Raw genomic sequence first — 56,797 nt, 5'->3', positions numbered from 1 at the left:
CACCGCGTCGCCGTCCCCGGGGCCGACCCCGACGAAGACCGCGCCGCCGACCCCGCCGGTCAGCCCCACCGGGATCGTGCCGCCGACCTCGCCGGTGGCGCTGTTCTACGACGGCGCGATCGACTGGAACTGCGGCGCCCAGCTGCGGATCGGTGCGAACATCCACGTCGAGCCGCCGAACCAGAACCCGATCGTGCTGCACGTCCGGTACCGGGGGATGGCGACGGAGAACGGGACGTACACCGGGATCGACAGGACGGAGCACCTGACGCTGTCCGGGCAGCTCGACTACAACGCCGTGAGCGCCGTGAACATCACCCAGGGCGAGCACGACGCCAACGGGAACACCTATGTCCGGGTCGAGGTCACCACGACGCCGCCCGGGCTGAACGGGCCGCTGCTGCTCACCCGGGACCGCCCGAACTGCTACTCGTGAGGTAGCTCCGGGTCGGCGAAGACGAACGTGTCGAGGGCGGCCACGATCTCCGGCGGGATGTCGTGGCCGCCGTCGAAGGGCCGCCACGTCACGTCGTAGCCGTACCTGTCCAGCAGGTCCCTGGCCTGTTCGCCGCCCGGGAACGGCACCTGCGCGTCGGACCGGCCGTGCGCGACGAGCACCCGGGGGCGGCGCGGGCCGGGGGCGTGCAGCCCGGCGAGGGAGTCGGCGAGGAGCACCCCGGACAGGGCGGCCACCCGGTCGACCCCGGCCTCGGCCCGCAGGGCCACGTCGAGGGCGAGCATCGCGCCCTGGGAGAAGCCGGCGACGACCACGGTGTCGGGCGCGTACCGGTCCCGGACGGTCGCCAGCAGCCCGAGCACGGCCTCCCGCGCGGCCGTGACCAGCGCGTTGGGCACATGGTCGGCGGGCGCCCGGTCCTCCCAGGCCCAGGCCGGGCGCTCGTCGGGATCCAGCCGCCACCAGGCCCGGCCGCCGCCGAACTCGGGGAGCGGGCCGGCCGGGGCGAACACCCGGGTCCCGGGGCGGGCCAGCAGCCGGCCGAGTCCGACCATGTCGTCGCCGGGGGCGCCCCAGCCGTGCAGCAGGATCAACGCCGTGCCGCCGCGTTCGTCCTCGGGCATCGCGGTGAGGACGGCGACGCGCAGGCCGGCGGGTTCGTCGGGGGAGGTCATGGCGGGAGCTTACCCAGCGCGCCGCGCGGCCCTTCGTTCACATTCCGATGGTAGTGAGGCCTGTCGTTTGTCCGCTGTCGTCCGCGCTGGCCGGTCTTGCAAAATCCAGGACGGCCGGACCTCTTGTGTTGCATCGAATCCCGTCATAGTCTCGGCCTCGAGGCAGTAACAACGGTGAACGAACGAAGTGGGGTGCGCTCCGGTGACGCAGCTGCGGTCGGCCCAGAAGGGGACCAAGCGGTCCCTGCGCGCCCGCAACGACGTGCTCGTGTTGCAGAGCGTCGCCGTCGGTGACGGTCAGGTGGCCCGGACCGACATCGTGCGGGAGACGGGGCTGCCGGCCGCGACGGTGTCCGACATCGTGGCGTCCCTGATCGAGCGCCGCCTGGTCCGCGAGTCCGGACTGGCCGGTTCGCGGGGTGGCAAGCCCCGGATGCTGCTGGAGCTGGACCGCGACCACCACCGGTTCATCGGCGTGCACGTGGGCCGCCGGCAGATCACCGCCAGCCGGCTGACCCTGACCGGCCGGGCCGAGCAGACCGTGACCATCCCGCACTTCCCCGGCGACGACACGATCGCGGTGGCCGCCTCGGCGGTGCACCGGCTGACCACGGCCGGCGGCACGATCACGGCGATCGGGGTGGCGGTGCCCGGCATCGTCACGGCCGACGGCACGATCCGCGAGGCCGTCAACTACAACTGGCACATGCTGCCCTTCGGCCGGGAGCTGTCGGAGCGGTGCGGGAACGTACCGGTCCATGTGGTCAACGACGCGAACGCGGTCGCGCTGTCCGAGGTGGCGCTGTCCACCCAGTGGGGCGTGAGCGTGGTCCTGATCTGGATCGGGACCGGCATCGGCGCGGGCATCGTCCTCGACGGCCGGCTCTACGAGGGCCGCGAGTTCCGCAGCGGCGAGATCGGCCACCTCGACATCGGTACGTCGCTGCGCTGCCGGTGCGGCCTGATCGGCTGCCTGGAGACGGTGGCCACCCTGCCGACCCTGGTCGGGGACGCGTCCGGGGCGGTCGTGGACCGGTTCCTCGCCGGGGCCGACGACGGCGAGGCCCGGGCGCTGCGGGAACGGATCATCCGGGGCGCCCGGGAACTGGCCCGGCTGCTGTCGATGCTCGCCGCCACCCTGGACGTCACCGACTTCGTGGTCGGCGGCCCGCTGGTCGGCGACCCGGTCGGTCCGGCGCTGCTCCGCGCGACGAACGAGGCCCTGGCGCTGCGGGTGATGCCCGGCTTCGCGCCCGTGACGCTGCGGTTCTCCACCCTCGGGGAGCACAGTGTCGTGATCGGAGCGACGGCGCACGCGATCTGCCAGGAGTTCGGCGTGATGCTCACGATGCCCGGCAGCACCGAGACGGCCGCGACCCCCGGCGCCGAGCCGGCTGTGACCATCCCAGAAGCCAGGACGGGCGCGACCACCCCTGGGGTCGCCGTATGACAGCGGCCCACTAGACACCACCCATATCCGCACCACTGACACCCGGCCCGCGCCGGGTGGCGGGAGAACACGTCCCGGTCACCGTCGACCGGGTCCACGGGGAGCACGACCCAGGAGATCACGGACTTCGGCCGGACACCCTCACCCGGCCGACGCCGACGAGCAAGGAGCCCCCTCATGAAAACGAGCATCTACGCCCGGGCGGCGGTGGCCGCACTGGCCGTCGTCGGCTCCCTCACGCTCGCCGCGCCACCCGCCGCCGCGGCGGACAACCCCGCCCCGGCCGTCGTTCCCGCGTTGCAGGAGTGGACCGCCGGCGCCGGATCGCTCCAGCTCGGTCCCTCAAGCCGCATCGTGGTACCGGCGGGCGCGTCCCCCCGCCTCACCCAGCTCGCCACCCAGCTGGTCGCCGAGATCACCGAGCTGACCCCGCTCCGCCTGACCACCGCCACCGGCAGCCCCGTCCAGGGCGACATCGCCCTGCGGGTGGACGCGAACGCCTCCTACGGCGCGGTCCTGGCCAACCTCAAGCCCGAGGCCTACCGCCTGGCCACCACCGCCACGAGCGTGACCATCACGGGAGCCTCCGACACCGGCCTGTACTACGGCACCCGTTCCCTGCTCCAGATCCTGGTCCGGGGCACCACCGTCCCGCTCGGCACCGCCGTGGACTACCCGAACTACGCGGTCCGCGGCTTCATGCTCGACGTCGGCCGCAAGTACTTCACGCCCGAGTTCATCCACTCGTACATCAGGTGGATGGGCTGGCTGAAGCTGAACACGTTCCAGCTGCACCTCAACGACAACGAGATCGACAGCCTGCGGCCGCCCGGCACCGACTGGTCGTCCGCGTACTCGGCGTTCCGGCTCAAGAGCACCAACCCCGACTTCGCCGGCCTCGCCGCCACCGACGGCTCCTACACCCGGGCGGACTGGGACTCCTTCGAGACGACGGCCGCCGCGCACGCCATCACCCTCGTTCCCGAGATCGACGCCCCCGGCCACGCCCGCGCGTTCGTCAAGGCCCACCCCGAACTCGGCCTCAACAACGGCGACTCCGACAACCTGGACCTGAGCAAGCCCGCGACCACGACGTACATGAAGAGCGTGTACTCCGAGTTCGCACCCTGGTTCAAGGGGCCGGCGCTGCACATCGGCGCGGACGAGTACCCCGGGAACTCGGACCTGTACAAGACGTATGTCAACACGATGGCCGCGCACATCCGTTCCCTCGGCAAGCAGGTCCGGATCTGGGGCGGGTTCACCGAGATCTCCGGCAACGCCAACGGCTACGACCGCGACATGACGGTCAACAGCTGGAACAACGGCTACTACTCCGGCCCGGCGGCCATCGCCGACGGCTACGACGTCATCAACTCCAACGACGGCGTCCTCTACGTCGTGCCCTACGGCGGCTACCGCCCCAACGGCCTCGACGGCCCGTGGCTCTACTCCTCCTGGGAGCCCAACGTGTTCGGCAACCAGACGGTGCCGGCCCAACACGCCCGGCTGAAGGGCGCCATGCCGGCACTGTGGAACGACCAGGTACGCAAGGTGTACACCGAGCTGTACGTCCACGGCCTCATCAAGCCGACCTTCGCGACCCTCGCCCAGAAGGAGTGGTCCGGCACGAAGTCCGGCACCGACTACGCGGCGTTCACCAGCCGGGTCGCCGCGGTGGGCATGGGCCCCGGCGTCGCCTACATCAGGCCCGTCGTCAACCCCAACGACCTGGCGCTCAACCGCCCCACGACCGCGTCCTCCCAGGAGACCGCCGGCCTCGCCCCGGTCTTCGCCACCGACGGCGAACAAGGGACCCGCTGGGCGAGCACCTACAGCGACAACCAGTGGATCCAGGTCGACCTCGGCGCCACGAAGTCGGTCGGCGGCGTCGTCCTGGACTGGGAGGGCGCCTACGGCAAGGACTACGACATCCAGGTCTCCGCCGACGGCGCGAGCTGGACGACCGTCTCCCAACGCCGGGGCCGCACCACGGCGGGCGTGGACACCATCACCCTCACCCCGGTGAACGCCCGGCACGTCCGGATGCAGGGCCTCGCCCGGGGCACGACGTTCGGGTACTCGCTGTTCCGGTTCGAGGTGCTCGCGGCGGCGTCCACGGACCTCGCCCGCAGCGGCACGGCCACCTCGTCCTCCAACGAGACGGCGAACTTCACGGCCCCCAAGGCCAACGACGGCGACCCGGCGACCCGCTGGTCCAGCGCCTACACCAACGGCGAGTGGCTCCAGATCGACCTGGGTTCGGCGAAGACCGTCGGCCGGGCCGTCCTGACCTGGGAGGCCGCCTACGGCAAGGACTACGACATCCAGGTCTCCGCCAACGGCACCTCCTGGACGACGGTGGCGACCCGGCGCGGGGAGAACGGCGGCGTGGACGACGTCACCTTCACCCCGACCTCGACCCGCTACGTCCGGATGCAGGGCGTCACCCGGGGCACCACCTACGGGTACTCGCTCTACACGTTCGAACTCCGCAGCTCCTGAGCCGCCGGGAGCGGGCCGCCAGGACGGGCGGCCCGCTCCCGGGTCACGGGACCCGGACGAGGTCCCGCGACACTCAGGACACCGTCAGCGCGGTGTCGTCGAGGACGAAGTTGGTCACGAGGCTGGCGTCCTCGGTACCGGTGAACGTGATGGTGACGGTCTGCCCGGCGTAGGACGCCAGGTTGAAGGTCTTCTGCGCGTACCCGGTGGCCTTGTTCAGGTTGCTGTACGTGGCCAGGGTGGTGCTACCCACCTTCACGGTCAGCTTGTCGTACTGCACCGTGGTGGTGGTCTCGGTGGTGTCGATGTGCAGCCAGAACGACAGGGTGTAGGTGGAGCAGCCGGCCGGGACGGCCACCGACTGCGACGCCGTCGTCGTGTTGGTGCTGCCCTTGCCGCCGAGCAGCGCGAGCCTGGTGCCGCCGTGCGCCGGCTGCGCGGTGGTGCCCGCGCGGATCACGCCGGTCGACGCGGTCCACGGGGTGGCCGTGGCGTCCTCGAAGCCCGGGTTGCCGAGCTTCTGGCCCGCGCCGGTGCAGCCCGGGCCGCCGTTGATCGTGAGGGCGTAGGTCACCGAGTGGGTCGCGCCGGTGCCGGTCCCCGTCACCGTGATCGTGTACGTCCCCGGCGTCGCGGCCGTGGTCGTCGCGATCGTCAGGGTGGAGGAGTTGCCGGAGGTCACCGACGACGGGCTGAGGCTCGCCGTCACGCCGGCCGGGGCGCCGCTCGCGCCCAGGTTCACGGTCTGCGCGCTGCCGGACGTCGTGGACGTGCTGAGCGTCGCGGTGACCGACGAGCCCGGGTTGACCGATCCGGAGGTCGGGCTCAGGGACATCGCGAAGTCGTTGGTGGCGGAGCCGACGGTCAGCGCCCACACGGCGTAGGCGATGGAGTCCGCGTACCGGTCCAGGGACGTCGTGTTGACGTTCGAGGGGTACGAGTCGCACGACCGGTGGTAGCAGGGGTCGTACGCCGCGCCGGCCGTGCCGCCCCACTTGGTGACCTGCGCGGACGTCTTGGTGCGGCCCGCGCCCGTGGACATCAGCGACGCGGGGATGCCGGCGCCCCGGAACGAGCCGTCGTCGCTGCAGCACTCGGTCGACGTCTCGGTGGGCACGTTGATCGAGGCGAAGTACTCGCGCACCTTGACCGCGACAGCGTCGGTGCCGGTGGCGAAGTACCCGGCGTTGGTGGACGCGATCATGTCGAACGTGCCGTACGCCTTGATAGCGGTCTTCTGCGCCGACGACAGCGAGTTGACGTAGTGCTTCGAGCCGACCAGGCCCTGCTCCTCGCCGGTCCACCAGCCGAACCGGAGGTGGTTGGTCATGGTCGGGTTCGCGGCGGCCACGGCGAGGGCGACCTCCAGCAGGGCCGTGGAGCCCGAGCCGTCGTCGTTGATGCCCGGGCCGGCCGACACCCCGTCGAGGTGCCCGCCGAACATGTAGGTGTTGCTGGTGTTGCCGCCCGGCCAGTCGGCGATCACGTTCTGGGCGGAGCCGTTGCACGAGGTACAGGTCTGCATCGTGACGGTGTACCCGGCGGCCTCCAGCTTCTGCCGCACGTACGCCGCCGACTGGGTGTAGCCGCCGGTGCCGGTCGCCCGGTTCCCGTTGTTGTTGGTGGCGATGGTCTGGAGCTGCTGCAGGTGGGCCTTGACGTTGTTGATGTCGATGTTCGGGGCGGCCAGCGTCGTGCCGGCTGCCGACGCTGCTCCGGGGGCGGCGGTCGACGGCTGGGCTCCCAGCGCCACCGTCCCCGCGACCAGGGCCAGGACGAGCCCGGCCATGCCTGTGACACGTTTCATGAGGGGGACTCCTTGTGTCGGGGCCGTTACCACGGCTGGCCGTAGACAAACAGACCCAGAAGCCCAACACAAGACATAGGTACCCTTGAATTGTTATGGACATAACAGGGGTCACTCCCGGTCACCGGGGTCCGCGCGGCCGCCGGCCGGTCGGATAGCCTCGCACGATGTCCTCACCCATGATCAACGTCTGGCGCGCGCTCAACCCGGGTTCGCCGGCCGTCACGGCGCTCACCCTGAGTTCGCTCGTCGCGTCCATCGGGCGGGGCACTTTCATCACCATCAGCGTCGTGTTCTTCTCGAAGTCGGTCGGGCTGACCGCCGCCCAGGTCGGGGTGGGCATGACGATCGCGGCCGTGATCGGGCTGCTGTCCGGCGTGCCGGCGGGCTACCTCGCCGACCGGATCGGCCCCCGGACGGTGACCGTCGTGCTGGGCTGCGTGCAGGCGACCGTGCTCCTCGGGTACACGGTCGCGAAGGGTTTCGTGGGTTTCGTCGTCGTGGCCACCGTGGTGTCCCTCGTGGAGTCGGGGCTCGGGGCCAGTCGGGGCGCGCTGATCGCCGGGGCGGTGCCGCCCGAGGTGCGGGTCCGGACCCGGGCCTACCTGCGGTCCGTGACCAACGTCGGCTGGGTGGTCGGCGCGCTGCCGGCCGGTTGGGCGCTGGCCCACGACACCCGGAACGGCTACCTGGCCGTCATCTGGCTCAACGCGGCCCTGTTCGTCGGGTCCGCCCTGCTGAACCTGCGGGTGCCGGCCGTGCCGCCGCAGCCGAAGGCCGCCTCGGGCCCCCGGCTCGTCGCGCTGCGGGACAAGCCGTTCGTGACCCTCACCCTGCTCAACGCCGTGCTGTGCATCCACTACGGCATGCTGAACATCGCGGTGCCGCTCTGGATCATCGAGCGCACCTCCGCGCCCGCCTGGGTCGTCGCGGCGGCCACGGCCCTCAACGCCGTCGTGGTCGTCGTGTTCCAGGTCCGGGCCAGCCGGGGGACCGGCGACGCGACCGGCGGTGCCCGGGCCCAGCGCGCCTCCGGGTTCCTGCTGCTCGCCGCGTGCCTGCTGTACGCGCTCGCCGCCGGCCAACCGCCGTGGGTCGCGACCGTGGCCCTGATCGCGGGCGCGCTCGTGCACGTCCTCGGCGAGCTGCGGCAGGCGGCCGGCGGGTGGGGCATCTCCTTCTCCCTGGCGCCGGAACACGCGCAGGGGCAGTACCAGGGGCTGTACAACATGAGCTTCGCCTTCGCGAGCGTCGTGGCGCCGGCGATCCTGACGACCGTCGTGGTCGGGTGGGGGTGGCCGGGGTGGCTGCTGTTCGGGCTGGTGTTCGCCGGGGCCGGCGCGGCGGTGCCGGCGGCGGTGCGGTGGGCCCGGCGGAGCGCGCCGGAGCTGGTCGCGCACTGACCGCGCGGCCGCGCATCCGGGCTCGCCGGCCGGCACCCGTCAGGCTTCGGGCAGGTCCAGTTCGAAGCGGGCGCCGCGCGGGCTGTCGACGGCCGTGAGGGTGCCGCCGTGCTGCGCCGCCAGGTCCCGCGCGATGGCCAGCCCCAGCCCGGTCCCACCGGAGTCCCGGTCGCGGGCGGCGTCGAGGCGGGTGAACCGTTCGAAGATCCGTTCCCGGTCGGCGGGCGCGATGCCCGGCCCGTCGTCGGTGACCACCATGACCACCCGCCCCCCGGCGGAGCGGACCGCCACCCGCACCTCGGCGGTCGCGTGCCGGGACGCGTTGTCGAGCAGGTTGCGCAGCAGCCGGCCGAGCTGGGACTCGTCCCCGGTCACCACCGCCGGCCCGTCGGCGTGCGCGGTGAACCGGGGCCCGTCGGGGTGCAGGTAGCCGCGTTCGGCGGTCTGTTCGCGGGCCAGGTCGGCGAGGTTCACGGGCCGGCCGGTCGCGGGGTCCTGCGCGGCGGTCCGGTCGAGCCGGGCGAGGAGCAGCAGGTCGTCGGTGAGGGTGCCCAGGCGGCGCGCGTCGTGCAGGGTGGTGCCGAACACCGCCGGCCAGTCCACGCCGTCGGGGTGCGCGAGGGTGACCTCCAGGCCGGTGCGCAGGCTCGCCAGGGGGCTGCGGAGCTCGTGCGCGGCGTCGGCGACGAACCGGCGCTGCCGGGCCACGGCCTCCTCCAGGCGGTCGAGGGTCGCGTTGGTCGTGACGGCCAGCCGGGTGATCTCGTCCCCGGACGGCGGCACCGGCACCCGGCGGTCGAGTTCCTGGCCGGAGATCTCGGCGAGCCGGGCCCGGATCTCCTCGACCGGCCGCAGCGCCCGGCCGGTGACGAACCAGGCCATCAGAGCCACGAAGAACACCGCGAGGGGTACGACGCCCAGCAGCGCCCGGTCCAGCGCCGCCACCGCCGCCTCCGCCTCGTCGGGGAGCACCACCACGAAGGCCAGCACGCTGGTCTGGTCCACGAACGGCTCCTGGACGGTGCCGAACTGCTGGGCGAGCACGGTCAGCTGGGCCGCGGTGACCTTCCCGCTGGCGGCCACCGCGAAGTCCACGTTGCGACTGTCGAACCGGAGCGGGGGACCCTCGTCGTTCCACGCCTCGGCCCGCACCCCGTACATGCCGCTCCAGCCGCGACCGACCGACCCGACCGCGTAGTGCGGGAGGGGGACCCGCCCGGAGTACACGTATCCGGCGATATCCCCCGAGGTCGCCACGGGGGTGCCGTCGGTCAGGGTGATGAGCCACTCCGACCGGCCGACGTTCGTCACCGGATCCTGGCCGCCGTCCGGGAAGGCGCCGGCGATCAGGTTCTGCGCGGCCAGGCTCGCCTGCCCCTTCTCCGCGGCCATCCGGGTGTCGTAGATCTCCGAGCGCATCCACAGCGCGCCCAGCCCGAAGACGAGCGCGGCGGCCAGCGCGCTGGCGAGGGCGGCCCGGAGCCGGACCGACTCGATCCGGCGCGGCACGCCCCGGGCCTGCACGGCCAGCCAGTGCCGGCCGGGCGTGCTCTCCCAGACGGCGCGCGGCACGGCCGGCCAGCCGGAACCCCGGTGCCACCGGCCCCACCGGCCGGCCCGCCACCAGCCGCGGCCCCGCACGGGCCGTGACCGGCCGGGGCTCCGCGCGGGCCGGCCGTTCCGGCTACGCACGGGCTTCCACCAGCCGGTAGCCGGCGCCGCGCACCGTCTCGATGCTGCGTACCCCGAACGGGATGTCCATCTTGCGGCGCAGGGCCCGGACGTACACCTCGACGATGTTGACGTCCCCGTCGAACGCCTGGTCCCACACCTCGTCGATGATCTCGGTCTTGGTGACCACCTCGCCGGCGCGGCGGCCCAGGCACGCGAGCACCGCGAACTCCTTCGCCGTCAGCGCCACCTCGGTGCCGCCCCGCTGGCAGCGCCGCTCGGCCGGGTCGATCCGCAGGTCGCCGACGGTGAGCACGGTCGGGCGGGCCGCGCCGCCGCGCCGGATCAGGGCGCGGAGCCGGGCGACGAGCACGACGTAGGAGAACGGCTTGGACAGGTAGTCGTCGGCGCCGGTGTCGAGGGCCTCGGCCTCGTCGTACTCGCCGTCCTTGGCCGTGAGCATCAGCAGCGGGGTGTCCACCCCGTCGGCGCGCAGCGCGGCGCACACCTGGTAGCCGTTGAGCCGGGGGAGCATGATGTCGCAGATCACAGCCTGGTAGCCGTGCAGCCGGGCGAGGGACAGGCCGGTCTGCCCGTCGTGCGCGAGGTCCACGGCGAAACCCTCGGCCATCAGCCCGTGCCGCAGGGAGGCCGCCAGGGCCCGCTCGTCCTCGATCACCAGAATGCGCATCGACCCCATGGTCGCACAGCGTGACGGGCCGACCTGAAGATCACTTCAGCTGGCTTCAGGGTGCGTTCAGCCACACCGGGCGACCGTCGCCGCATGACTCGCCGCTGGGCACCGCACGCGCTCGCCGCGCTCCTGTTCGCCGCGTACGCGGCGCTGTCCGTGACCAACCATCTCCGGATGCGCACCACAGGCTACGACCTGGGCATCTTCGAGCAGGCCATCCGGGGGTACGCCGAGGGCCGGGCCCCCGTCTCCGAGCTCAAGGGCCCCGGCTTCCACCTGCTGGGCGACCACTTCCACCCGGTGCTGATGCTGCTGGCCCCCTTCTACAAGCTCTTCCCGACCCCGCTGACGATCCTCGTCGCCCAGGCGTTCCTGTTCGCGCTGTCCGCGGTGCCCGTGACCCGGCTCGCGGTCCGCACCCTGGGTCACCGGCGCGGACTGGCCCTGGGCACCGCCTACGGGCTGTCCTGGGGCGTGCAGCAGGCCGTGGACTTCGACTTCCACGAGATCGCCTTCGCCGTCCCGCTGCTCGCCTTCGCGATGGAGGCCCTCGCGGACGGCCGGTGGCGGCGCGCGGTCCTGTTCGCGGTGCCGCTGCTCCTGGTCAAGGAGGACCTGGGCCTGACCCTGGCCGCGATCGGCGGGTACCTGTTCCTCCGCCGGCAGCGCGCCCTCGGGGCCCTGGTGGCCGCGACCGGGCTCGCCGGGACCGCCCTCACCGCGCTGGTCGTGATCCCCGCGTTCAACCCGGCCGGCACCTACGCCTACGGGGCGGACGGGAACCACCTGGCCGGCCTGGACGCCAAGGCCTGGATGCTGTTCGCGCTGCTCGCCCCGACGCTGTTCCTCGCCGTACGCTCCCCGCTGGTCCTGGTCGCGGTACCCACCGTGGCCCTGCGGCTGTGGTCGACCACCCCGAACCACTGGAGCACCGACTTCCACTACGACGCCGTCCTGATGCCGATCCTGTTCGTCGCGCTCGTCGACGTCCTGGGCCGGCTGCGCCCGGTCTGGACCGGCCGGCTGGCGGTGGGAGTTCTCGGCGTCGCGCTCGCCTTCGCCGTGCACCAACCCCTGGCCGGCCTGCTCACCCCCGCCGCCTGGCGGGTCACGCCCGAGGTGGCCGCCGTGCGCGCTGCCCTGGACCGGATCCCGGACGGGGCCGTGGTGGCCGCCGACAACCGGCTCGTACCGCAGTTGACGGCCCGCTGCCAGGTGTTCCAGTACCCGCAGGTGCCCGACGGCGTCCGCCCGGACTGGATCGTGACCGTCGACAGGCCGATCGGTTCCGGGGCGCCGCCCGCCGGTCCGGACGCGGGCTACGAGGTCGTGGACCGGGCCGGCGGCCTGACCGTGCTGCGACGGACGCCGATCGACGGCTCGGCGCACCCCCCGACCGTCCATGATGAACGCTCTGCGACAACAATCACACGAGGGGTGACATTCAGGCCGGTCGGCTCGTAGCTTGCTGGGGTGTGGAACGTACGGAGTGTCCACTTCGCCCTAGGGAGAAACGTGCGGAACAGGTTCTTACGGACGATGATGGCGGCGGTGCTCGGCGTCGGGGTGACGGTCGGGCTCGCGGCGACGGGCGGGCTCGGGGCCAGTCCGGCGGGAGCGGCCCCTGGGGCGGTGACCGTCGGGGAGAGCCTCGCCTCCTCACCCCGCCCCGGCCCGGGCGCCGAGTCCACCGACGCCGTGGCCCCCGAGGCCGCCCCGCTCCCGGCCGGCGTGAAGACCCGGACCTGGACCGTCGCCCGGTACGCCGCCGCCTGGCGCAGGGCCAACGGCCGCGAGATGACCGACCGGGAGCGCGACGCCCTCGCCCGGGGCTGCATCGGCGTCACCACGGTGAACATCGAACGCGGCAACATCAACCCGCCGCTGGGCCTGTCGTTCGGCACGTTCGACAAGGCGCGCGACGTGCAGACGGCACTCAACGCCGTCCTCGCCGGGGCTTCCGGCCGGACCGACTACGCGGACCGGGTGAGCGGGGATCCGCTGCTGTCGACGCTGGACAACGTGACCGGCTCCCTGCCGGGCGGCGACCCGGCACAGTGGACGGCGGTGGTCTTCTCCAAGCGGTTCCACTCCGGCCAGGACTCCGGCTGGACCGCCGAGGAGACGGAGCGCGCCTTCCGTCCCGACGCGCGGGGCCAGGTCGACATGACCGACTACCGGTACCGCGCGAAGCCCGGCTACGTCAACTTCGACTACGGCTGGTACGACCCGGCGACCGGCGACTGGTGGCACGCGAACCACGCGGAGCCCGACATGGAGATCTACCAGAGCACCCTGAGGTACTACTCCCGGCCGCTCCTCGACTTCGACCGGCAGGTGTACTCGGTGACGTTCGCGAAGAAGGCGACGCCGGCATGGTATTCCTCGACGAACTAGTCGGCCTGACCGTGACCCTGCGCGGCACGGCGGCGGACGCCCACCGGGGTGCGGTCGTGCACGGCGACGCCGACTGGGTGGTCTACGTGGAGGGCCTCGCCGACTGGGGCGGCACGGTCGGCCTGTCGGTGGAGGTGACCGGCCTGTTGATCGAGACGCCGCTCGCCCCGGAACCGGCGGTGCGCGACGGGGCGGTCAGCCACGGCGCGTCGGGTACCCGGCACGTGCTGCGCGGGGCCACCTGGCGCCTGGCGTGAACCGGCCCCCGGTCTGAGCCAGCCTCGCCCGGGTCGACACCGCGACCCGGGCGGGGCTGTTCCCGGTGTGGGGAACCGGACAATGAACCGCCGGGCTGTTGTTAAGAGACCAACAGTTCGTTATCGTGGTACCCATGTCGGAAGCCCTGTCGTCAGCTCCCCCCGCCGCGCCCGCCCGCGCCCCCGGCCGGTCCGCGCCCCGCTGGCTGTGGCTCGTGCCGGTGTTCGGCGTCCTGTGGCTGCTGTTCGTCCTGCCGTGGTGGACCCTGGTCGTCTCCGGCGCCGACTGGCCGACCCCCGTGGTCGTCGCCGGCACCGTGGCGTTCGCCGCCGCGCTGGTGGCGCTGCCCGTGACGATGGTCCTCGGCCACGGCCCGCGCCGCCTCGACGCCGCCGCCCGGATCGGCGACACCCTGATCGGCGTCGTCTGGGTGCTGTTCACCTGGTCGATCCTGAGCCTCGTCCTGCGGTTCGCCCTGTTCCTGGCGGGGGTCGACAACCCCGACCGGTCCCGGATCACGGCGGTAGGCACGGCCGCCGTCGTGCTCGTCCTCCTCCTCTGGGGGTACCGGGAGGCGATGCGCGTCCCCCGGATCCGCCGCGTCGACGTCACCCTGCCCAGGCTCGGCCGGGGGCTGGACGGCACGACGGTCGCGATCCTCGCCGACACCCACTACGGTCCGATCGACCGGGCCCGGTGGTCCGCCGGGGTCACCGACGCCGTCAACGCGCTCAGCCCCGACATCGTGGTGCACGCCGGGGACATCGCCGACGGCACCGTGGCCCGCCGCCTCGCCCAGGCCGCGCCCCTCGGCGAGATCCGCGCGACCCTGGCCCGGGTGTACGTGACGGGCAACCACGAGTACTCCGACGAGGCCCAGGGCTGGCTCGACCACATGGCGCACCTCGGCTGGGACGCCCTGCACAACCGGCACGTCGTGGTCGAACGCGGCGGCGACCGGCTCGTCCTGGCCGGCGTGGACGACGCGACCGCCCGGTCCTCCGGGCTCGCCGGCCACGGCGCGAACGTGGCCGCCGCGGTGGCCGGAGCCGACCCGGACCTGCCGGTGCTGCTCGTCGCCCACCAGCCCAAGCAGATCCCGGCGGCCGTCGAGGCGGGCGTGGACCTCCAGGTCTCCGGGCACACCCACGGCGGGCAGATCTGGCCGTTCAACCTGCTGGTCCGGGTGGACCAGCCGAGCGTGCGGGGGCTGAGCCGGCACTCGGAGCGCACCCAGCTCTACACCAGCGGGGGAGCCGGGTTCTGGGGGCCGCCGCTGCGGATCTTCGCCCCGAGTGAGATCACCCTGCTGACCCTCCGCGCCGCCTGACCGGGCCTGGGGCGCAGCCTGGGCTGTCAGCCCCCGGCCGACACAGGTCGAGATCCGGTGATCGCGCCGGCTCCCGTCAGGGGGTCGGCGCGCCCGCCGTGGCCCGGGCCGACAGCCCCACGAGCTGGTTCACCAGGCCCTCGGTCAGCCCGCGCGCGAACAGTTCCCGGGCCGGTGGCAGTCCCAGTTCCGCCATCACGGCCGACACGGCCTCGGTCGGCACCGCGTACGGCCACAGCCCGGCCACCAGCACGAACACGGCCTGCGCGAAGTGCTCGGCCGCCGGGGCGTCCAGGTGCGGCACCCGGTCCCGGACCAGCCCCGCCAACCGGGCGGTGCGCTCGTGGGCGCGCAGCTTGAACGTCCGCGCGACGTCCACCGAGATGTTCTTCTCCAGCACGCCGGCCGTCACGCTGGCCAGTTCGCAGAGCAGCGGCTGCGCGGCGAGCGACCCGGCGACGACCGTGGCCACCCAGGTCTCCCGCGCGAACGGGCCGTCGGACCCCGGCGGCTCCGCCAGGGCGGCCTCGACCTCGTCCAGCCAGGCCGTCCAGTTCTCGTCCATCACCTCGAGGAAGATGGCCTCGCGGCTGTCGAAGTACCGCAGGACGTTCGACTTGGCCAGACCGACGCCGTCACTGAGTTCCCGCAGGCTGATGTCGGCGACCCGGCGGACCCGCAGCATCGCCCGCGCCGTGTCGAGGATGGCGCACCGGCGCGCCTCGACCTGCTCGGGGCGGCGGGCCCGCTGGAAACCGGGCGGCGGGGAGACCATGCCCGGAGAATATCAGACCGCCGGGCTGTTCCGCCGCCTCGCGGACCTCCCGACCGACCCCCTGCCAGGGGCCGGTCGCCCGTCGCCGCCCGGCCGGGCCGCCGCGCCCGGTCGGCGCTACGTCTGGCCGAGTTGCCGCTGCGCCTCCTCGAACGCGCCCGGCTCGACGGCCATCCCGTGGCTGAACGGGTACTCCACCTGGTAGAGCACGAAGAGCATCAGGGCGACCATCCCGCCGAGTACCGCCATCATCAGCCCGTTGGGGAAGGTGCGCTCCATGCCGAACATCCAGAGGAAGCCGACCGTGACCAGGCCGCCGAGGATCAGGATCGGCCACAGCGGCTCGGGCATGCCCTCGTCGGCGGCGGCGACCCGGGTCCGGCGGGCGTCGGCGGCGTCGTTGACCCGGCCGAGCAGCTGCTGGAAGTAGGTCTGCTGCCGTTCGCCGACGGGCTCGACCTTCTCGACCCGGACCCGGAGCGCCTCGAACGTCGCGGCCGTCCGCGGGTCGGCGGCCCGCCCGTCGCGCAGGCTGTCCCACTCCCGGTTGACGACCTCGTGGGTGTACCGGGTGATCAGCGCCTGGATGTCGGTGCGGTCGGGCTCGGCCAGCTGCCCCGCGGACCGGTACGCCTCCACCATGTCGGCCGCCTCCCGGTCGGTGCTCGCGCCGGCGTCGGTGTGCGGCTCCCACACGGCGATGGCGGCGATGGCGATCAGGATCGCGTAGACCATCCCGATGGTCGCGTACAGCGCGCCGGCCCCGTTGGAGTCCGCGACCACCCACCGGGCGGGCACGTACCTCGACACGAGCAGGAACCCGAGTACCGACAGCACGGCGGCGGCGGCCATGACCCCCGTACCGGTGAGCAGCATGGACATGGACGGTCTCCTACCTGAGACGGACGGCGCCGCGCACGGCGACGATGACGGCGGGCACGAGCATCGCGACGACGACGAACCAGGTCAGGGGCATCCTGGGCGGGGGTGGCGGGGGCGGCTGGTACCCGCTGGCCACGAACGGGCTCGGCGACGGCTTCGGAGCCGGCGGCGTGGTCGCAGGGGGAGTCGCGGCCGGCGGGATCGTCTCCGTCGGCTCGGGCGTCGGCGGACTCGTCCGCGGCACCGGGGGGACGGGCGCGGGCGACGGCGGCGGGGTCGGGCTCGGCGTCGGGCTCGGCGTGGGCACCGGGGCCACGTGCGGGCAACCGGCGGCGTCGGCGTGCTGGGTGCCCGGACCGTCCCCGGTGGACGTGACCCGGCCGTCGGAGCGGCGGACGTGGTACAGCCGGCCGGTCGTGTTGTTCAGCGCGTGCAGGAGGCCGTCGGGGGTGATCACCACGGCCCCGTAGCTGCCGGACCCGGGGAGCGTGGGGGTGGCGGCCAGCCAGGTGACCGCGCCGGTGGCGGGGTTGATCCGGGTGACCCGGCCGGGGCCGTGGTCGGTGTCGACGCCGTACAGGGCGCCGTCGGCCGGGTCCACGTCGAAGTCGCCCAGTTCCACGTCGCGCGACAGGTGCACCTTGGACCGCACCTTCAGGTACGTCGGGCCGGTGGGCTCGATGTCCACGGCGTACAGCTCGTCGTCCGAGCGCAGGTACCAGGTCCGGCCGGTGACCGCGCCCGCGAACGCGCCCCGCAGGCCGGCCGGCGCGGGCCCCCGGTCGGTGACCGCCCCGCCCTGGCCGACGGTGACGAGGCGCGAGCCGTGGTGGTAGTCGCCGATCCCGTAGAACAGGCCCTGGCCCGCCGCGTACCCGAGGCCGTTGACCCGGACCGGCAGCTGGGCGACGGTGACCCGCGCGCCGGCGCTCTCGTCGTACCGGAACAGGGTCGAGCCCTTGACCAGGTAGAAGCCGTTGCGGCACCCGGTCGCCGGGTCGGCCCCGCCCGCCGGGGAGGCCAGCGCCAGGGCGGTGCAGCCGGCCAGGAGCGCGACGGCCACGGCGGCGGACCGGGCTGCGCGGCGTGCCCCGAGGGGCCCGGGTGCGGGCATGGCGGGATCCTCTCGGTGCTGCTGGGTGGATGACCTGCCACAACGTACGTCCGATGCTAAATACACCCAAGATCGACAGGAAGAGTTACGGAGGGGATTACTTCCGACACTTTCTGATGTATTTCAGGGCGCCAAATGGGTACGGGTGCCCGGACCCGGATATCGGTTTCCGTTCGCGGCCCGCTCTGGCCATGCTGGAGGGTCACACGGCGCACACGGGGGAACGATGGAACGCGGATTCGTCGAGAAGGAACACCTGACCGGCCTCGTCCGGGCGGCCCTCGGGCCCGACCGCCGCCTCCGCGCGGTGGACCGGCTCCGGGGCGGCAGCAAGAAGGGCGTGTACCGCCTGACCCTCGACGACGCCTCCACGGTGGTGCTCTACGTCTGGGCCCCGGCCGAGAACTACTGGCCGGCCGGCGTCGAGGACCCCGCCGACCCGTTCGCCGAGGCCTCCGGCGCGGAACTGTTCGGGGCGGCGCACGCCCGGCTGGCGGAGGTGGGCGTCCGCACCCCCCGGCTGCACCTCCTCGACCGGAGCCACGGGCACTACCCGGCCGACGTCGCCCTGGTCGAGGACGTGCGCGGCGAGACCCTGGAGGCGCTCCTGGACCGCGACCCGGCCGCCGCCGAGCCCACGATGGTGGGACTGGCCGCCGCGCTCGGCCGGATGCGCGGGCGGCGGGAGACCCGGCTCGGCAAGGTCGCGCTGGTCGACGCCGGCACCGCGCCCCAGGACCGGAGCTGCGCGCGGGTCGTCCTGGACCGGGCCCTGCGCCACCTCGACGAGGCCGCCGCCCGGGTCGAGGTGATCGCCGCCGCCCGGGACCGGATCGAGGGGGAACTCCGGGACCGGGCCGCCGCCGTGCGCCCCCGCGCGGCCCACGGGCTCGTGCACGGCGAACTGGGTCCCGACCACATCCTGGTCGCCGACGACGGCGAGCCGGTGCTGATCGACATCGAGGGCGTGATGTGGTTCGACGTCGAGTGGGAGCACGTCTTCCTCCGGCTCCGGTTCGGCGCGCACCACCGGTGGCTCGAGGCGCCCGACCTCGACCCGGACCGGCTGCGGCTCTACGACCTCGCCCTGGAGTTGTCCCTGGTCGCCGGCCCGCTCCGGCTGCTCGACGGCGACTTCCCGGACCGGGAGTTCATGCTGCACGTCGCAGGGCACGCGACCCGGCGGTTGCTGGCGGGGGTGTCGGCGCCGTAGCGGGCGCCCGGCCCGTCGGGGCCGGGCGCCGCGACGACCGGTCAGTGGTTGTACTTGAACCAGGGCTGGGTCCAGCCGAGGTACGGCTTGCCCCACTTGCTCTTGATCTCGGCGATCGTGGTCTCGGTCAGGGTGCCGTTGCCGTGGATGTCGTTGGAGATGAACTTGCCGCCGCCGATCGAGATCATCACGTGTCCCGCGCCGCCGGAGAAGAAGGCCAGCCCGCCGGCGGGCACGGTGGTGTCACCCGCGTGCCTGTACGCCGCCGGGACCTGGGTCCAGTGCACGTAGGCGGTGGTCGACCCGCTCGCGGGGAACCCGTAGGCCAGCCCCATGATGTGGTCGCACCGGTTGTGGTAGTCCGCGACGTACGAGGTCGTCTTGTGGTTGATCGCCCAGGTCACGGCCTGCGAGCAGCTCCGTGGGTCACCCAGCCCCGCGGTGGAGCACGCCGGACCCGAGCCGCACAGCGGTGCGACGAGGTCGTCCGAGCCGGTGTACACGTAGGTGTCCGTGATGTAGCCGGTGGAGATCTTGTCCCAGATGTTGCTCGTGCCGTACTTGCCGGTGACCGTGTCGCCGTAGGTCTGGCAGATGATGGTGACCGACGCGCCGCTGGCCACCGAGCCGACGGCGGTCGAGGAGACGTGCGGGCCGGAGCGGACGGTGACCGACGCGCCGCTGTCGGTGTGCACGGTGCCGCTGGCCGCGAAGGCGGTGCCGGCCGCCAGCGTGACCACGGCCGTGAACACCGCGCCGACCACACCGAGACGCGCCACACCGCGGCGCAGTGAACCCTTACCAGACATGTGCTCTCCCATTGGGTCAATGCATCGACGAGCTGGAATGATTGGACGGGCGGTGGGGGTACCGGTGTCAACGGGAACCTGGCCGGAGGTCGTACATCTGACAACAACACCGACGCCGGGTGCAATCGGGCGCTGACGGACCGCCCCACGCCCGCGCTTCGTTAGCTAAGCTAACGATGTGCCCCCGACCTACCGCGTCCCCACCGCGGCCATCGACCCGGACGTCACCAAGCCGTGGCTGCGCCGCGCCCTGCCCCTGGTCCGCGCGCACCGGATCCTGCTGTTCGGCTCGCTGGGCCTGTCGTTCGTCGGGCTGCTGCTCCAGGTCCAGATCCCCAACGCCCTGCGGATCGGGATCGACCGGGCGGTCACCGCGCGCACGGCGAGCCTGTGGACGTTCGTGTGGTGGATCGCGGCGCTCGCGGTGGCGACCGGGATCGTGAACTACCTGGCCCGGCGGTACCTGCTGCGGACGGCCTACGAGATCGAGTACGACCTGCGCAACATCATCTTCACCCACCTCGCCCGGATGCCGTTCGGCTTCTACGACCGGGTGCAGTCCGGGGAGCTGATGTCGCGGTCCAGCTCCGACATCCGGGCCGTCCAGATGTACCTCGCGTTCGGGCCCTCGATCCTGGTGCAGTGCTCGATCGCCGTCCTCGCGTTCGGGCTGATGGTGTCGATCAATCCGCTGCTCGCCGTGGTCGCGATGTCCACGATGCCGGTGATCGGGTTCCTCGGGGTGTCGATGCGCAAGGCCATCTTCCCGGTGTCCTGGCTGATCCAGTCGCGGCTGGCGGGCGTGGCCACCGTGGTGGACGAGAACATCAACGGGGTACGCGTGGTCAAGGCGTTCGCCGCCGAGGGTCGCCAGCTGCGGACCCTGGCGGAGGCCGCCGACCGGGTCCGCTGGGCGTACGTGGCCGACGCCCGGATCCGCAGCCGCTGGTCCCCGGTCCTGGAGAACCTGCCCCGGCTGAGCCTCGCCCTGGTGCTGCTGTGCGGCGGCTGGATGGCGATCGACGGGCACGCGACGGTCGGCGAGATCGTGGCCTTCAACTCCTACGTGCTGATGCTCCAGCCGCCGTTCCGGATGCTCGGCATGATGATCATGATGGGGCAGCGGGCCGCCGCGTCCGCCCACCGGATCTACGAGATCCTGGACACCCCCTCCGAGGTGGTGGACCCGCCCGAGCCGCTCGACCCGGTGCTCACCGGCGAGGTGCGGTTCGCGGACGTCGTGTTCCGGTACCCGAACGGCACCCTCGCCCTCGACGGCCTGGACCTGGCGATCCGCCCCGGTGAGACGGTCGCGCTGGTCGGGCGGACCGGTTCCGGCAAGTCCACGGTGGCCCGGCTGCTGGCCCGGTTCTACGACCCGGAGTCCGGGACGGTCCGGGTCGACGGCCACGACGTGCGCGACCTGCGGCTGTCCACCCTGCGCGACCAGGTCGGCATCGTGCCCGACGAGGCGTTCCTGTTCTCCGTCCCGATCCGGGACAACATCGCCTACGGCCGGCCCGACGCGCCGCTGGCGGACGTGATCGCTGCGGCCGTCGCGGCCGGGGCCGACGAGTTCGTCGACGACCTTCCCGACGGGTACGACACGGTCGTCGGCGAGCGCGGCTACACCCTGTCCGGGGGCCAGCGGCAGCGGATCGCCATCGCCCGCGCGCTCCTGGTCAACCCGCCCGTCCTCGTGCTCGACGACGCGACCAGCGCCATCGACGTGGTGGTGGAGCAGCGGATCCACGGGGCGCTCCGCGAGCTGATGCGCGGCCGGACCACCCTGATCGTCGCCCACCGGCTGTCTACGATCAGCCTCGCCGAACGGGTGGTGCTGATCGACGCGGGCCGGGTGGTCGCCGAGGGCACGCACGCGCACCTGCTGGCCACGGAACCCCGGTACGTGGAGGTCCTCGCCGAGGGGCTGCACGAGGTCCCCGACGACGCGCCCGAGGAGGTCCGGGCGTGACCCGGATCCGACGCCCCGCACGAGGAGAGGCCCACCCGTGAGCATGTTCGGCGGCGGTTTCGGTGGTCCGGGGGCCGGCCCGGGCAACGCGGCCGGCGGCGGCCTCGGCGGGATCGGGGTCGGCCGGGGCGGCGGCGCGCAGGCGGCCAACCCGGGCGGCGGGCTGCCCTTCGCCGGCATCCCCGCGGAGCTGCTCGCCGGGGTCGCCACCCTGGAGGCGGGCGAACCGGAGCACGGCGACCCGGGCGTGACGTTCACCCACCGGCAGCCGGCGACCCGGCGGCTGACCATGGCGTCGGTGATCACCGGGCACCGGGGGCTGTTCGTGGCCGCGTGCCTGCTCGTACTCGTCGAGTCGTTGTTGTTGCAGGCCGGCCCGTATCTCGTCCAGGTCGGTATCGACCACGGCATCGTCGCGCACCGGCTGCCGGTGCTGTTCCTCGCGACCGGCGCGTTCGTCGCCGCCGTGCTCGGCACCGGGCTGGCCTCCGCCGCCCGGATGCGGGCCAGCGGCCGGCTCGCCGCGTCCGCGATGCGCGACCTGCGGGTCCGGGTCTTCGGCCACCTGCAACGGCTGTCGCTGGGCTACTACACCGACGAGCGCGGCGGCGTGATCATGACCCGGATGACCTCCGACGTCGAGTCGCTCCAGCAGCTGCTCCAGGAGGGCCTGGCCCAGTTCGTGATCCAGGCGCTGACCATGGTCGTGGTGACGGTCGTGCTGTTCGCGTACAACGTGCCGCTCGCCCTGATCACCCTGCTGCTCGTCGTGCCGACCCTGGGCGCGTTGTCCTGGTGGTTCCGGGGCGCGTCCGACCGGGGCTACCGCCGGCAGCGCGACGCCATCGCGGCCATGTTCACCGACCTGTCCGAGAGCCTCTACGGCGTGCGGGTCGCCACCGCGCACAACCGCCAGGACCGCAACATCGCCCAGCACCGCGAGGTCGTCGGCCGGTACCGCGACGCCAACGACCACACCGGCTTCACCAACGCCGTGTACGGCCCCGGCGCGTCCGCGATCGGCATGCTCGGCCTGGCCGCGCTGCTCCTGATCGGCGGCCGGATGGTGCTGCGCGGCGAGCTGAGCATCGGGGAACTGACGGCGTTCGTGCTGTACCTGGGCGCGTTCTTCCAACCCATGCAGCAGCTCGTGCAGTTCTACACGAACTACCAGCAGGGCCGCGCGGCCGTCGCGAAGCTCGCGGATCTGCTGGCCACCCCGCCGACCGTGCACGAGGCGGCCGACGCGACGGACCTGCCGGCCATCTCGGGCGCGATCACGTTCGAGAACGTCTCCTTCGGGTACGACCCGGCGCGCCCCGTACTCGGAGACGTCGATCTGCGGATCGAGGCGGGGGAGACGATCGCCTGCGTGGGGCCGACCGGGGCCGGCAAGTCCACGCTCGCGAAACTCGTCACCCGATTCTACGACCCCGATGCCGGCCGGGTGCTCATCGACGGCCACGACCTGGCCGGGGTCACGATCGCCTCGCTGCGCCGCCAGATCGGGGTCGTCCCGCAGGAGCCGTTCCTGTTCGCCGGCACGATCCGGGACAACGTGGCCTTCGCCCGGCCCGGGGCCACCGACGCCGAGGTGTGGGCCGCGATCGACGCCGTGGGCCTGCGCGACCTGGTCGAACGCACCCCGGCCGGCCTGGACACCGCCCTGCACGAGCGCGGCCAGTCCGTCTCGGCGGGGGAGCGCCAGCTGCTCGCCCTGGCCCGGACGTTCCTGGCCCAGCCCCGGGTGGTGGTCCTCGACGAGGCGACGTCCAACCTGGATCTGCACTCGGAGCTGCGGGTCGAGGCGGCGCTCGACGTGCTGCTCGACGGCCGGACCGCCCTGCTGATCGCGCACCGGCTGTCCACGGCGATGCGGGCCGACCGGATCCTGGTGGTGGACGACGGCGGGATCGTGGAGTCGGGTTCGCACGCGGAGCTGCTCGCGGCCGGCGGCCGGTACGCGGCGATGCACGCCACCTGGACCAGCCACACGGACTGAGCCCCGCCGCCCGTCCCGGGTTGCGGGTCACTCTGCGTGACAGGCGCGGAAAGTCCCCCGTATCACTCTTCGCACTCCACCTGCGGAAATATCCCGACAGGTGTGACGGTTCGCGACTGTTAACTCAACTCACAGTTGCATTACCCGTGATCAATGCTCCATGATGTTTGTCACACGTCAGTATCGAGCACTAACGCGCACGGGGCCGACCCCTCAGGAGCCTGTCATGCCACAGCGAACCCGTCTCACACCGCCCGGCGGCTATTCCGGCCTCCGCCAGCAACTCCGGGCGCTCTGACGATGGACAGGCGGAACTTCCTCCGTTCGGCGGCCCTCACCGCCGGCGCGGGCACGGCGTTCGCCCTGCTGCCCGAGAGCGTGCGGCGCGCGATGGCGATGGCCGCCCCGACCGGTGGCCTGGAGGTCATCGAGCACGTGGTGATCCTGATGCAGGAGAACCGTTCCTTCGACCACTACTACGGGTCGCTGCGCGGGGTCCGGGGTTTCAACGACCCGACCGCGCTGACCCTGTCGACGGGGAAGTCGGTGTTCCACCAGCCCGACGGCGCGGGATACGTGCTGCCGTACCCGGTGAGCGACCAGTTCATGCAGGGCACCGCGCACGGCTGGGCCGACGGGCACAACGCGTGGAACAAGGGCCGCAACGACCAGTGGGTCCCGAACAAGGGCAAGCGCACCATGACCACGCACCTGCGGTCGGCGCTGCCCTTCTACTACGAGCTGGCCGACGCGTTCACGATCTGCGACGCCTACCACTGTTCGGAGAACGGCCCCACCAACCCGAACCGGTACTACCTGTGGTCCGGCAAGCTCGGCTTCGAGCCCGGCAGCACCACGGAACGGGCGACCGGCAACGGCGCCTGGCGCAACCCGTCGCACACCGGCTACACCTGGACCACCTACGCCGAGCGGCTGCAGGCGGCGGGGAAGTCCTGGCGGGTGTACCAGGAGTGGGACAACTACGGGGACAACGCCCTCGACTACTTCAAGACCTTCCTCGACGTCGGCCGCAAGGCGCTGCTGAAGACGAAGGACTCGGCCGGCAAGGCGTACACCAAACTGGAGTTCTTCTACGACCAGGGCGTGCTCCCCGCCGCCAAGGCCGGCAACACCGCCGCCGTCAACGCGCTCCTGGCGCAGCTGGCCGAGGGCGTCGCGACCCTCACCGCCGCCGAGCGCAGCCTCTACGACCGGGCCCTGCACCGGGTGGCCGCCGACCAGACCGTGAACGCGTTCGGCGCCGACGTCGCCAACAACACGCTGCCGGCGGTGTCCTGGATCGTCGCGCCGGAGCGCAAGACCGAACACCCCGACTGGGGCCCCAACGACGGCGCGGAGTTCACCAAGCAGCTCCTGGACAAGCTGGCGTCGAACCCGACGGTGTGGAACAAGACCGTCGTGTTCATCACCTACGACGAGAACGACGGCTTCTTCGACCACATCCCGTCGCCGGCCCCGCCGGTCAACGGCAACGAGGGCCAGTCCTCGGCCGGCGTCGCCGACGAGATCGTGGGCTCCGAGCCGATCGGCCTCGGCACCCGGGTCCCGATGATCGTCGTGTCGCCGTGGACCCGGGGCGGCAATGTGTCCTCCCAGGTCTTCGACCACACCTCCGTGCTCCAGTTCCTGGAGAAGTGGACCGCCGTCGCCGAGCCGAACATCTCCCCGTGGCGGCGCGCGGTCTGCGGCGACCTGACCTCGGCGCTGGATCTGAGCACGGCCGTCGTCGGGTACCCGGCGCTGCCGACCCCGGTGCGGACCAGCGGCCCGATGTCCACGAACCCGCAGCCCCCGGCGGTGCAGGCCCTGCCCGTGCAGGAGACCGGGGTGCGCACCGCCCGGCCGTTGCCGTACACGCTGACGGTGTCCGGGCGGGTCGCGGCGGGCGGGTTCACGCTCGACTTCACCAACGCGGGCGCGGCCGGCGCGCACTTCTTCGTCTACGCCAACGCGTACCGCACCGACGGCCCGTGGCGGTACACGGTGGAGGCCGGCAAGAGCCTGTCGGACACCTGGGTCGCGGGCACGCCGACGGGCGCGTACGACCTCAGCGTGGTCGGGGCCAACGGGTTCGTCCGCCGGTTCGCCGGCAACCGGGTCACGGCCACCACCAGCGGGAACGCCAACCCCGAGGTGACTCTGCGCTACTCGCCCGCCGAGAACGTGGTCTACCTGAAGATGACCAACTCCGGCACCAAGGCGTGCGTGTTCACGGTCCGGGGCAACAACCGGCCGGGCGGCCCGTGGACCTACACGGTGGCGGCCGGCGCGTCGACCGAGGACTACTTCAGCACCGCCAACGGCAACAAGGGCTGGTACGACCTGACCGTCACCGCCGACACCACCGACGGGTTCGTCCGCCGGTTCGCCGGGCACATGGAGAACGGCGCGGCCAGCAGCAGCGACCCGGTCATGGGCTCCGGCCGGCTGGCCAGCACGGTGAAGTACTTCGACAGCCAGGAGACCGTGGGGGAGACCGCCCCGGCCACCCGGGCCGTGGACGGCAACCCGGCCACCTTCTGGCACACGAAGTGGTCGGGCGGCAACGCCCCGCTGCCGCACGAGATCCAGCTCGACCTGGGCTCGGCGCGCACCGTCACCGGGGTGACCTACCTGCCCCGCCAGGACGGCGGCGCCAACGGCCGGATCGGCCAGTACGAGCTCCAGCTCAGCACCGACGGGAGCACCTGGAGCACGGCCGCCACGGGCACGTTCGCCGACGACGCCGCCGCCAAGACGGTCCGGTGCTGGCCGACCAGTGCCCGGTACGTCCGGCTGCGGGCCCTCACCGAGGCCGGCGGCCGCGGCCCCTGGACCTCCGCCGCGGAGATCACCCCCCTCGGCTGGTGAACCACCCGGCAGGGCCGAGCGCGTCACCGGCGACCGCTCGGCCCCGCCGACCACGAACGACGAACGCAAGGACGTGTGGTGTACGGAACCCCTACCGGTGTCCCCAGTGTGCTGGTCCTCATCGACGCCGAGCTGTCGCGCCTGCCGGACGCGTTGCGCTCGATCGCCAAGACCATCCTGAACGACCCGCACGCCACGGCGACGATGTCCATGAACGCCCTGGCCCTGCGCAGCCACACCACCCCGGAGACCGTCGCCCGGTTCTGCCGGGCCCTCGGACTGGCCGGCTTCCAGGACCTGCGGCTGCGCCTGGCCCGCGAGACCAGCGCGGCCGTCGCGCACGGCTGGCACGCCGACCTCGGCTTCGACATCGGCCCCGACGACAGCCTCGCGCACGCCGTCGCCGTCGTCGCCCGGGCCGACGTGCTGTCGTTGCAGGACACCGCCGACCAGCTCGACCTCACCGCCCTCGACGCCGCCGCCCGCGCCCTGGCCGGCGCCGGCCGGATCGACGTGTACGCGCTCGGCGGCAGCGCGTACGCCGCGCACGAGATGGCGGCCCGGATGCACCGGATCGGCCGCCCCATCTGGGCGCGCACCGAGACCCACGACGCCGAGACCAGCGCGGCCCTCCTCGGTACGGGCGACGCGGCCATCGCCCTGTCGCACTCCGGCACCACGGGGGAGACGATCGCCGCGCTGTGCCTGGCGAGCAGCTCCGGGGCGACGACCGTCGCGGTCACCGACGACCGGCACTCGCCCCTGGCCGGGTACGCGGACCACATCCTCACCACGGCCGTGTACGGCACCACCTACCGGCACGGCGGACCGGCCGCCCGGCACGCCCAGCTCCTGATCCTCGACTGCCTGTACGTCCGGGTGGCGCAGCTGACCCACGAGCGGGCGAGCGCCTGCCTGGAGCGGACCCGGCACATCCCGGAGCACCACCGGGCCACGTGAGGGTCACCCGGCCCCGGGCGACCCGGGGCCGGGACCCCATGCAATGGGAAACGTTGTCAACTGTTGGCCGGCCGAAGATCACCTCCGCGTCACCTCCCCCTCCTACCGTGCGGAACACCACCCACGACCAGGGGAGACACATGCCTGCCGACCGCACACCGCACCCGACCATCGAGACCTCCCGCCGGAACCTGCTCCTCGGGGTGGGCGCGCTCGGCGTCGGCGCGGCGACCCTGGCCGTGCCCGGGATCGCGGCGGCCACGACCGGGACCGGACCGGCCGCCGCGCGCGACGCCGACAACCCCCGGTTCACGATCGCGGTCGTCCCCGACACCCAGTACCTCTTCGACGGCGACCGGGGCGACCCGGCCCCGCTCGCGGCGTCGCTGAAGTACATCGTGGACCACAGCGCGGCCGACAACACCGTGTTCGCCGCGCACCTCGGGGACGTCGTGGAGAACGCGGCGGCCGGGGAGCTGGCCGCCGCCGGGGCCGTGTTCCGCGAGTTCGACCGGCGCGGGATGCCGTACAGCGTGCTGGCCGGCAACCACGACATCAACTCGCGCACCGACGACACCCGGGGCCCGAGCCCGTACCTCGACGTGTTCGGCCCGGCCCGGTTCCAGAAGATGGCGACCTTCGGCGGGGCGACGTCGGGCGGCTACAACACGTTCCACACGTTCAGGGCCGCCGGGCGCGAGTGGCTGGTGTTCGCGCTGGACTGGCGCGTGTCGGCCGGTACCGTCGAGTGGTGCAAGGGGGTGTTGGCCGCCCACCCGCGCGCCGCCGCCATCCTCACCACCCACGACCTGGCCTTCGCGGAGGACTCCGGTGCCGCGCACCTGTCCGAGCACGGCCAACGGCTGTGGGACGGGCTGATCCGCGACCACGACCAGATCTTCCTCACCCTCAACGGGCACTACTGGCCGTCCGGCCGCACCGTGCTGGCCAACGCCGCGGGCCACGACGTGCACGTGCACGTCACCAACTACCAGGACCGCTACTACGGCGGCTCGGCGATGATCCGGCTGTACCACTTCGACCTGGCCCGCGACACCATCGACGTCGAGACGTTCTCCCCGTGGCTGCGGGAGCAGAAGACCCGCAACGCGCTGGGCCGGGTCGACGTGGAACTGACCGACCCGGTCAACCGGTTCAACGTGCCGATCGACTTCGAGGCCCGGTTCGCCGGCTTCGCCCCCGTGCCCGCGCGCCCGGCCCGCCCGGCGGCGGAGCTCCTCGTGCCCGGCACCGTCGCCTACTGGCGGTTCGACGCCCCCGGCGACCGGGTCGAGGACCGCTCGGGCGCGGGCAACCACCTGACCCGGGTCACCCTCGACGGCAGCGCCCCCGACAGCCTGCGCTTCACCGCCGAGCACCACCCGGACGCCCCGGCCCACGGCAGCGTGTTCCTCGGCGGCGCCAAACGCCCGGCCCGGGGCAGCTACCTGCGCACCGCCGACAACGCGTCCCTCAACACCCAGACCTTCACCAAGGGGTACACGGTGGAGGCGTTCGTCAAGCTGCCCGCCGACGCGCGCGACAACCACGCGTGGATGGGCGTCCTCAGCCGCATGGGCGACGGGGGAGACGCCGGCCGCACCGGTGACGACCCGGCCGAGCCCCTGGCCACGCTGAACCTGTCCGACGGGCTCGCGTTGCAGTGGGCGGTGTGGCCGCTCAACCGGCAGGGCATCGCCACGAACTGGGGCCACGAGATGGTCCCGGACCGGTGGTTCCACGTGGCCGTCGTCAACAACGGCCGGACGACGACGATGTACGTGGACGGCGCGAAGCTGCTGCGCAACCCGTCGACCCCGGCGGTCGGGCTGGGCACGGCCGGCAAGCCGTGGCTGGTGGGCGCCACGACCTACGACAACGTGGTGGAGCAGGGGTTCTACGGCTGGATCGGCGACGTGCGGATCGTGGACCGGGCGCTGCCGGTGGACCGGTTCATGACCGCCTGACCGGTGGCGGTGCGGCGGCGGCGTGAACGGGGGGCCGCCGCCGCACCGGGTGGTCGACGTCAGGGCCGCGCGTGGGCGAGGGCCGACGGGGTCAGTCGGCCGACGATCGCCGGCGCCTCCCGGATCAGGGTGTCGTCGTCGACCGCCTCGACCATGAACCGGGCGTAGTCCACCCGCCGGGTCCGGTTGCTCGCCAGGACCGGGTCGCCCACGTGCCGGCTCCACACCGGCAGCCCCTCGGTCTCGCCCTCCTCCAGGTCGCTGCCCCGCACGACCGTCCACCGGGTGTCACTGGCGAAGATCCGCCGGCACGCCTCCACCTGGTCGGCCACGTCCACGACCCGGGCCAGCCTGGCCAGCCGCCCGAACACGGCCACCAGCACCCTGAACCTCCGGGTGTAGACGTCCCGCGCGTCGCGGGCCACGTGCCAACCGCAGGAGAACACCAGACGGGTACCGGGGCGCGCGTGGTCGAGCACCGCCTGTGCCGTACCCGAGGAGTAGTTCTTCACGCCCCACGGCACCAGCACCGTGAGCACGGCGTCGCATCCGGCCACCGCCCGGGCGATGACCGCGCGGTCGTCGGTCGCGCCGGGGACCACCGTGATGTCGTACCCGTCGAGTTTGTGCACGCTCTTCTCCCGGCACACCCCGACGACCTCGAATCCCCGGTCCAACGCGTGTCGCACCATGTGCCGCCCGAGCTTCCCGGACGCGCCCACGATGCACACCCGCCGGCCGTCCCCCGGCCTCCCGCCGCTCTGTGATCCGATCGCTTCCATGGTCCGCCTCCTCTGGCCTTACGCTGTAAGGCTGGAACCTTACGCTGTAAGGGTGAGCCTTACAGCGTAAGGTTGTCAAGATGACCGCCGACTCCACCAGCGCGCCCGCGCCCCGCCGCGCGCCGCTCACCCGGGAGACCGTGCTCCGCGCGGCCGTCGCCCTGGCCGACGAGAACGGTGCCGGCGTGCCCAGCATGCGCACGCTCGCCGGGCGGCTCGGCGTCGAGGCCACGTCCCTCTACCACCACTTCCGGACCAAGGACCTGATCCTCGACGGCATGGTCGACACGGTCTTCGGCGAGATCGAACTCCCGCCCCCCGACGCCGACTGGCGCACCGGACTGCGTCAGCGGTCCGCCTCCCTGCGCGCCGCGCTGCTCCGCCACCCGTGGGCGATCGGCCTGATGGACTCCCGCACCCACCCCGGCCCCGCGACCCTGCGCCACCACGACGCGGTGATCGGCTGCCTGCGGCGGGGCGGCTTCACGATCGCCGGCGCGGCCCACGCGTTCTCGGTCCTCGACAGCTACCTGTACGGCTTCACCCTCCAGGAACTCAGCCTGCCGGCCGCGCCGGACGGTGGGATGGAGGAGGTGGCGGGCGCGATCCTGCACGGGCTGCCCGGGGACGAGTACCCGCACCTCGCCGAGATGATCACCGACCGGGCGTTGCAGCCGGGGTACGAGTACGCCGGGGAGTTCGACGTCGGGCTCGACCTGATCCTCGACGGGCTGCGGCGGCAGCGCCGGAACTGGGAGTGACGGGCTTTCGTGGGAGCAGCGCCGGGCCTGGGCGTGACCGGTTTTCGCGGGGTCAGCGCCCGCTCCGGCCCTCGGGCATGATGGGCGGGTGCCCCTCCTCGTTCCGCCGGCGCTCCCCGCCGGAAGCCTGTCCGACCACCAGCAACCCCACCTCCCCGTCGACGGCGGCCTGAGCCTGCGCCCCTGGCGGGAGAGCGACGCCGAGGCCGTCCGCACCGCGTTCGACTGCCCCGACGTCCAGCGCTGGCACGTCCGCCGCCTGGACGACCTCGACGAGGCCGGCGCCTGGATCGCGAACTGGCCCGCGCGCTGGGCCGACGAGACGGCCATCAGCTGGGCGATCGTCGACGACGGGGACGCGCCGCTCGGCCAGACCGGGCTGCGCAACATCTCGCTGTTCGAGGCCCACGCGGCCGTCTCCTACTGGATGCTCCCCGCGGCCCGGGGCCGGGGGGTGGCCGTCCGGGCGCTGGGCGCCATGACCCGGTGGTCGTTCGGGACGCTGGGCCTGCACCGGCTGTCCCTCCAGCACTCCACGGGCAACGTCGCGTCGTGCCGGGTCGCGGCGAAGGCCGGGTACGCGCTCGAGGGCACGCAGCGGGGCTCCATGCTGCACGCCGACGGCTGGCACGACGGCCACGTGCACTCGCGGCTGCGCACGGACGGCGCGGTCTGACGCTGGCGGCCCGGGTGCGGTGTCCGCCGGGGTCGCACGTCGACCGGTGGGTCGGGGCGTGGCGCCGGTCGCACGTCGACCGGTGGGTCGGGGCCTGGCGCCGGTCGCACGTCGACCGCGCAGTGCGACGACGAGGGGCGGTCGCGTGTCCACCACGTGTGGCAGGCTCAGCCCCATGATCGACGAATTCGCGAAAGAGTACCTGCACGGCGATCTGCGCGACGTCCGCGAGGTGCTGCTGTGGAAACTCGACGGCCTCTCCGAGTACGACATCCGCCGCCCCCTGACCTCGACCGGAACCAGCCTCCTCGGCCTGGTCAAGCACCTGACGGTGACCGAGGGCAGGTACTTCGGCCTCGTCTTCGACCGCCCGTTCCCCGAGCCCCTGCCCCGGTGGGACGACGCCGAGGCGGGCGACGCGACCATGTGGGCGACCGAGCACGAGACCCGCCAGGACCTCATCGACCGGTACCGCCGCGCGTGGGCACACTCGGACGCCACGATCACCGCCCTGCCGATCGACGCGCCCGGCCACGTGCCCTGGTGGCCCCGCCCCGACGTGAAACTGTTCAACATCCTGGTCCACGTGCTCGCCGAGACCAGCAGGCACGCCGGGCACGCCGACATCCTGCGCGAACAGCTCGACGGCGCGACCGGGTTCAACGCCCGGCACGCGCACCGCCGGCCCGACGAGGCCCTGGAGGCCCGGCGCGCGCGGATCGAGCGGGCCGCCCGAGCCGCGTCTCCGGGCGGCGCGGAAGCCGTCGACCGCACGTAGCCCACGGAGGCGGAGCCGTCTCGGCCCGGGCGGCGAAGCCGGTCGTCGGCGGACGTGTTCGGCCTCGGGTTCGAGGTCGTCGAGTTCGGCCAGGGCCTGTCGGCGGACCTGGGCCGCGGTGGAGAAGCCGGCGTCCCAGGGGAGTGGCCCGTTGCCGGTGGCCGGGGCGCTAGGTCGCGACGACGGGGCAGCGGGCCGAGGCGGGGGCGGTGAGAATGGCGGGGTGTCGGATGCGAGGGTGGGACAGCGGCCGGACGACGGGCGGCTCGCCGGGGTCAGCGCCGCCCTGGAGCGGGTCGGCCGGAAGTTCGAGCTGTCGGAGCTGAGGTTCCTGGGGGCCGGGTTCTCGGTCTCGGTGGTGCGGGCCGGGCCGGACCTCGTCGTGCGGGTGCCCAGCACCGCTGACGCCGCCGAGCGCGGTCGGCGCATGGTGGACGTGCTCGGCGCGCTGCCCGAACTGCCGGCCCGGGTGCCGGAAGTGGTCGAGGTGCTGCCGGCGCGGGAGTCGTTGGAGCACGGCGCGCTCGTGCACGTGTGGCTGCCGGGCGAGCCGGTCTCCGCCGGGCTGGTGCGGTCGCGCGGCCCGGCACTCGCCAGGGAGACGGCACGGTTCCTCGCCGCCCTGCACGCGGTGGACTCCCCGAAACTCGAAGCCGTGCTGCGCCGGGCGCCGGGGGAGGTCGGGCCAGGCGAGGGGGAGTCTGAACTCTGGCCCCCGGACCCGGTCGTCGAGCTCGTCGCCGGCCGGCTGGCCGGTCCGGAGGCCGCCGCGTTCGGGCGCTGGCGGGACGGGTACGGCGACTGGATCGCCGGGCTCGGGCGTCCGGTCGTGCTGCACGGCGACTTCTGGCACGGCAATCTGGTGGCGCGGGACGGCCGGCTGGCCGCGGTGGTGGACTGGGAGGACGCCCGGCTCGGTGACCGGGCGGCTGACCTGTGTGGCCTGTGGTATCTGGGCGCGGAGTTCGGTGCCGCCGTCCTGCGCGACTACACGGAACTCACCGGCGTCGACAGTGCGGCGCTGGGGCGGGGCGTGACGGTGCACCGGGTCCGGCGTGAGCTGCGGGGCGTGGAGTGGTCGGTACGCCACGACGACGCCGACGAGCTGGAGGAGTCCCTCGCGAAGGTCCGGGCGGCGCTGGGCTGGCGGGGGCGGGTCTGACGAGTCGCTGTGGCGGTGCCAGCCCTAGCAGCCGTACTGATCGAAGACGGCGTGCAACGCGGCTCTGGCGACGGACTCGTCCGCGGACCGCCACTCGTGCACACCGGCCTGGCCGCAGGTGGGGCAGAGAGGATTCATGGCCGAGACCCTACTGTTCGCGCCACGGGTTGTGAGCCGGGCGACCTGCTGAAGGTAACCTCCGGGCATGAGGCGTGTGCTGGTGACGGGCATGTCGGGGGTCGGCAAGTCCGCGCTGCTGGAGGAACTCGCCGCGCGTGGCCACCGGACGGTCGACACCGACTACGGGGACTACCACGAGACCGTCGACGGCGAACGGCTCTGGCGGCCCGACCGGATCGAGGCGCTGCTGCGCGCGGCGGGCAACGGCGAAGAGGGTGTGCTGTTCGTGCACGTCCACCGTGCGGGAGGGCCCGATGCGGCGGTCCGTGGGCGTCACGTTCAGTAGGGTGGGGGCATGAGAGCCCTCCTCACCTCGTCCGGGATCAGGAACAGCAGCATCCACGACGCGCTGGTCGAGCTGCTGGGCAAGCCGGTCGCGGAGTCCAACGCCCTCTTCATCCCCACCGCCCTCTATCCGTTCCCCGGCGGGGCGGGCATGGCGTACCGGGCGATCCGCGGCGAGAGTCCGTCGCCGCTGTGCGAACTCGGCTGGAAATCCATGGGGGTACTGGAGCTGACCGCGCTACCGAGCATCGACGAGTCCGCCTGGGTGCCGGCGGTCCGCGACGCCGACGCGCTGCTGGTCGGTGGCGGCGACCCGCTGTTCCTCGCCCACTGGTTGCGGCGCTCCGGTCTGGCCGGCCTGCTGCCGACGCTGCGCCCCGAGGCGGTCTACGTGGGGGTGAGCGCCGCGAGCATCGCCGCCGCCGCCACCTTCGTCGAGACGTACACCGAACCGCCCCGTGGGACCGACGGACCGCTGGAGTCGGAGAGCGTCGTGTTCGCCACGCCCCAGGGGGATGTCGACAGACTCCTGGTCACGGCGCAGGGCGCGGGACTCGTCGACTTCGCGGTGATCCCGCACCTGGAACACCCGCACCATCCCGACGCCTCGCTGGCCAACGCGGAGAAGTGGGCGGCCCGGATTCCCGCGCCGACGTACGCGATCGACGACCAGTCCGCCGTCACCGTGGTCGACGGCGTCGCCCGGGTCGTCTCCGAGGGGCAGTGGAAACTCTTCGAGCCGCTGGCGGGACCGGGCTAGGTCGAGGCGTGCGGGTTCCCGCTGACTGTGAAGCGTCCGGAGTGGACTGTCGGACCCGTCGTTGAGGAGGGCTGCCATGCGCAGGGTGACGTACTCGATGAGCATGTCCCTGGACGGCTACGTCGTCGGTCCGGACGGCGGCTTCGACTGGACGGCGCCCCCGAAGGACGTCTTCCGGTTCTGGATCGACGAGATCCGCGACGTCGGCGTCCACCTGCTGGGCCGGAAGCTGTACGAGACGATGCTGTACTGGGAGAACGCCGACCAGAACCCCTCGCTCGACGACGCGGAGCGCGAATGGGCCGCGCTCTGGAACCCGCTGCCGAAGGTGGTGTTCTCCACCACGCTGTCCGCGGTGCGGGGCAGTGCCCGCCTGGTCACCGGCGGCCTGGCGCGGGAGATCGAGCGGCTGCGGGCCGAGCCGGGGGAGGGCGACATCGCGGTCGGTGGCGCGACTCTCGCCGGCGAGGCGGCCGCGTCGGACCTGATCGACGAGTACCGGGCCATGGTGTACCCGGTACTCGTCGGCGGTGGTGTGCCGTTCTTTCCGCGGGGTGAGCGGCGGGTGGACCTCGAACTCGTCGAGACCCGCTCGTTCGACTCGGGAGTCGTCTACCTGCGCCACCGCGTGGCCCGCTAGGTCCCGGCGCGCGGATCAGTTGGCGGGTTCGGCGTCGCCGCGATCGAGCAGGGCGCGCACCTGACCGGCGAGCTCGATCGACGCCTCGATCTCCACCTTCCGGATCGACACGCTCTCCACATTGAACCCGAACGGCATCCCCAGGCGCCGGCAGAACGCGCTCAGCTCCCTGGCCGCCGCGACGCAGTGGTCGAAGGACTCGGTGAGCGGATCGGGCGCGTGCCGGAGCGCGTTCTCCAGCCAGCTCGGGATCCTGACGCCGAGCCACTGCAGGAAGGCCAGCGTCTTCAACGACCCGCAGACCGACAGGGTGAACAGGAACGGTCGCGGCGCCACCCCCCGCTCGAGGCAGGCGTAGAAGTAGTCCGAGACCAGGCTCTTGGTCGCGTCGACGTCGTAGATCACCTGCGAGATGAAGAAGGCGCACCCCTGTGTCTGCTTGCCCACGACGCGCAGGTGCTCGTCCCCGCCCCGGACGTGCCGCTCGGTGATGGCCACCCCGCCGAGCAGCATGTCCGGTCGGAGCTCCTGCCGCAGCTCCTGGGCGCGCCGAAGGCCCGTGTGCACCGACTTCTGGCTCGACGACGCGCCCACGAAGACACTCAGGACCCTGCTCGTGTCGGCACCGCTCAGCCAGGAGCTCAGGTCGACCTCGGGATACTTGCTCACGCACCGGTAGACCACGACCGGTCGATCCCAGCCGGTCAGGTACTCCGAGTGGAACACCGCCGGGTCCCAGGTGGGCAGATAGGGGAACGGTCTCTCGTCGGGGTTCCGGTCGGACTCGTCGTCGATGTCGTAGAGCACCAGTCCATCGACGTGGAGCGGGGCCAGCCGGGCGATCGTCCTGGCGGCGACCTCGCGGACCTCGTCCGGCGAGGCACTCCGGCGCGGCGGGGTGATGCCGAACAACAGGACGCCGCTGTGCCCGCCGGTCAGCAGAGTCGCCAGCGGCGGTCGCCCGGCCGTGGCGTCGGCTGTCGGCGTTGTCCTGTTCCGCTCCGGCATGAACCGACTATAACGAGGCCTCCGACCCGCATGATCGGCGAGAGACGGAACCCGGGTCGCGGGTCGTCCGTGCGGGATTCGCCGCCGTGCCGCGGTGGTACGACGGGGCGGTCCCGTCGCACCACCGCGGACATCAGCAGGCGCGCGCGGTGACGATGCCGGTCGGCTGGGTCACGGTCACGAACTCCCTGTTCACGCCGCCGAACATGCTCGGCGTGAAGACCACGTAGGTGACCGTCTGGTACTCGACGTACAGCGCCGAGCTCATGCCGGGACTGAGGAGGACGTCGACACCGGCGGTCCGGGTCACCGAGGTGTTGAGCTGTGCGCCGAGCGTGGCGGAGAGAACGTCCTTCGCACCCGCGGAGACGCCCGCGCTGACCTGGTAGCTGACCGTGTAGGTGAACGTCTGGGTCAGCCTCACCGGCGAGGGTGTGGCGTTGCGCAGGCAGTCCTCACGCTTCTCCTCCTTCGGCCCCCGGCCCAGGACCGCGGCGGTGTTGCTGGGACCGCCGCCGCCACCACCGCCGGTGTAGGTGGCGATCCACTCGTTGGACGGCGGCTCGGGTACCGACGGGGGCAGCCTGGTGGCCGTGACCACGATCTCGGGAAGCGACGGCACCGGCGTGACGGCGGCGCCCCAGTCCCCGACGGTCTCGAAGTACTCGCCGCCGCCCGCGCCGTCGGGCTGCCAGTTGCCCGGGTCGAGGCTGCCGCCGTAGTCCTCGCATCCACTCTGGCTCTCGGTCTCGTCGCCCCAGCACGCGTACGCGGCACCCGGGAGCACCGCCAGCGGAACGGTTGTCAGGACCGTCGCTCCGAGCGCGATGGCCGCCAACCTCATCCTGACCTTCAAGACCCCTCCAACGTTCGAAAGAATATGAATCGATGTATGCACGATACACATCGATGGCCTCACGGACTAGCTCAGCTGGATGGGTTGGCATGCCACCGTTCACACTGGTCGACGCGAGGGCGAGTCAGTGGTTAGCGGATATGTCGCAGCAATCTGCCCCGCAAACGGCTGCGAGGGCGGCCATCTCTGGGGGCTGGCGCGTCTCGGTGTCCGCCGGCCGCGAGGATGCCGCGATCGATTCGGTGTGGCGGGCCCAGGTGGAGCATGATCGGTGTCATGGAGGCGCAGGGCTGGCTGCCCGTTCTCGAGGTCAAGGCGGGAGAGACCGTGCTTGCGGTCGGGGCCGACGGGCGCTGGCTCGTCGGACGGGACGAGGCGACGGCCCGCCTGGCCACCGAGTGGCCCACGTGGCTGCTCCCGCTGCTGGAACGACCGTACCGAGAGGTCGCGGCGACACCGCTACCGGCCGGAGCTGCCCCTCCCCCCTGGGCGGACGTCGTGCGGAGGGGGCTCACCTGGCCCACCGCCGCCGGCTACTGGCAGGGCCTCGCGCTGTGCTGGCTCGAGGAAGGCCATCCCATCGGTGAGCTAGCCGGAAACCTCCTCTGGCTGAACGACGCACAGGCATACCCGCGTCCGGTTCGCCACCGGGCGCTGCGCTTGTGGCGAACGGTAGTGCGCCCTCCGGCGTCGGGGATGATGGGTCGATGACGTTCGACAGGTTCGATGCGGTGTATGCCATTGGTGATGCCTACGTGTCGAAGTACGGGCCGACCACGCCGTTTGGGATGATGACCCGGATCCTGGAAGAAGCTGGTGAACTGGCCTCGGCGGTCAACCATGCCGAGGACACCGGAGCGAAGGTCGCCAAACACGGCCCGCCGGATCTGGCGAACATGGCCGCGGAGATCGAGGATCTGCTGCACTGCACCCTCGCGGTGGCCCGCCACTACGGCATCGAAGGCCTGGTGGACGAGGCGATCGCCTCCACGTGGGCAAGGCTCCGCCCGGCAGATGCGGGGACATAGCCAGCAGCGGGCGTTGGGCGGACTGCTGGTGATGGCGAGTTGTCGCCGGCCGGATGCGCTCACGTGGCGAAAAGGCCGGGCATTGCCGGGCCGGACCGTGTCAGGATGCTCGGCATGTCTGTTCGCGCGCTGAGTTTCGGAGCGATGGCCGAAGCATACGAACGGTTCCGGCCGGGGTATCCCGTGGAGCTCTTCGACAGGGTGACGGCGTACGCGGGCCGGCCGATACGGACCGCCCTGGAAATTGGCGCCGGCACCGGCAAGGCGACCCGGCTGTTCGCCCAGCGGGGTGTCGCGGTCACCGCGACCGAGCCTGACGCGGCCATGCTCGCCGAGTTGCGCAAGCACGTGCCCAACGTGAGGACCGTGCGGGCCAGGTTCGAGGACCTGCGACCGGGCGAAAGCTACGGGTTGGTGTTCGCGGCGGCGGCGCTGCACTGGACGAACCCGCAGGGCCGGTGGTCCCGGATGGCCGGGCTGCTGGAGCCTGGCGGCGTGTTCGCCTCGGTCGGTGGACCGTTCCACCTGGCCGACCCGGCCGTGGAGGAAGCCGTTCGCGCGGCCCGGGCACCGTTCCTGGACAGCGACGACGTTCCGTCGCCGGACGGAACGCCTCCGGAGCGCGAACTGCAGTGGCCGGGCACGGAACTCCAACGGTCCGAGTGGTTCACCGATGTCCAACAGTCCATGATCCAGCGGCGCCTGACGATGAGTGCCCGCGACTACGTCGGCCATCTTTCGACCATCTCGGCGTATCTCGTCCTGCCGGCCTCGGAGCGGGAGCAGGTATACAGCCAGATCCTGCAGGCCCTGCCGGACACGGTCGCACTCGCCGCCGACATCACCGTCCACCTCGCACGTCGCCACCCGGAGCGATAGCACCTCGAGGCGGGTGACCTGGCGCGAGGAGGAGTACGCCGACTGCCTGGAAAGCGAGCGGCGTCGCTACGCGTGGGTGATGCGGCGGTATGGCGGCCTGACGCCTGACCGAGCCTGGGAAGCCGCTATGACTCCGGATGGCTGCGAGGGCGGCTCCCAGGGGCGGGGCCGCCCTCGATCGTGAGGCGAGGTGGGTCAGCCGAGCTTGTCGCCCTTGACGCCTTCGGTGAACGCCACCCAGTCGGAGGCGTCGAATGCTAGCGCCGGACCGGCCGGAAACTTCGAGTCGCGGACGCCGACGACACCCGGGATGTTGTCGGCGACCTCGACGCAGTTGTTGTCTTGCCCGCTGCTTCGGGTCGACTTGCGCCAATCCGAGAACTCGCTCGCGTTCATGTTCTGTGTTTCCTTCTCTCGTCTCGGGTCAGTGCCTCGTCAGCTGCGTCGCGCAGGAACGCGATGCTGTCTGCTTCGTGCAGGGCGGCGTCTCGCAATCGCCGGTAGATCTCGGCATAGGGCGCAACCTGGTCTTGCTCGGTGTAGATCAGATCCGCAGTTTCGGTATCCACTGCGGCTACGTCCGGATCGCCATCCGGGTAGGTGTAGAGCGAGAAGGATGAACTGGGCAGCCAGTAGTCCGCGATCTGAGCCTGCACCGGCAGAACCCGCACGGTGATCCGTGCGTCGTTCTCGGCGGTGTCCGCCAGATGACGAAGTTGAGCACTCATGACGTCGGGTGACGCTCCCAGTCGACGGACCGAGACTTCTTCAAGGACGACCTCGTAGCGTGGCCCGCTTGGGCGATCGAGCATTCGCTGACGGAACGCCCGCGCCTCGATCGCTTTTTCGCTGCTGTACCTGGGCGGATGATTGCCCTGAATCCGGGCCCAGTTGGTGCGTGCCCTGGTGTAGTCCGAGGTCTGGAGCAGACCGGGCACGACGAATCCCTGATACTCGCGGATGGTTGACGCGCCGGACTCCAAATTGGCGTAGACCTGCTGGCGCTCGCCCATGTGCGGGCTGAATGCTTCCCACCAACCGCGCTCGCCCGCATCCGCGGCCATCTTGATCAGCTCATGCCACCGGTCGCCGGTCACACCAAGGGCGTCGAGGACTTCCCGGACGTCGGCGATGTTCGGCCGTTCCTTCGCGGTCTCCAGGCGGGAGACCGTCATCCGGGACTTGGTGAGCTTCGCGCCCAGTTCCGTTGACGACAGGCCGGCTGCCGTTCGCAACTCCCTGAGTTCAGCGGCGAGGCGGCGCCCGCGAACAAGTGGACTGGTTGTCATGAGCTGACTCCTGTTGGTGATTGTGGTCTGTTCAACATGCCGCCGTGTTCGCAGCCTACCTGCTGCACAGAACGGCGGATCGATCAGATTTCTGTTCGGCTCCCCAATGGACATCGAAGGTCGACTTCTAGTGCCTGAGTTGTCGCTGTGAGTCTTGCATCGGGTCAGTTCTGCTGTAACACTCGAATCTGTCGGAAGTTCTGTTCAGAACAGAGTTCTAGATCTGAACAGCCTCAAGTGACAGTATGAATCGGTCATTTGATGCCAAGTTGGGGGTCGCCGACAGGCAAGTGGAGAGGCATAGGGCGGGCCGCATCGGCCTCAGAAACCTGGCCCGCCCCAGCCACCAAACGAGCGAAAGGCATGTTGCAGTGGACCTGCTACCTATCAACTCACGCACTGTCTACCACGAACCGGTGCCACCGGTCACCAGCCCAGGAGTCGGGCGGGCGCGCGATCTGCTCGCCGAGCACGTGCTGGAGCCCCGGTCGGGGGAGTGTCGGGTGTGCCGGGTGCCCGGCCCGTGCGCTCCGGCCGACTCCGCCATCGCCGCGCTGGTCAGGCTGGGGGTGCGGCTGCCGGGCGCGGCTCACCTCGTACCCGTCGATGGTCCGACGGTTGTGGTGGAGACGGTGCCGCCGGCCCGGCGGGTGGTTGAGCCGGACGGGTCGGGGCGCGGCCGTCGCGACGAGCCGCCGCCCGGAGTCGACCCGCTCGACTGGCGGCTCGTCGTCCGACTCCGACGCGACCACCGCGCCGACGACGCCGGCACGTGCCCCCTGTGTGGCCATCGCTGCCTGGCCCGCTGGCTGGTCGACCGCGTCCTCGGAGACGGGGGACCGCCGGCCGGCCGGTTGCGGTTCGACATTCCAGGACCGAGAACTCGACGGGTACCGGGTGACGCCGGCCGCCACTCCGCGTGGCCCAACCACCGGAGCGCGCCCGGTCGGTGGGGAGCCGCCGCGTGACCGTCGAGGTGGGCATCCACAGCTGGCTGAACGCGAGCAGCCTGGGGCGGCTGGTGACCGACCCCGACGTCGACCCCGCCCGGGCCCGGGTGCCCGGCGGGCCGCGGGTCGAGTGCGACGGGGCGCGGGTCTACTGGCTGGAACAGGGGGAGGGGTACCGGCTCCGGCACAGTGGAGCCGACTGGACCGTCGAGGGCGGGTCCTGGGGCTGGGCGCGGCTCACCGTGCGCGGCGGACCGTTGACCGGTCTGCGCACCGAGCGGGGGGAACAGGTGCTCGACCGGGCGGCCACGTACATCGTCGTGCCGCTCGACCCGGTCGGGTGCCGGGCCGCGTGGGAACTGTTGCGGGTGACCTCGTGACCGCGCCCGTCGAGATCGCCGCGCCGCGGGCGTTCGTGCTGCGCCGGTGGGTGGATCCCACGGGGGTCAGCGGGGTCGGGGTCGTCGCGCACGGGGTGCGGTGGTTCGACGGCCGGGTCGAGTTGCGCTGGGTCGGTACCACGACCGGCGTGGCAAGCAGCTGTTCCTATGACTCCGTGGCCGACGTGTTGCGGGTGCACGGGCACGACGGGAGCACGGAGATCGGGTGGTTGCCGGAGTGCGCGCTGGGTTACCGGTGCCCGCCCGGGGACCGGAGCCGTGTGACCGGCTGACGCGGTGCCGGGCCGCCCCGGCCCCAGGTTCGGGGTCGGGGCGGCCCGGGTCGTCACGCCGGGCGGAGCAGCGCCGCCGCCTCGATCAGCTCCCGGAGGTCCTCGGCCGTCGAGCCCGGTTCCAGGTCGACCAGTTCGTCGAGCACGGTGCTCACCGCGTACGCGCGGGTGTAGCCGCCCCACAGGTCACCCGTCGGGCGGTCGTCGAGCCGGGCGAGGGCGTCGGCGACCTGGTAGATGTCCCCGCCGGGGGCGAACGCCGCGACCACGTCCTGGTGCGCCAGGAGTTCCGTCGCCTCGGTGTACTGGCAGTACAGCTCGCGGGTGCGGCGGTCCGTCAGTCCGGTGACGGCCGTGGCCAGCCGGGCCCGGACCCGCAGGCAGGCGGCGAGGACGGCCGACAGGGCGACCGAGTCGCCGACCTCGCCCTGGACCGCCTCGGGGACCCCGCGGGCCTCGGCGTCGACGTACCTGCCGACGGCCCGGATCATGGTGTTCCACAGCTCGGGGAAGTCGCGCGTGGAGCGGACCGCCCCGTAGAGGCTCGCGCGGGTCGACGTGTCGAGGCGTTCGCCGCGCTGCCACTGGCAGTACAGCAACGTGTTGATCTTCTCGTCGGAGAACCGGATGTCGCCGGCCTCCCACCGCCGGACGAGCGTCCGGACGCCGTCGAACATGCCGAGGCCGTCGCCGTACGCCTCCAGTTGCAGGAGGGTGGCGGCCGTGCGGGTGTCGCCGCCGCCGAGCTTGTCCGCCATGACGGGTACGGGGGCCGTGACCTGGCCGACCGGTGGGAGCCCGACGCACTTCTCCGGGCACGGCGCCGGGGTGTCCGCCCGGTGCCGGAAGGCGGCGCGCAGTTCGGACAGCACGGACGCGACGGGTACGCCGGAGTCCAGCCGGTGCGCGGCCCGTTCCAGCTGGTCGGGTGGGTAGTCCTCCGGCGCGAGGTACGCCTTGGCCATGGCCGCGAGCAGCTTCGGCATGGACCGGCCGGTCACCTTCGCGCGCAGCCACCACTCCAGGATCTGGTGCTGGTGCCTGCCGAGGGCCGGGTCCAGCCCCTCGTTGGAGGCGAGCCGGACGACCTCCTCGCGGTGCCCGGGCAGCGCGGCGTACGCGAGGAAGTCCTCGCAGACGTCCTTCTCGAGTTCGGTGGCCTGTTCGCGGAGGTCGGTGAGGACCCCCTCGCACAGGGCGGCGAACCGGTCCTTCCGCTCGGTCGGCAGCGTGCCGGCCAGCCGTTCGCGCAGCAGGCCCTGCGCGACCGGTTGCTGGGCCAGGAGCAGCCGGAGCACGGGCGAGAGGCCCGGGGTCGCCGCGATCCTGCCGACGACGCTCTGGACCGTCGGGCCGGCGGGTGGGCTGGCGTCGATCTCGGACTCGAAGGCCTCGACGCGTTCGGCGAGGTACCGGGTGACCCGGGGGTCGAGCTCGACGGTTTCGGGCGCGGTCGTGCCGGCGCCCGGACGGGACGTGTTCATGGTGAGGCTCCTTCACAGCGTGGTGCGCTGGATGCGGGATTCCGCTGAAGCCCCGTGCGACTCGATCGGTGGCCCGCCGGTGTCGCCGGCGGCGCGAGTCGATCCTGGTCACCGCGGGTGGCGGTGGGACTGGGAGCCTGACAGCTCCCACGATCGCCCACCTTCTTTGTACCTTCGGTCAGACATTCATGCAATAGATGGGTTCAACCCTGAATTTCGTACTTTGCCACATTGGGACGCATAGGCTCCCTTCGAAGGTGCCATCAGGGTGGGGGCAGGCCGGTCATGGGGGACTCGCAGGCGTGGATCCGAGGCCTGACCCCCGCCTGCGAGTCCCTCGCCCACGACGTGGCCGCCGCCCTCCGGCAGACCGACGTGACCGTGCTGCCCCGCGCGCCCGACGTCGACCACGTGCCCCGGGTACTCGTCTGCGGGGCCGACCCGGGCGGGCTCGGCGCCGTGGTCCGCGACCTGTCCGAGGGCGGCCGGCACCGGCTGCTCGTCGTCGCCGGGGCCACCACCGAGATCACCCCCGGGTCCACCTGGCGGCTGCTGCAACAGGGCGCCTCCGACGTCCTCGTCTGGGACGGGCAGCCCACCGCCCGGGTCGCCGCCGCCCGGCTGCACCGGTGGCGGGTCATCGACGAACTGGTCGACTCCGCGCAGGTCCGCGACCGGCTCGTCGGGCGCAGCCCCTGCTGGCGGGCCGTGCTCCGCCGGGTGGTGGAGATCGCCCGGTTCTCTACCTCGTTCGTGCTGGTCACAGGGGCGAGCGGGACCGGCAAGGAACTCGTCGCGAACCTCGTCCACCAGCTCGACCCCCGGCCCGACAAACGCGACCTCGTCGTCCTCGACTGCACGACCGTCGTGCCCTCGCTGTCCGGCAGCGAGTTCTTCGGCCACGAGCGCGGCGCGTTCACCGGCGCCGTGGCACCCCGGGACGGGGCGGTGGCCCTCGCCGACGGCGGCACGCTGTTCCTCGACGAGGTCGGCGAGCTGCCGGGGACGTTGCAGGCGGAACTGCTGCGGGTGGTGCAGGAGGGCGCGTACAAGCGGGTCGGCAGCAACGTGTGGCGGCGGACCCGGTTCCGACTCGTGTGCGCCACGAACCGCGACCTCGTGGCCGAACAGCAGGCCGGCCGGTTCCGCTCCGACCTGTACTACCGGATCAGCGCCGCCACCGTCTGGCTGCCCACCCTCGCCCAGCGACCCGAGGACGTGCTCCCGCTGTTCCGGCACTTCCTCCGCGAGTTCCGCGCCGACGGGCCGGAGCTGGCGATCACCCCGGCCGTCGCGGACGTGCTCCGGGCCCGGCCGTACCCGGGAAACGTTCGTGACCTGCGACAACTCGCGTTGCAGGTCTCCTTCCGGCATGTCGGCGACGGGCCGATCACCCCCGGGGACCTGCCCGAGGAGGAACGGCCGGCCGACGACGCGGCCCCCGCGGACCCGGGGAACCTGCTCGACGAGGCCGTCCGGCGCACGGTGGCCGCCGGGTTGGGGCTGCGCGAGATCCGGGAGGCGGCGGCGGACTCGGCGATCCGGGCGGCGCTCACCCAGACCGGCGGGCGGGTGGCGCTGGCGGCGCGGCTGCTCGGGGTCACCGACCGGGCGTTGCAGCTGCGCCGGAGCCGGGCCGCCGCGGGGGAGTAGCGCGTGCCGGGCGGCCGGGGCGGCTGGCGCGTGCCGGGCGGCCAGCGCCTGCCGGGCCGTCGGGGCGCCGGGACCGGGAGAGCAGCCGGAGCAGGTTGCCGCCCAGGACCAGCCGTTCGTCGCCGGGGGACAGGCCCAGCGCGCGGACCTTGGCGAGTTCGAGGCCCGGGTGCAGCTGCGGGCCGTCGGTACCGAACAGGATCTTGTGCGCGCCCGCCCGGCGCACCGCCTCGACGAGCAGGTCGAAGTAGCGCACCCCGGACGTGTCCGTGTGGACGTTGGGGTGCCGGGCGAGAATGTCGAGGAACTGGCGCTGCGCGGCCCAGTGGTCCCCGAACGACCCCAGGTGCGGCACGACAAAATCAACATCCGGGTACTCGGCCGCCACCACCTCCAACGGTGCCACCTCCCCGAACGGGTCGAACAGCACCGGCAGCCGCCACCGCCGCGCCGCGTCGCACAGCTCCCGGGTCAGCGGCCCGTCGTGCCGGTGCGCCTTGATCCCCCGGAACCCGTGCACCGTGACCGCCTCGCGGACCAGCTCCCCGATCCGGCCCCGGTCGGCCGCGGTGTGCACGAACGCGAAGCCGAGGAACCGGCGCGGGTCGGCGGCCACGATCCGGGCCACCTCGCGGTTGGCGGCCGCGTAGTCGGAGTGGAACGCGGCGAACAGGACGGTGCGGTCGATGCCGGCGGCCCGGGCCCGGCGCAGGTACGCGTCGAGCGGGGCGGCCGTGTCCCACGGGCCGGTGAGGCCGTCGCCGTGGCCGGCGTGACAGTGGCAGTCGATGATCACCGGGGCCTCCCGGGGGTGGTGCCGCGCGTCCACGTGGCCCGGGCCGGTCCGCCCCCGGGCACGTCGGCTCGGGAGGCTGTCCCCGCCCCCACCTCGGTGCGCCCCGCGCCGGCCCCCTCGACGCGCACCGCCTCCGCCAGCGCCTCCGCCGCCGCGTCGATGTCGCGGGCACGGTGCCGGGTGCTCACGGCGAACGTGACCGCCACCTCCGGGTGCCCCCCGACCCGGGCGAGCACCGTCCGGACGCCCGCCCCCGCCAGCCGGCGACGCACCGCCGGCCCCGCCACGCCGAGCGGTACCCGTTGCACGGGCAGCTGGCCGGCGCCCAGGGGCAACCCGGCCGCGCGGACCCGGTGCCGGAACCGGCCGACCAGCCCGGCGAGCCGGCGGCGCAGCCGGTCGCCGTCCGCCGCGTTCACGTCCAGCGCGTGCCCGGCGGCGCGCACGTCCGCGCAGCTCGGCGGGCTGGTGTGCGCGCGGGCCTGGCCGGACCTGGCCAGGGCCCCGATCAGCTCCCCGGGGCCGACGACGACGGCGAGCGGCGCGCCGAACGCCTTGGCGAGGGAGGCGACCACGAGGACGCGGGCCGGGTCGACGCCGTGCCAGCGCAGGGAGCCGCCGCCGCCCCGGCCGTAGACGTCGCGGGTGTCGGGGGCGCGGGTCCCGAGCAGGCCCATCGCCTGGGTGTCGTCGAGGACCACGAGTCCGCCGTATGGTCGGAGGATCCGCAGGTAGGCGGCGAGCGGGACCGGTCCGCACGCGACGCACAGCCCGTCGGCGAGGACCACCGGCCGGCGGCCCGGGTGCCGGGCGACGGCGGCGGCGAGCGCGGCCGGGTCGTGGTGGGAGAACGTGCCGACCGGACACCCGGCCCCGGCGGCGGCCCACCGCGCCACCGGGTAGGTGCCGGAGTCCAGGAGCACGTACCCGGTCCGGCCCGCCGCGCACGGCACCGCGTCGAGCAGCCCGTGCAGGGTGGAGCGGGCCAGGACCGCCGCCTCCCCGCCGGTCAGCGCGGCGATCCGGCGGGCGACGGTGACCGCCGCCCGGGGGACGCCGAGCACGGCGGGGACCCCGGTGGTGAGCCGGCGCCACGGCCGCAGGTCCCCGGGCGGGTGGGTCAGGCCGAGGAACAGGGCGGAGGTGAAGTCGCCCCCACCGGGCCGGACAGTGCCGCCCGCCCGGCCGGCGGGGCCCCGGGGTCCCGTACCCGTCGAGAGGTTCTCCATCACGCCCGCCGGTGCGCGCCGCCGCGCCGCTGCAACAGGGCGCTGGGCATCGTGCCGTTGACCCGTTCGGTGAGGTCCACCCCGGTCGCGGCCCGGTACGCGTGCGCGTAGCGCTGGATCTCCGGCCGCCAGTAGCGCGCCCAGTTCGCCGCCTCCTGGGGGTCGTTGAGGATCGACCAGTTGCCGTACCGGACGGACAGCAGGATCTGCTCCCCGTAGACGCCCATGTCCCGGAAGTGGGTGACGGTCACGTCCGACCAGCCCTGCATCTGCTTCATGGTGTCGACCCGGTCCATCCACTCCTCCTCGTAGGGCACCATGATCCGACCGCCCATGAACTCCCGCATCTCGGGCCGGGCCAGCAGCCACTCCATGATCAGCATCTCGGCCCGGGCGCTGGACGGCAGGTCGCCGAACTGGTTGTGCGCGCCCTCCGCGAGCAGCAGGTGCGTCTCCCGCAGGGCGTTGAGCAGCGGGAACCCGTCGGCGAGCACCGTGGTGTCGTCGTCCTCCTTGAAGAACACGTGCGCCAGGTGCAGCACGTTGTGGAAGGACTCGATGAACTTGGACCGCTTGTCGACCACGGCCTCGTCGGGGATGGCCCGGCCGATCAGGCGCAGGCCGTACTCGTGTTCGTACTCGAAGGACCGGCGGCGCACCGTCAGCCGGCGGTACTCGTCGCTCGTCCAGCCCCACAGCAGGTTCGACATGGGCCGCAGCGGATCCAGGTCGAACCGGACCAGCGGGTCCCGCGCGCCCGCCACCCGCCGGTTCTCGAACCGGTTCATGATCGCGTTGAGGGACTGGGCGAGCATGCCCTCCTCGTGCCAGTACGACCAGATCAGCTCGATCGCCAGCGGCCCGGTGATGTGCGACTTGAGGATGCCGTAGCAGTTGGACGGCAGCTCCGTCGGGGACTTGAGCGGGATGTCGTGCAGCCGCTCCCGGATGAGCTTCAGGTACGGCAGGACCAGTACCCCCTCGTCAACCAGGTTCTCGTAGTAGTTGTCCCGGAACTGCCGGATGTCGTCCAGCTGGGCCGTGCCGCCGAGCCGGCGGGCCTCCTCCAGGCGGAGCCGCAACTGCCGCTGCGGGTCGCTGAGCTGTTCGTCGATGCTCTGCATGGCCCGGTCGGAGTCGAGCACGCCGGTCTCGTGCATGAGGAACACGTCCGTGGTGCGTTTGAGTAGCGCGTAGGCGTCGGGGCCCCGGGCCTCGCCGGCCGGCCCCGAGCACATCACCTGGTCCACCCACGGCTTGTACTGCCGGAACCCGATCGCGTTCGTCCTGTTCCGGATGATCATCCACAGCACCTGTCCCGGGGTCGGTTCCAGGGCGGTCCGTTGCAGGCTCACCGGCACCACCCCGCCCCTGCTGGACGACTCCACCCCGCCGGCCTCCACGAACAGCTCCCAGACACTGGACCGGGACGCGGCCGGGTCGGCGGCCGAACCGCCCGCCGCGGGTGGCGGGGTCTTCCCCCTGCCGGACGCCCTGGCCGGCGGCTTCGGGGGGAACGCCTGGTCGTAGGCGTCGGGCGGCTCCTCGGTCGGGACCGGGACGGGTTCCGCACCCGCTGCGTCCTTGGCCTTCGGGATCCGCACGCAGTAGATCCGGTACAGCCCCGGCCGGAGCTCCTGGGTGTCCCAGTCGAACACCAGCTCCCCCGGGTACTCCCGGACCGAGTCGCTGAACGGCCCCTCGACGTGCCACCGGAAGAAGTAGTCGTCGGGCGACCCCTTCGACATGCTGGCGGTGAACGTGACGACCGTGCCCGCCCGCACCGGTTTCGTGTGGTTGCCCGCGACGGTGAACTCGGGGCCCTCGACGGTCAGGTTAATGGTCATGGCGTGTTCTCCTCGTGGGTGTTGGCTTGCCGGGCGTGGGCGCAGGCCGCGGCGACGTCCAGGCTGCTGCGCAACGCCCAGTGCGTGAGCAGCCGACCGAGCAGCCGGCTCTCGGCCTCGGGCGTGACCATGCCGGCCGCCCGGGCCTGCCCCAGCGCGGCGAAGACCAGGGCCGGGGGCTGGGCGCCGAGCCCGGCGGGACGGTCCCGCCAGGCGCGCCAGAACGCGAGCAGCCGCTCCGGGCGGCGGCTCGGCAGGACCAGGGACTCGCCGAGCGACCTGCCCCGCAGGGCCGGCGGCCGGACCGCGAGCACGTGGTCGACGAACGCGGGGACGCCGGCCTCCAGCTGGCCGAGCAGTGCCCGGTACCCGGGCGCGAGGCCGCGCGGCGGGTACAGCCCGCGCCACAGGGCCGCGATGGCGTCCCACTGCGGGTGCGGGTACAGGGCCCGGCCGAACGCGCAGCTCAGGAGCACGCGCAGCCACGGCACCGGATGCGGGTCCTCCCCGCCGGGGCGGAACACCGCCCACCGGGGCAGGCTGACCACGGCCATCAGGCCCAGGGTCGAGCCGGCCCCCAGCCGGGACACGGACCACAGGTCGGCGAGGATCTCCGAGATCCACCGGTTCCAGTGCGGCCACTCCGGGCCGGACCGGGCGAGCAGGGTCGGCCGGATGACCTCCACCAGGGACAACAGGGCGGCGGCCTGGTGCCCCACCTCGTGCACGAGGGACGAGGCGATGCCGTGCCCGACCATCCGCTCGCGGGGGACCCGGATGATCGCCACCGGGTTCGCCGCCCCGCCCGGCAACTGGGTCCGCACCCGCCGGATCGCCGCGCCCGGCCCCCGGGCCAGGTAGCAGGCGATGGGCGGCGGGGCGAACCGGGCGCCCGGCAGCCGGAGCGCGTCGGCGGCCAGGACGTCCAGCCCGGACAGCCACACCCCGGTCGCGTGCTCGCTGCGTTGCGTGATCACCTCGGTGAACAGGTCGAACTGCGACAGCACGTCGTTGAACCGCAGCCGCAGCAGGACGAACCGGTGCTGCTGCTCGTCGGGGGCCGCCGCCCGGCCCGGCCCCCGCAGCCACCGCAGGTACTCCCCGATCAGGGCCCGCAGCTCGCGGCGTCCCCGGATCAGGAACTGGTCGATCGCGGTCTGCGCGGTGGGGGCCAGCGCCGCCGCCGGCACCATCGTCTCGTGGACGGCGAACGGCCGCACCCGGTCGAGTCGGGTCACCAGCGCCCGGGCCTCCTGCTCCAGGTACCAGTGCGCGGTGCCGGCGGCGGACACGTCAGGCCCCCACCACGACGATCTTGCGCCCGCGCCGGTACCACTGGCCGGACGTCGCCCGGCCCGACGGGCCGCCCTCCTGCGCGGCCCCGGCCGCCCACACGTTCAGCGCGCGGCTGATCGGGTCCACCACGACCACCGGGGGCCTGTTCGGCCGGGGCCGCTTCGGCGGCGCGGAGACGCCCCCCGGGCGGGACGGTCCCGGCGCCCCCACCTGGATGAGCCGCAGCAGCCCGGGCGCGTGCTTGCGGGCCGCCGTGGTGACCGCCGCCTGGGCGACCTTGCGGGCCGGCGCGCCGCGCGGGGCCCGGGCCGCCTGCTTGGCCGCGCCCGCCGACAGCCGGACGATCCTGCGGGCCACCTCGAAGTCCACTTCCTGGTCGGACATCGTCTCGCTGTCGATCTCGAACAGCCCCGCGGCGGCGGAACCGAGCCGCGAGCCGATGGCCGTACCGATCCCCGGGGCCACCCACGAACCCAGCGCGCCGCCGACGACGGGCAGTGCCTTCTTCGCCACGTTCTTGAGGATGCCGCCCAGGGCGCGCCCGGCGCCGGACCTGGCGAAGTTGCCGACCCCGCGCACCGCCGAACGGAACACGCTGCCGAGGAACTGGTCGAGTTCCTCCTCGTTGGCGACCTGCAACAGTTGGCCGGCCAGTTCGTTCTCGGTCGCCGAGCCGAGTTCGGAGTCGACCTCCTCCTCTTCCTCGTAGTCGCTCTCCTCCTCGTAGTCGGCGAACTCGTCCTCGAAGTCGGACTCTTCCTCGTAGTCGCTGACTTCCCACTGCTGCGCGTAGCTGGACACGTCTCCTCCTAGTTCTCGAAGATCACGATGTTGCGGCCCTGGCGTTCCCAGCGGCCGGACCTGCGGTTGCCACCGGCGGACACCAGCCCCGGGGCGTTGTCGCGCGCGGCGACGGCGATGGCGCGCCGCACCACGGCGGCCGCCGGCACGTGGGCGGGAGCGAGGGCGGCCTGGCGGGCGGCGGCGTCGGCGAACCGGATGAACCCCCGGGCCACCTCCCAGTCGCGGTCCTCCTGGCTGAGCCCCTCGACCTCCAGGCCGAACACGTCGGCGGCGGCCTTGCCGACCCGGGCCCCGACGTCGCCGCCGCCCGGCACCGCCCACCCGCCGACGGCGCGGCCCACGATGGGCAGTGCGTCCCGGGCGGCCCCCTTCAGCACCCCGGTGAGCGCCCTGCCGGTGTCGGTGCGGAGGAACCTGCCCGCCGCGTCGGCGGCCCCGCTGACCAGGTCGCCCAGGAACTGGTCCAGCTCCTCTTCGCTGCCCAGCTCCAGGAGCGCCGAGGCGAGCTCGGACTCCTGTTGTTCGCCGAGCCCGGGGCCGCCGGGGAGTTCCCCGGCCGTGTCCCCCTGCTCGTATACGGTCCGATCCAGATCGTGCATGTCTGCCTCCTCGGCGTCCGGCGTCCCCTGCCCTCCTCCACTGCAGGATTCGTGCCAGGGGGACCGCGCGGGGGCGGCAGGTCAGGGGCGAACACATTTTCGGGGGTACGCGGCCGGGGGCCCCGAATTCCGGTTCGGTCGGCCCTGGCGGCTGGTGGGCCCGGGCGGCCCGTCGGCCGGGCGGCGAGGCGGCCCGGGCGCCGCGTGGCAGGGCGGAGGAGCGGCGGGGTGGCCTGTCGGCCCGGGTGGGTCGCGCGCGGGACCACGCGGGCCGGGCCGGGCGGGTCGTGCCGGTGCGGCCCGGGTCAGCGCAGCGGGGCCGGCGCGATGGCCAGCTGTCCCCGGTACTTCGCGACCGTGCGCCGCGACACCGGGTGCCCGTGCCGGGCCAGCTCGACCGCGAGTTCGCCGTCGGTGAGCGGCCGGTCCTCGGCGGCGACGAGCCGGGCGAGCAGGTCCCGCGCGCACGTCCCGCCGCCGAAGAACGCGCCGAAGTCCTCGGTCCGGCCGGCCGGCAGCAGCACGGTCTTGTCGGCCACCGCCCGGCCGACGGTCGTCTCGTGCAGCCCGAGGTCGCGGGCGACGTCGGCGCGGCTCAGCGGCCGGTGCCCCGCAGGCCCGGTGCGGACGAACCCGGCCTGCCGGCCGACGACGTGCTCGGCGACCCGGCGCAGGGTCCCGGCCCGCCGGGTCAGCCGGGCGAGGAACTCGCGGGCGGCGGCCACCTGCGACCGGACGGCCGAGCACTCCTCGGGGCTGAGCCCGGCGGGCGGCGCGGCGGCCAGCCGGGCGTACTCGCGGTTGATCCGCAGGTCCGCGCCCACCGCCGGCACGTCGACCTCCAGAGTGCCGCCGGGTCCGAACCGGACGACGACGTCCGGGGGAGCGGGCGGCCCGGTGCCGGGGTCGGGTCCGGCGTGCGGGACGAGCCGGTGGCGCAGGAAGTCCACGGCCGCGCGCACGTCCGCGACCGGGCGGTCCAGGGCCGCCGCGATCCGGTCGCACCGGCCGGCGGCCACGTCCGCGAGGTGCCCGAGGATGACGGGCCGGACCAGGTCGGGGGCCCGCACCGGGAGCGCGTCGAGGTGCAGGAGCAGTGCGTCGGCCAGGTCGGCGGCCCCGGTGCCGGGCGGCCCGACGGAGCGGATCGCGGCCAGTGCCCGGTGGATCCGGGAGACGTCCACGCCCAGCCACGCGGCGGCCTCGGCCGGGGTGCGCCCGAGCCAGCCGCGCGGGTCCAGGTCCGCGCACAGGTGCCCCGCGATCCACCGGTCGGAACCCGGCAGCAGCACGGCCGCCTCGGAGAACAGGGTCTCCCAACCGGGACTGCCGGCGGCCAACTGGTCGGGATCGGGGCCGGGGGCGTGCGTGCGCCGGTCCGCCGGGGCGGACTCCAGCGCCGGGTTGCCGGCGAGTTCGCGCTCGATGTCGGCCACCAGGGCCGTCGCGGGCATGGCCAGCACGGTCGCGAGGGCCACCTGCTCGGCGCGGACGCGCAGCTCGACCTTCGGGCGGAGAGCCAGATCCACGGCCCAAGTTTAGGGGTACTCGCCCGCTGGTACCCCAAATTGGAGTTTTATGCCGGTGGGTGTGGTGCGGCCCCGGCGGTGGGCGCCGCCGGGGCCGTCGGTCGGGTCAGCAGCCCCGCACGGCGTAGGCCAGGAACTGGGTGACCTCGCGCTGGTCGAAGTTGTCGTCGGACGCCACGACGAGGGTGCACTCGCCGGTGGCCAGGCGCGGTCCCCAGGACATCGCCTCGTAGTTCTGCTGGGGCTGGCCGAGCGCGCCGAAGTCGTAGAGGAGCCGCTTGGTGACCGCGCGGTACGCGGGGCCGGTGGCGACGCTGTCGCGGTGCAGCACGTTGGTCGCGCCGCGCAGGTCGATCTCGTACAGCTTGGAGCGGTAGTCGACGCCCTCGATCCAGGAGCGCTCCAGTGCCAGGAACCGGTGGTCGTCGATCGCGAGGAGTTCGGAGACGCCACTGTCGGCGTGGCCGGTCGGCGGGACCGGGGCGGCCGGCAGGCCGTCGACCATGTAGACGTACTGGGCGCGCACCCCTCCGGAGCGGCGGTCCCACACCGTGAGGCGCGCCGGAGCCCCGTCGTCGACGGTCGGCAGCGCGCCGTCCTCGTAGCGGGGGCCCTCCATGGCGGCCACGATCGTGTGCGGCGTGAACGTCAGGCCCTCGATGCCGGTGTTGCGCCGCGCGCCGGAGTCGGTCTCGGTGAGCTCCAGGTTGCGGGGCAGCGGCAGGCCGCCCAGGTCGTCGCCCGCGGGGCTGGTCCAGCGGACGGACTGCTGCGCCAGCGGCGGGGCGGTCTGGCCCGGCCTCGGGCGGTCACCCTCCTGCGCCCAGAGGAGCCGGCGGCTCCACGGGTCGAACCGGATCGACTCGGGGTCCACGGACCCCGGCTTGCCGTACTCCGGGTAGGGGGCGCCGGCGGCGTCCAGGAGCGTGGTGACCCCGGTGAGGCGTACCCCGGTGAAGGCGCCCTTGACCGGGTCGATGTCCAGCCGGCTGGTGTAGAACCGGGCCGGGTCGTAGCGCCACCGGTCGTCGGACAGCAGGTACCAGGTGCCGGTGACCGGGTCGCGGTCCATTCCGGAGAACCCGCCGACGGTGGTGCCCTCGAACTGCGCCAGGTGCGGCAGGCGTTGTTCGCCGAGGAACCGGGTGATCCGGAGGCCTCCCCGCTCCTCGGCCGAGGCGGGTGCCGGGCGCGTGCCGGCGTCGGCGGTGCCCAGCGCGGCGATCAGCACCGCGGCGGCGGCGACTCTTCTCCACCAGTAGGTCATCGTTCTCCTCATATTGGACTTTTCAGACTCCAAAGGATGGATCAGACAACACATGTTGGGAAAAGTCCAGCACTGTCCCTGCGCGCCTCCGTGCGCACCGTGGTCGTCCGGTTACGCTGCACGCAGGCCCGCGCGGCGAGTGTCGACAGTGGGCCTGCCAACGGGGGAGCGACGGGAGCGGGTGCGGTGACCGGTCAGGACACGCCCCGGCACTACCCGTTCGTCACCCGGATGGTGGACTCCCTGTACCGGGGCGGGCTGCTGACCAACGTGGCGACGGTGCAGATCGAGCCGGAGTACGGATACGCCACCCGGATCCGGTACAACGACGGGTCCAGCCGCCTCACCCGGGGCAACGACGTCGGCCTCAACTCCGGGGCGGCGTGCGACGTGATGCGCGACAAGGCGTACACGAAACACTTCCTCCGGCTGGCCGGCGTCCGGTGCCCGCGCGGGGAGGCGTTCCTCCTGACCTGGTGGGCGGACCGGATCAGGCCCGCGCTCGCCCGGCACGGCGCCGCGCCCGCCAGGGTGGCCGACCAGCTCGCCGGGTACGCCGCGGCCGAGCTCGGCTTCCCGGTCTACCTCAAACCCGTCGACGGCTCCCAGGGCGTCAACGTGTGGCGGTGCGCGGACGGTGCCGAGATCGCCCACGTGCTCGCCGGCTACGAGGAACAACGGATCAGGGTGGCCCTGGTCGAGGAGGCGGTCGACCTCCCCGACTTCCGGCTGGTCGTACTGGACGGGGAGCTGATCTCCGCGTACCGGCGCGTTCCGCTCACCGTCGTCGGCGACGGCCGGTCCACCGTCGCCGAACTCCTGGCGGGCCTGCGGAACGAGTTCCACCGCACCGGCCGCGACACCACGCTGCGGACCGACGACCCGCGGATCGCCGCGCGGCTGCGTCGCTCCGGGCTGGACCACGGACACGTACCGGGCGCGGGGGAGCACCTGCCCCTGCTGGACATCTCCAACCTGTCCACCGGGGGGACCGCCGTCGACCACACCGACTCGGTCGCCGTCCGGTGGCGCGACCTGGCGATCGGCGTCGCGCACGAGTTCGGCCTCCGGTTCTGCGGCGTCGACCTCGCCTGCGCGGACCTCACCTCCGGGCACGGCACCTACTCGGTGCTCGAGGTCAACGCCGCCCCCGGCCTCGACCACTACGGGTCGGTCGGCGCCGCGCAGGAACACGTCGTGCGGGACCTCTACGCCCGGGTGCTCAACACGCCGCCGGTCCCGGTCGGGCGGCCGTCCCGGGACCGTGGCCTACGGCCGTAGCGCGGCCCGGCCCGCTCGTCGGGCACCGGCTCCTAGGGGAGCGGGATCTCGAAGTGCACCGTGGCGGACGCGTCGTGGTCGGCGTGCACCTCCTTGGCCTGGGACCGCCAGAACGCCTCCGCCCCGGGTACCCGGGTGTCGGTGTGCAGGTAGATGGCCGTGTACCCGCCGGCCCGGGCCACGAAGTCGCACGCCTCCCGGACGAGCCGGCGGGCCAGGCCGTGCCGGCGGTGCCCGGGGCGGACGTACACCCGGAAGAGCTGGGCGGTGGTCCCGGACGGGTACCTGTCGACCAGCCACCGCGGGTGCGGCGGGCACTGCGGACCGTCGGCGCGCACGGCCGTGGTGGCGACCACCTCCCCGTCGAGGACCGCGACGAACAGCGCGTGCCTCGACGGGACGAGGTACGCGGCGCGCAGGTCCACCACGTCGGCGTGCCAGCGGGGCACGTAGCCGTGGTCGAAGTCGCGGTAGAACGTGTCGAGCATGACCTGTCGGGCGCTGGCGAGGTCGTCTTCGCCGGCCTCCCGGATCTCGTACGCGGTCATGGCACCTCCTGTTCGGCGAGCGCGTCGAGTTGCGCCCGGGTGAGCGGATGTCGCGGGTCGGTCAGCAGGGTCGCGGTGCGGCCGTGTTCGACCAGGTGTCCGTCGGCGAGGACGGCGAGGTGGTCGGCGGCCCCGGCGACCAGCGGCAGGTCGTGGCTGATCAGGATCAGGGTGAGGTCCAGGCCGGTGAGCAGGTCCATCAGGCCGGCCTGGGTGAGCGGGTCCAGGGCCGAGGTGATCTCGTCGCAGACCAGCACGTCGGGTTCGGCGAGCAGCGCGCGGGCGATGGCGGCCCGTTGCAGTTCGCCGCCCGACAGGCCGGCGGGGCGGCGGCCCGTGGTGCCGGGGGCCACGCCGAGCCGGGTGAGCAGCGCGTCGGCCTCCGCCCGGGCCGCGTCCGGGGTCAGGCCGCGGAGCAGGACGGCGGTGCGGGCCACCTGCTCCAGGACGGGGCGGCGCGGGTCGAAGGAGGCGTGCGGGTCCTGGAACACGTACTGCACCCGGCGCCGTTGCGGCAGGTCCCGCTGGTCGAGCCGGCCGGGC

53 protein-coding genes (2 of these 53 only partly in view) are annotated in these 56,797 nt (G+C 72.9%); 28 read left to right on the top strand and 25 right to left on the bottom strand.

What is annotated here, in order from left to right:
- Positions 1-436, top strand: the end of a protein-coding gene (locus PT931_RS08905) for a serine/threonine-protein kinase (protein WP_456245214.1). 1,148 nt of this gene lie to the left of the window's left edge; only the last 436 of its 1,584 coding nucleotides appear in the window; the start codon falls outside the window, past its left edge; the stop codon is at positions 434-436.
- Here PT931_RS08905 and PT931_RS08900 read toward each other — a convergent pair.
- Positions 427-1,131 carry an alpha/beta hydrolase gene (locus PT931_RS08900; protein ID WP_456245213.1) on the bottom strand — a complete coding sequence of 235 codons (705 nt, stop codon included), beginning with the start codon at positions 1,129-1,131 and terminating at the stop codon, positions 427-429. The genes PT931_RS08905 and PT931_RS08900 overlap by 10 nt on opposite strands.
- 202 nt (positions 1,132-1,333) lie before the next feature.
- Between PT931_RS08900 and PT931_RS08895 the strand changes: the two genes are divergently transcribed.
- Both PT931_RS08895 and PT931_RS08890 read left to right on the top strand, forming a co-directional pair.
- Positions 1,334-2,581, top strand: coding sequence for an ROK family protein (locus PT931_RS08895; protein WP_456245212.1), 1,248 nt, complete (start codon positions 1,334-1,336; stop codon positions 2,579-2,581).
- A 177-nt stretch (positions 2,582-2,758) separates the two neighbouring features.
- Complete coding sequence (locus tag PT931_RS08890) at positions 2,759-5,086, top strand: discoidin domain-containing protein (protein WP_456245211.1); 2,328 nt, start codon at positions 2,759-2,761, stop codon at positions 5,084-5,086.
- A 73-nt stretch (positions 5,087-5,159) separates the two neighbouring features.
- Here PT931_RS08890 and PT931_RS08885 read toward each other — a convergent pair whose 3' ends face one another.
- On the bottom strand, positions 5,160-6,893 hold the full coding sequence (locus PT931_RS08885; protein ID WP_456245210.1) for a M28 family peptidase: 1,734 nt from the start codon (positions 6,891-6,893) through the stop codon (positions 5,160-5,162).
- A 167-nt stretch (positions 6,894-7,060) separates the two neighbouring features.
- Here PT931_RS08885 and PT931_RS08880 point away from each other — a divergent pair, with 167 nt between their 5' ends.
- Positions 7,061-8,296 carry an MFS transporter gene (locus tag PT931_RS08880; RefSeq protein ID WP_456245209.1) on the top strand — a complete coding sequence of 412 codons (1,236 nt, stop codon included), beginning with the start codon at positions 7,061-7,063 and terminating at the stop codon, positions 8,294-8,296.
- A gap of 39 nt (positions 8,297-8,335) precedes the next feature.
- Here the strand turns inward: PT931_RS08880 and PT931_RS08875 are convergent, their stop codons facing one another.
- Positions 8,336-9,988 (bottom strand): sensor histidine kinase, encoded by a 1,653-nt coding sequence (locus PT931_RS08875; protein WP_456245208.1) that lies wholly within the window; start codon positions 9,986-9,988, stop codon positions 8,336-8,338.
- Entirely contained in the window at positions 9,981-10,658 is a 678-nt protein-coding gene (locus tag PT931_RS08870) for a response regulator transcription factor (protein ID WP_456245207.1), read from the bottom strand. Before PT931_RS08870 ends, PT931_RS08875 begins: the two co-directional genes overlap by 8 nt.
- 93 nt (positions 10,659-10,751) lie before the next feature.
- On the opposite strand from PT931_RS08870, the gene PT931_RS08865 reads away from it, so the two are divergent.
- The 4 genes from PT931_RS08865 (at position 10,752) to PT931_RS08850 (ending at position 14,646) form a co-directional block, all read left to right on the top strand.
- A complete protein-coding gene (locus PT931_RS08865) occupies positions 10,752-12,125 on the top strand; it encodes a DUF2079 domain-containing protein (protein WP_456245206.1) in 1,374 nt (457 codons plus the stop codon).
- Between the two features lie 51 nt (positions 12,126-12,176).
- Positions 12,177-13,058, top strand: a complete 882-nt coding sequence (locus PT931_RS08860) for a hypothetical protein (protein ID WP_456245205.1) — start codon at positions 12,177-12,179, stop codon at positions 13,056-13,058.
- On the top strand, positions 13,037-13,315 hold the full coding sequence (locus PT931_RS08855; RefSeq protein ID WP_456245204.1) for a hypothetical protein: 279 nt from the start codon (positions 13,037-13,039) through the stop codon (positions 13,313-13,315). The genes PT931_RS08860 and PT931_RS08855 overlap by 22 nt, the downstream gene beginning before the upstream one ends.
- Positions 13,316-13,449: 134 nt before the next feature.
- On the top strand, positions 13,450-14,646 hold the full coding sequence (locus tag PT931_RS08850) for a metallophosphoesterase (RefSeq protein ID WP_456245203.1): 1,197 nt from the start codon (positions 13,450-13,452) through the stop codon (positions 14,644-14,646).
- A 76-nt stretch (positions 14,647-14,722) separates the two neighbouring features.
- Here the strand turns inward: PT931_RS08850 and PT931_RS08845 are convergent, their stop codons facing one another.
- The 3 genes from PT931_RS08845 to PT931_RS08835 form a co-directional block, all read right to left on the bottom strand.
- Entirely contained in the window at positions 14,723-15,421 is a 699-nt protein-coding gene (locus PT931_RS08845; RefSeq protein WP_456245202.1) for a TetR family transcriptional regulator, read from the bottom strand.
- A 117-nt stretch (positions 15,422-15,538) separates the two neighbouring features.
- Entirely contained in the window at positions 15,539-16,303 is a 765-nt protein-coding gene (locus PT931_RS08840) for a bestrophin-like domain (protein WP_456245201.1), read from the bottom strand.
- A gap of 10 nt (positions 16,304-16,313) precedes the next feature.
- Positions 16,314-17,417 (bottom strand): DUF6923 family protein, encoded by a 1,104-nt coding sequence (locus PT931_RS08835; protein WP_456245200.1) that lies wholly within the window; start codon positions 17,415-17,417, stop codon positions 16,314-16,316.
- Positions 17,418-17,643: 226 nt separating this feature from the next.
- On the opposite strand from PT931_RS08835, the gene PT931_RS08830 reads away from it, so the two are divergent.
- Positions 17,644-18,630, top strand: a complete 987-nt coding sequence (locus PT931_RS08830; RefSeq protein WP_456245199.1) for a phosphotransferase family protein — start codon at positions 17,644-17,646, stop codon at positions 18,628-18,630.
- A gap of 41 nt (positions 18,631-18,671) precedes the next feature.
- Here PT931_RS08830 and PT931_RS08825 read toward each other — a convergent pair whose 3' ends face one another.
- Positions 18,672-19,409 carry an SH3 domain-containing protein gene (locus PT931_RS08825; protein ID WP_456245198.1) on the bottom strand — a complete coding sequence of 246 codons (738 nt, stop codon included), beginning with the start codon at positions 19,407-19,409 and terminating at the stop codon, positions 18,672-18,674.
- A 208-nt stretch (positions 19,410-19,617) separates the two neighbouring features.
- Here PT931_RS08825 and PT931_RS08820 point away from each other — a divergent pair, with 208 nt between their 5' ends.
- The 5 genes from PT931_RS08820 (at position 19,618) to PT931_RS08800 (ending at position 29,214) form a co-directional block, all read left to right on the top strand.
- Positions 19,618-21,414, top strand: coding sequence for an ABC transporter ATP-binding protein (locus PT931_RS08820; RefSeq protein ID WP_456245197.1), 1,797 nt, complete (start codon positions 19,618-19,620; stop codon positions 21,412-21,414).
- Positions 21,415-21,457: 43 nt separating this feature from the next.
- Positions 21,458-23,416: an ABC transporter ATP-binding protein gene (locus tag PT931_RS08815; RefSeq protein ID WP_456245324.1), complete on the top strand. Its 1,959-nt coding sequence runs from the start codon at positions 21,458-21,460 to the stop codon at positions 23,414-23,416.
- 300 nt (positions 23,417-23,716) lie between these two features.
- Positions 23,717-26,287 (top strand): phosphocholine-specific phospholipase C, encoded by a 2,571-nt coding sequence (locus tag PT931_RS08810; RefSeq protein ID WP_456245196.1) that lies wholly within the window; start codon positions 23,717-23,719, stop codon positions 26,285-26,287.
- A gap of 78 nt (positions 26,288-26,365) precedes the next feature.
- Positions 26,366-27,247 carry a MurR/RpiR family transcriptional regulator gene (locus PT931_RS08805; RefSeq protein WP_456245195.1) on the top strand — a complete coding sequence of 294 codons (882 nt, stop codon included), beginning with the start codon at positions 26,366-26,368 and terminating at the stop codon, positions 27,245-27,247.
- 140 nt (positions 27,248-27,387) lie between these two features.
- Positions 27,388-29,214: a LamG-like jellyroll fold domain-containing protein gene (locus PT931_RS08800; RefSeq protein WP_456245194.1), complete on the top strand. Its 1,827-nt coding sequence runs from the start codon at positions 27,388-27,390 to the stop codon at positions 29,212-29,214.
- A gap of 59 nt (positions 29,215-29,273) precedes the next feature.
- Here the strand turns inward: PT931_RS08800 and PT931_RS08795 are convergent, their stop codons facing one another.
- Positions 29,274-29,996, bottom strand: a complete 723-nt coding sequence (locus tag PT931_RS08795; protein WP_456245193.1) for an NAD(P)-dependent oxidoreductase — start codon at positions 29,994-29,996, stop codon at positions 29,274-29,276.
- 80 nt (positions 29,997-30,076) lie between these two features.
- Here PT931_RS08795 and PT931_RS08790 point away from each other — a divergent pair, with 80 nt between their 5' ends.
- The 7 genes from PT931_RS08790 to PT931_RS08760 all read left to right on the top strand — a co-directional run bounded on the left by PT931_RS08790 (position 30,077) and on the right by PT931_RS08760 (position 35,238).
- Complete coding sequence (locus tag PT931_RS08790) at positions 30,077-30,757, top strand: TetR/AcrR family transcriptional regulator (protein WP_456245192.1); 681 nt, start codon at positions 30,077-30,079, stop codon at positions 30,755-30,757.
- Positions 30,758-30,845: 88 nt separating this feature from the next.
- The gene (locus PT931_RS08785; protein WP_456245191.1) at positions 30,846-31,433 is read left to right on the top strand and encodes a GNAT family N-acetyltransferase; all 588 of its coding nucleotides are present in this window, start codon (positions 30,846-30,848) and stop codon (positions 31,431-31,433) included.
- A gap of 175 nt (positions 31,434-31,608) precedes the next feature.
- The gene (locus tag PT931_RS08780) at positions 31,609-32,211 is read left to right on the top strand and encodes a DinB family protein (RefSeq protein WP_456245190.1); all 603 of its coding nucleotides are present in this window, start codon (positions 31,609-31,611) and stop codon (positions 32,209-32,211) included.
- A gap of 238 nt (positions 32,212-32,449) precedes the next feature.
- Entirely contained in the window at positions 32,450-33,373 is a 924-nt protein-coding gene (locus PT931_RS08775) for a phosphotransferase family protein (protein ID WP_456245189.1), read from the top strand.
- Between the two features lie 205 nt (positions 33,374-33,578).
- The gene (locus PT931_RS08770) at positions 33,579-33,839 is read left to right on the top strand and encodes a hypothetical protein (RefSeq protein ID WP_456245188.1); all 261 of its coding nucleotides are present in this window, start codon (positions 33,579-33,581) and stop codon (positions 33,837-33,839) included.
- 9 nt (positions 33,840-33,848) lie between these two features.
- Positions 33,849-34,598, top strand: coding sequence for a Type 1 glutamine amidotransferase-like domain-containing protein (locus PT931_RS08765; protein ID WP_456245187.1), 750 nt, complete (start codon positions 33,849-33,851; stop codon positions 34,596-34,598).
- A 76-nt stretch (positions 34,599-34,674) separates the two neighbouring features.
- Positions 34,675-35,238, top strand: a complete 564-nt coding sequence (locus PT931_RS08760; protein ID WP_456245186.1) for a dihydrofolate reductase family protein — start codon at positions 34,675-34,677, stop codon at positions 35,236-35,238.
- A gap of 15 nt (positions 35,239-35,253) precedes the next feature.
- On the opposite strand, the gene PT931_RS08755 is transcribed toward PT931_RS08760, so the two are convergent.
- Positions 35,254-36,246, bottom strand: coding sequence for a 5,10-methylenetetrahydrofolate reductase (locus PT931_RS08755; protein ID WP_456245185.1), 993 nt, complete (start codon positions 36,244-36,246; stop codon positions 35,254-35,256).
- 133 nt (positions 36,247-36,379) lie between these two features.
- Positions 36,380-37,102 (bottom strand): DUF6426 family protein, encoded by a 723-nt coding sequence (locus tag PT931_RS08750; protein ID WP_456245184.1) that lies wholly within the window; start codon positions 37,100-37,102, stop codon positions 36,380-36,382.
- Positions 37,103-37,366: 264 nt separating this feature from the next.
- Here PT931_RS08750 and PT931_RS08745 point away from each other — a divergent pair, with 264 nt between their 5' ends.
- From PT931_RS08745 to PT931_RS08735, 3 genes are all read left to right on the top strand, one after another.
- Positions 37,367-37,813, top strand: a complete 447-nt coding sequence (locus tag PT931_RS08745) for a hypothetical protein (protein ID WP_456245183.1) — start codon at positions 37,367-37,369, stop codon at positions 37,811-37,813.
- Complete coding sequence (locus PT931_RS08740) at positions 37,810-38,130, top strand: MazG nucleotide pyrophosphohydrolase domain-containing protein (protein ID WP_456245182.1); 321 nt, start codon at positions 37,810-37,812, stop codon at positions 38,128-38,130. The genes PT931_RS08745 and PT931_RS08740 overlap by 4 nt, the downstream gene beginning before the upstream one ends.
- A gap of 114 nt (positions 38,131-38,244) precedes the next feature.
- Entirely contained in the window at positions 38,245-39,009 is a 765-nt protein-coding gene (locus tag PT931_RS08735; protein ID WP_456245181.1) for a class I SAM-dependent methyltransferase, read from the top strand.
- Positions 39,010-39,204: 195 nt separating this feature from the next.
- Here PT931_RS08735 and PT931_RS08730 read toward each other — a convergent pair whose 3' ends face one another.
- The 3 genes from PT931_RS08730 to PT931_RS08720 all read right to left on the bottom strand — a co-directional run bounded on the left by PT931_RS08730 (position 39,205) and on the right by PT931_RS08720 (position 41,089).
- Positions 39,205-39,405: a DUF397 domain-containing protein gene (locus tag PT931_RS08730; RefSeq protein ID WP_456245180.1), complete on the bottom strand. Its 201-nt coding sequence runs from the start codon at positions 39,403-39,405 to the stop codon at positions 39,205-39,207.
- Entirely contained in the window at positions 39,402-40,298 is an 897-nt protein-coding gene (locus PT931_RS08725) for a helix-turn-helix domain-containing protein (RefSeq protein WP_456245179.1), read from the bottom strand. Before PT931_RS08725 ends, PT931_RS08730 begins: the two co-directional genes overlap by 4 nt.
- A 392-nt stretch (positions 40,299-40,690) precedes the next feature.
- Positions 40,691-41,089 (bottom strand): hypothetical protein, encoded by a 399-nt coding sequence (locus PT931_RS08720; RefSeq protein ID WP_456245178.1) that lies wholly within the window; start codon positions 41,087-41,089, stop codon positions 40,691-40,693.
- 173 nt (positions 41,090-41,262) lie between these two features.
- On the opposite strand from PT931_RS08720, the gene PT931_RS08715 reads away from it, so the two are divergent.
- Both PT931_RS08715 and PT931_RS08710 read left to right on the top strand, forming a co-directional pair.
- Positions 41,263-41,628 (top strand): hypothetical protein, encoded by a 366-nt coding sequence (locus PT931_RS08715; RefSeq protein WP_456245177.1) that lies wholly within the window; start codon positions 41,263-41,265, stop codon positions 41,626-41,628.
- Positions 41,625-41,921, top strand: coding sequence for a hypothetical protein (locus PT931_RS08710; protein ID WP_456245176.1), 297 nt, complete (start codon positions 41,625-41,627; stop codon positions 41,919-41,921). The genes PT931_RS08715 and PT931_RS08710 overlap by 4 nt, the downstream gene beginning before the upstream one ends.
- Before the next feature lie 53 nt (positions 41,922-41,974).
- Here PT931_RS08710 and PT931_RS08705 read toward each other — a convergent pair whose 3' ends face one another.
- Positions 41,975-43,405, bottom strand: a complete 1,431-nt coding sequence (locus PT931_RS08705) for a hypothetical protein (protein ID WP_456245175.1) — start codon at positions 43,403-43,405, stop codon at positions 41,975-41,977.
- 285 nt (positions 43,406-43,690) lie between these two features.
- Between PT931_RS08705 and PT931_RS08700 the strand changes: the two genes are divergently transcribed.
- On the top strand, positions 43,691-45,058 hold the full coding sequence (locus PT931_RS08700) for a sigma 54-interacting transcriptional regulator (RefSeq protein ID WP_456245174.1): 1,368 nt from the start codon (positions 43,691-43,693) through the stop codon (positions 45,056-45,058).
- Here PT931_RS08700 and PT931_RS08695 read toward each other — a convergent pair.
- From PT931_RS08695 to PT931_RS08660, 8 genes are all read right to left on the bottom strand, one after another.
- The gene (locus PT931_RS08695; RefSeq protein WP_456245173.1) at positions 45,006-45,854 is read right to left on the bottom strand and encodes an amidohydrolase family protein; all 849 of its coding nucleotides are present in this window, start codon (positions 45,852-45,854) and stop codon (positions 45,006-45,008) included. The two genes, PT931_RS08700 and PT931_RS08695, sit on opposite strands and share 53 nt — an antisense overlap.
- The gene (locus tag PT931_RS08690) at positions 45,851-47,083 is read right to left on the bottom strand and encodes an aminotransferase class I/II-fold pyridoxal phosphate-dependent enzyme (protein ID WP_456245172.1); all 1,233 of its coding nucleotides are present in this window, start codon (positions 47,081-47,083) and stop codon (positions 45,851-45,853) included. Before PT931_RS08690 ends, PT931_RS08695 begins: the two co-directional genes overlap by 4 nt.
- Entirely contained in the window at positions 47,083-48,930 is a 1,848-nt protein-coding gene (locus tag PT931_RS08685) for a hypothetical protein (RefSeq protein WP_456245171.1), read from the bottom strand. The genes PT931_RS08690 and PT931_RS08685 overlap by 1 nt, the downstream gene beginning before the upstream one ends.
- The gene (locus tag PT931_RS08680) at positions 48,927-50,222 is read right to left on the bottom strand and encodes a hypothetical protein (RefSeq protein WP_456245170.1); all 1,296 of its coding nucleotides are present in this window, start codon (positions 50,220-50,222) and stop codon (positions 48,927-48,929) included. The genes PT931_RS08685 and PT931_RS08680 overlap by 4 nt, the downstream gene beginning before the upstream one ends.
- Position 50,223: 1 nt before the next feature.
- A complete protein-coding gene (locus tag PT931_RS08675; RefSeq protein WP_456245169.1) occupies positions 50,224-51,027 on the bottom strand; it encodes a hypothetical protein in 804 nt (267 codons plus the stop codon).
- Positions 51,028-51,035: 8 nt separating this feature from the next.
- Positions 51,036-51,629, bottom strand: a complete 594-nt coding sequence (locus PT931_RS08670; RefSeq protein WP_456245168.1) for a hypothetical protein — start codon at positions 51,627-51,629, stop codon at positions 51,036-51,038.
- A 305-nt stretch (positions 51,630-51,934) separates the two neighbouring features.
- Positions 51,935-53,158 (bottom strand): RNA polymerase factor sigma-54, encoded by a 1,224-nt coding sequence (locus PT931_RS08665; RefSeq protein WP_456245167.1) that lies wholly within the window; start codon positions 53,156-53,158, stop codon positions 51,935-51,937.
- Between the two features lie 106 nt (positions 53,159-53,264).
- Complete coding sequence (locus PT931_RS08660; RefSeq protein ID WP_456245166.1) at positions 53,265-54,437, bottom strand: esterase-like activity of phytase family protein; 1,173 nt, start codon at positions 54,435-54,437, stop codon at positions 53,265-53,267.
- A gap of 174 nt (positions 54,438-54,611) precedes the next feature.
- Here PT931_RS08660 and PT931_RS08655 point away from each other — a divergent pair, with 174 nt between their 5' ends.
- Complete coding sequence (locus PT931_RS08655; protein ID WP_456245165.1) at positions 54,612-55,706, top strand: hypothetical protein; 1,095 nt, start codon at positions 54,612-54,614, stop codon at positions 55,704-55,706.
- A gap of 32 nt (positions 55,707-55,738) precedes the next feature.
- On the opposite strand, the gene PT931_RS08650 is transcribed toward PT931_RS08655, so the two are convergent.
- Positions 55,739-56,254, bottom strand: a complete 516-nt coding sequence (locus PT931_RS08650) for a GNAT family N-acetyltransferase (protein ID WP_456245164.1) — start codon at positions 56,252-56,254, stop codon at positions 55,739-55,741.
- Positions 56,251-56,797: the 3' end of an ABC transporter ATP-binding protein gene (locus PT931_RS08645; RefSeq protein WP_456245163.1), read on the bottom strand. The gene runs 1,031 nt beyond the window's last position; the window shows 547 of its 1,578 coding nt (coding positions 1,032-1,578); the start codon falls outside the window, past its right edge; it ends in the stop codon at positions 56,251-56,253. The genes PT931_RS08650 and PT931_RS08645 overlap by 4 nt, the downstream gene beginning before the upstream one ends.

The sequence above is a fragment of the Longispora urticae genome (assembly GCF_053902585.1).
The sequence above is the reverse complement of the archived record's forward strand: the minus strand, read 5'-3'. Positions and strand labels throughout refer to the sequence as shown.

Bases quoted from the DNA above. Each gene is read 5' to 3' on its own strand.
- PT931_RS08885 (WP_456245210.1), bottom strand. From the start codon at position 6,893: ATGAAACGTGTCACAGGCATGGCCGGGCTCGTCCTGGCCCTGGTCGCG.
- PT931_RS08765 (WP_456245187.1), top strand. From the start codon at position 33,849: ATGAGAGCCCTCCTCACCTCGTCCGGGATCAGGAACAGCAGCATCCAC.
- PT931_RS08745 (WP_456245183.1), top strand. From the start codon at position 37,367: ATGATCGGTGTCATGGAGGCGCAGGGCTGGCTGCCCGTTCTCGAGGTC.
- PT931_RS08685 (WP_456245171.1), bottom strand. From the start codon at position 48,930: ATGACCATTAACCTGACCGTCGAGGGCCCCGAGTTCACCGTCGCGGGC.
- PT931_RS08780 (WP_456245190.1), top strand. From the start codon at position 31,609: ATGATCGACGAATTCGCGAAAGAGTACCTGCACGGCGATCTGCGCGAC.
- PT931_RS08755 (WP_456245185.1), bottom strand. From the start codon at position 36,246: ATGCCGGAGCGGAACAGGACAACGCCGACAGCCGACGCCACGGCCGGG.
- PT931_RS08865 (WP_456245206.1), top strand. From the start codon at position 10,752: ATGACTCGCCGCTGGGCACCGCACGCGCTCGCCGCGCTCCTGTTCGCC.
- PT931_RS08835 (WP_456245200.1), bottom strand. From the start codon at position 17,417: ATGCCCGCACCCGGGCCCCTCGGGGCACGCCGCGCAGCCCGGTCCGCC.
- PT931_RS08725 (WP_456245179.1), bottom strand. From the start codon at position 40,298: ATGACAACCAGTCCACTTGTTCGCGGGCGCCGCCTCGCCGCTGAACTC.
- PT931_RS08705 (WP_456245175.1), bottom strand. From the start codon at position 43,405: ATGAACACGTCCCGTCCGGGCGCCGGCACGACCGCGCCCGAAACCGTC.
- PT931_RS08690 (WP_456245172.1), bottom strand. From the start codon at position 47,083: ATGGAGAACCTCTCGACGGGTACGGGACCCCGGGGCCCCGCCGGCCGG.
- PT931_RS08840 (WP_456245201.1), bottom strand. From the start codon at position 16,303: ATGTCCATGCTGCTCACCGGTACGGGGGTCATGGCCGCCGCCGCCGTG.
- PT931_RS08770 (WP_456245188.1), top strand. From the start codon at position 33,579: ATGAGGCGTGTGCTGGTGACGGGCATGTCGGGGGTCGGCAAGTCCGCG.
- PT931_RS08845 (WP_456245202.1), bottom strand. From the start codon at position 15,421: ATGGTCTCCCCGCCGCCCGGTTTCCAGCGGGCCCGCCGCCCCGAGCAG.
- PT931_RS08670 (WP_456245168.1), bottom strand. From the start codon at position 51,629: ATGCACGATCTGGATCGGACCGTATACGAGCAGGGGGACACGGCCGGG.
- PT931_RS08735 (WP_456245181.1), top strand. From the start codon at position 38,245: ATGTCTGTTCGCGCGCTGAGTTTCGGAGCGATGGCCGAAGCATACGAA.
- PT931_RS08650 (WP_456245164.1), bottom strand. From the start codon at position 56,254: ATGACCGCGTACGAGATCCGGGAGGCCGGCGAAGACGACCTCGCCAGC.
- PT931_RS08660 (WP_456245166.1), bottom strand. From the start codon at position 54,437: ATGAGGAGAACGATGACCTACTGGTGGAGAAGAGTCGCCGCCGCCGCG.
- PT931_RS08700 (WP_456245174.1), top strand. From the start codon at position 43,691: ATGGGGGACTCGCAGGCGTGGATCCGAGGCCTGACCCCCGCCTGCGAG.
- PT931_RS08890 (WP_456245211.1), top strand. From the start codon at position 2,759: ATGAAAACGAGCATCTACGCCCGGGCGGCGGTGGCCGCACTGGCCGTC.
- PT931_RS08795 (WP_456245193.1), bottom strand. From the start codon at position 29,996: ATGGAAGCGATCGGATCACAGAGCGGCGGGAGGCCGGGGGACGGCCGG.
- PT931_RS08900 (WP_456245213.1), bottom strand. From the start codon at position 1,131: ATGACCTCCCCCGACGAACCCGCCGGCCTGCGCGTCGCCGTCCTCACC.
- PT931_RS08880 (WP_456245209.1), top strand. From the start codon at position 7,061: ATGTCCTCACCCATGATCAACGTCTGGCGCGCGCTCAACCCGGGTTCG.
- PT931_RS08760 (WP_456245186.1), top strand. From the start codon at position 34,675: ATGCGCAGGGTGACGTACTCGATGAGCATGTCCCTGGACGGCTACGTC.
- PT931_RS08810 (WP_456245196.1), top strand. From the start codon at position 23,717: ATGGACAGGCGGAACTTCCTCCGTTCGGCGGCCCTCACCGCCGGCGCG.
- PT931_RS08740 (WP_456245182.1), top strand. From the start codon at position 37,810: ATGACGTTCGACAGGTTCGATGCGGTGTATGCCATTGGTGATGCCTAC.
- PT931_RS08830 (WP_456245199.1), top strand. From the start codon at position 17,644: ATGGAACGCGGATTCGTCGAGAAGGAACACCTGACCGGCCTCGTCCGG.
- PT931_RS08870 (WP_456245207.1), bottom strand. From the start codon at position 10,658: ATGCGCATTCTGGTGATCGAGGACGAGCGGGCCCTGGCGGCCTCCCTG.
- PT931_RS08815 (WP_456245324.1), top strand. From the start codon at position 21,458: ATGTTCGGCGGCGGTTTCGGTGGTCCGGGGGCCGGCCCGGGCAACGCG.
- PT931_RS08855 (WP_456245204.1), top strand. From the start codon at position 13,037: ATGGTATTCCTCGACGAACTAGTCGGCCTGACCGTGACCCTGCGCGGC.
- PT931_RS08730 (WP_456245180.1), bottom strand. From the start codon at position 39,405: ATGAACGCGAGCGAGTTCTCGGATTGGCGCAAGTCGACCCGAAGCAGC.
- PT931_RS08790 (WP_456245192.1), top strand. From the start codon at position 30,077: ATGACCGCCGACTCCACCAGCGCGCCCGCGCCCCGCCGCGCGCCGCTC.
- PT931_RS08720 (WP_456245178.1), bottom strand. From the start codon at position 41,089: ATGGCCACACAGGGGGCACGTGCCGGCGTCGTCGGCGCGGTGGTCGCG.
- PT931_RS08800 (WP_456245194.1), top strand. From the start codon at position 27,388: ATGCCTGCCGACCGCACACCGCACCCGACCATCGAGACCTCCCGCCGG.
- PT931_RS08850 (WP_456245203.1), top strand. From the start codon at position 13,450: ATGTCGGAAGCCCTGTCGTCAGCTCCCCCCGCCGCGCCCGCCCGCGCC.